A 57671-nucleotide genomic window follows, 5' to 3' on the forward strand; every position below is an offset into this window, starting at 1 on the left:
GCATTATTCTTCATCATACTAAGAACTTTAAAGCGTTTTCCGATTAGTTCATCTACTATGCTTAAGAAAAATATTCCCTTTTCAGCGTTGTTTTTTAAGCCAAAACTTTCAATATCAATATTTATATCGCTCAGGTCATGATTATTAAACAACATTGCTATACCACCATGTAAGCGGTAATAATAGTTGTCCAACAATAGTTTTTCATCAATTTTGGTGTTTAATGTTTCATTGGCTATAGTTAAAGAAGGCCTGTCCGTTTTGGTTTTGCCGCTGTTATTGTAGTGTATCTCCCGAAGCACGTACCACATCATCAATTCATCATTGTCAGGTCGTTTTAAATGTGCCAAGATTTCTTTTCTGCCTTTACCAACTTCCAGTAATACATCGACAAGATGAGATAACTTTGGTGTTCGTAATGATTCAATTGACTTTGCAAATTCATCACCTGTTGCATTTACATTTGCCGAATAGATTTCTGAAATGGCAACAAGATTTGTTAAATCTTTAGCTTCCAGTTTTATTTGGGCACTGCCGAAAATGCTAAAAAAGCTTAAGATCAATGTGAGCGTTATTTTCATTTTAATTGGATTTTTATCTCGCCCTTTTCTGTAAATCAGCAATAGGGATACTAATCAGTCTTCCAATCGGTTGTTTCCCGCGATAAGTGATTACACGTAACATACTGGCATCTTTTGGCACCTGTAGTGCGGCTGTGTATTTCGGGTAAAAGCGGTCGGGAGTAGAGTTGTCAAAGCTGTAATAAATGTCTAAACCGTCTATTTCCGGGGTTAATTCAACCATTAATTGTTTGTCGGCACTGCGTTTTACCGTAAAAATTGGATCGTAAATGGCAGGTGAATATTTAATCTCAGCAAAATCTAATCTTTTGAAATGCTGTTGCGTACGATCAACAAAATTGGTCCAGTTTTTCTTTTCAATCGGACTCCATATGGATTCAGCAATAGCAAATGCACGTGGATAAACCATATATTCTACCTGGCGGAAGGTAAATACCTGTTCTGTCCAAAGATTGGCCTGTGCACCAATAACATATTGTGCGTTTACGCCCGCCGGAACAGGATTAAACTGATAGGCTTTATTTAACCTGAGCGAAGCATAAACTTTTGGCTCGGTAATGGCATCAGCCTGCATATAATCTAAATAAGCAAAATCAGTCGGGCTCATTACCACGTTGTGTTTTTCGTTCGCCGCCTCAATACCATATTTCATCCCCCTCCAGCTCATTACGGCTGCTGTTGGCGATACACCTCCTTCAAGAATTTCGTCCCAACCCATAAACTTTTTGCCTTTTGAAATGACAATTTGCTCTACCCGTTTTTCAAAATAGGCCTGTACCTGAGGTATGGTTTTTAAACCTTCGCGTTGCATCAAAGCTTTAACCTGGTCATTCTTTTCCCAGAAATTATGCGGGGCTTCGTCGCCACCCATATGAATGTATCCGAAAGGGAAAAGTTTAGCCACCTGGGTAAGTACCGAGTCTAAGAACACATAAACTTTCTCATTTGCCGGGCAAAGGGTATTATCAACCAAAGCTGTTGGCGGTGCACCACGGCTCCAATCCATTATTTTCTCGCCTGAGCGAACTTTATAATTAACGGCGTCAGGCGTGCACGATAATTCCGGGTAAGAGGCGATAACAGCTAAACTATGCCCCGGAACATCGATTTCCGGTAATATGTTTACAAAACGTTCTTGTGCATACTGAACAAGCTCTTTAATATCTTCCTGGGTATAAAAACCACCATAGGTGCGGGGCTCATCAGCAGCAGGGGGGATGAAATCGCCGAAAGTTCCGGTTTTCTTAACGCTCCAGGCACCTATTTCAGTTAATTTAGGTAAGCCTTTAATTTCAATTCTCCAACCTTCATCATCTACTAGGTGCAAATGCAGGAGGTTAAATTTATAACGTACCATATCGTCGATAAACTGCTTTACCTCCTGTTTAGTGAAAAAGTGACGGGCAACATCGAACATTAAACCCCTCCAGCCCAATTTTGGATAATCTACAACATCAACACAAGGTGCTTTCCATTTGATGCCGCTTACCTGTTCTTTACTTTCTATCTCGGCCGGGAAAAGCTGAAGTAGCGATTGGACACCATAAAAAATACCTGCAGGCTGATTGGCGGTGATGACCACCTGGGTTGGATTAACATTTAATTTGTAACCTTCTTTACCCAGTTGCGCATCTTCCTGCGTGTTTAAGATCAGTTTGATTGTAGGATGGCTCGAATTGCTTACAGTGCTTACGAATTTGCCTGTAGCTGTAGTAATCCGGTCAGAAAGGTATGCGATTGATTGTTTTAATTCTCCACTTTTAAGCGTCTGGATCGTTACATTTTCAGGCAAGGTGAAAGTACCTGCCTTTTTCATTAAAGATACCGGCTCTGGTATAATGGCAATTGGTGTTGGTGACACTGCGCTTTCAGCATCGCCGATTTCAGTTTCTGTAACAATAGATTGAGCGAAAGTATTGGCTGCGAAAAAACAGCAGGAGATAATCAGGAATAATTTTTTCATTAAAATAATTAAAACGGGTTAACCGGATAAGTATAATCCGCAATTTATTAAAAAAGATTTTAATTGAGTAAATTTCAGCATAGAGAAATGAGCAGAGGGAGTAGAAGACTAACTACAGCGCTGTGGGATTGATTAAAGCCATTCATTGCCCTTTTCTTCTCATTAATATGGTTTGGACAACGCTGTACAAAACTCTGGTATTCCAATCATCTAGGTAGCTGTAACCTTTATTGATAATTGATGGGGCTTGTTTCGAAAAGATAGCAAAATAGGTTTGGTAATCTCTGGTGCCTACATCAATCCAGGACAACGACTTTTCTTCTTCTTTAATAAAGTTTACGGATTTAATTTTAATGCCAAATTCATCAAATCCCACATTAGCCAAAGTAAACGGTGTTTTTTGTTCGAAAAGTGCCAGATATTGATCAACTAAGCCATCGAAATAGCTTCGCCACAATTGGTTTAATATTTCGATATATTGGTTAAACAATGGAATTTTATTTATGCCATAATAAGAACCAAAGCTTATTTTGATCATTTCGCTATCTCCGTTCTTAATAAATAGCTGGTACTTTCTCCCAACGGTAAATTCAAATCCTCTGATCCATTTAATACCAAAACGATATTGTATTGGCTCTTCTTTTGATAGGTCGATTGCTATAGGTAATGCTAATTTTTGATTGCCGAACTCAATTGATTGGGATTTAAATAACAGTGTTTTTGGCTGCCGGTCAAAATAACCTTTTTTTATTAACCAGGTATTTACATGATTTTTCGGAATGCTCATGTTTCTAAATTTTTTGCTGTTATACTATTATGGGAGTTGAAAACTACTTTTTATACAGCGTATCTGCCAATTTAATGGCCTGATCGATATTCTGTCTTAAATTTAAAATAGACTTTTGGTTTGGCAGGTTTTCTTTCTGGTATTTTTTGATCAGTGGGAATGTTCTGGAGATTTTTAAAGCCAGCTCAAGGTCGTTTAAAGAAACCATTCTGGTATTTACCGTTTTAACCAGTTCTCGATGCGATGAAACCTTGTTGTTATATTCTTCGAGATTTTTGGCTATCAGTGCGGTTAAACTTTTTCTTAATAGAGAATCTTTGATCTCTTTTACATGGTAATTGGCAGAAGTGAAGTAATCGTGGTTTTTTCCCTCATAAATATCAAACTTCTTTAGCGAATCAGTTTTTCCATCCCTGATTTCATTGACACTTTCATCTAATTTCTTTAGCGCAGAATCTTTACTTACCGCATCGGCATATAAACTTTCTATTAAATCGCTACTACCTCTTTTAGAAATGATGTTGTACGATTTGTCGTCCTGCAGTGCAGCAGGTGTTTCTTTATTATCGGTTTGTTTTTCTGCATCCCTGCACGAAAATGCCGTGCAGAGCATAATGCCGTAAATAATATTTTTTTTCATGGAGCGCTAATATATTAGTAATACTTAATGATACAAATAACAGTTTATTTATAAAAACTGTGTTAACCATGCCCTGGCTTTCTCATCATCAGTAAAAGATTTAATCGGGATAGGTGGGTTTTGAAATTTAAACAGGATCTTCATAATCAATTGTGCTAAACCAGGTTTCGACACCATGGCCATCGCGGTATAAATCTGAGGCAACTGCTCAGTAGAAAACTTTCGTGTTTCTTTGTCCGGAACAGGAGAATTTTTTAAGTAAATTAACAATGGAACCTTTTTGTTATTGGTAATTTTCTTCACCAGTGCCACATTGGCCGAAATATTTTCTACTGTACGTAAAATACTTTTACTGTAAGAAATCAGTATCCCATCATCTGTCAATAAATAATCGGCAATTTCGCCTTCGATAAGTTGTTTGTCGCTGTCGTTTTCCATTTATTACCTCCTTAAATGATAGCCCTTTGGTTTGGTAAAAGCCCTTATGCCCTGATGGGATAGGGTCGCGCCAATACCCGAATATTTTCTTCCACTCCAGGGTAGGGCTGCGCTTACCCGATCGCAGCAATTCCAGTAACCCGAACCGGCATCTAACTGGGCCAATATTTTTTCGGCCCTTTCCTGGCTGGCAGTATAAACCGATGCTGTTAAACCATAATCTGTATCTTTCATCATCTTTAAAGCTTCGGCATCATCTTTCACTTTCATGATGCCGATAATTGGTCCGAAACTTTCTTCCTGCATCACCAGCATATCATTGGTAACATCGGTTAACACGGTTGGTTCAAAATAATAACCCTTTCCCTCAACAGCTTTACCGCCTGTTAATAATTTTGCACCTTTATTTAAGGCATCTTTAACCTGATTTTCCAATACCGAAATTTGTTCTTTCCGTGTTAAGGCACCAATGTATACACCCTCGGCGGTGGGTATGCCGGTTTTCCAGCTTTTAACCTCGGTAACGAAAGCGTTGCAATAATCATCGTAGTTTTTCTCCTGCACATAAATACGTTCTACAGCACAGCAGCTTTGTCCGTTATTGTAAAAAGCACCATCGGCAGTACCAATAGCCGCCGCAGCAACATCGGTTACATCGTCGGTAATGTACAATGGATCTTTTCCACCTAATTCCAATTGACAGGGAACCATTTTTGCCGCTACTTTTTCGTAGATCAATTTCCCGGTTTTGTAGGATCCTGTGAAGAAATAACCATTAAAGTCCATGTTTAATAAAGCTGATCCTGTTTCTTTTGCGCCAATGGCGATATGGAAGACATCATCAGGTACACCTGCTTTTTTTAATAACTTTTCAATCTCGATGCCGGTTAAAGTAGCATATTCGGATGGTTTATACATTACGGTATTGCCACTGAGTAAAGCTGGAATGAATACATTTACACCAACCAGATAAGGGTAGTTCCACGCTGAGATATTACAAACTACACCTAATGGTTCGTATTTAATGATTTCTTTGATCCCTGGTTCATCTGTCATTACTTCATCGGCCAGGTATTTTTCGGCATTGGCCAACATCCATTTGATGCGGGCCCTTGCACCATTAATTTCGTTGCGCGATTGCTGTAGCGGTTTACCCACTTCGGAGGTTAACACTGAGGCGAGCTTTTCTATTTCAACTTCCAGTAAATCACTAAAATGAGTGATCACAGCAATCCTTTCCTGAAGGGTTTTACCTGCCCATTGTGGCTGTGCTTTTTGTAAAGCATCAAATTTTAGCTGAAGTGTGGATAAATTATCCTCTTCTAAACTGGTGATGATTTCTGCTGTTGCTGGGTTGATGATTTGCATCTTTTATGTGATTTGCAGATTAAAGTGATTACACAGAATTAACTTTAATTTATTTGTTTTGGATCTTGAAATCCAATCATCCGTTAATCCTAATTGAATTTATAAATGCATCGTGTATGTTTTTGCTAAAAGGGCCCTGCTGGTTTTTTAACCTTTCGGGATGCCATTGTACAAATAACAAAAATGATTTTCCTTCGGGCTCTATCCGCTCCATGGCTTCAGTAACACCATCTGGCGAGATTGCACTCACCACCAGGCCTTTCCCTGTTTTATCAGTACTTTGGTGGTGGTTACTGTTTACTAAGCCTTTATCGGTATTTACGATCTGGTTTAGCCACGAGGAAGGATTGACCATAATTTCATGATAGCGGTCTGATTTATCGTGCATTTTGGAATGATCAAATTTTCCCCAGGTTGGAATATCAGGGATCAAAGTCCCTCCAAAAAATACATTGCCTACCTGCATACCGCGGCAAATGCCCAAAACGGGAACAGAATGGGCTTCAGTATAGGTTAGAACCTTAAATTCAAACTCATCACGTTTCTCATCAATATCATCCTCATAACAGTAAGGATAATATTCGGGATGGTTGTAAAAGCGGGGGTGAACGTCTTCACCACCGGTTAAAACAATGCCATCACATTTTTTGATTTCTTCGAAATTGTTGAGCTTGTACCCGAGCTGGATTACCTCCACACTTTTGTTGTAAGACAAAACCCAATCGCGATAGATGTCGAATTTGCTACAGTCACTAACTCCAATTATTATTTTATCAGACATATTAATTAATTACACTGATTTATCTTCTTTTTCCTTCGGAATGATTACACCGATTCTTTTAATCCTGATCTATAGTGCAGTTAAATACAATTGTTTAAAATCTGCCCTGCTTACCGGTTTAGGATTGTTCGGATGTGCAAAATCTGCAAAGGCTAAATCGGCAAGTGTTTCGATGTGTTCATTTTTAACGCCAATATCACTCAATTTATGCGGAATATTCACCTTTGTGTTTAAATCGAACAGATATTTTACAACAGCTTCGCCATTTTCATCTTTAAGGTCTAACGTTCGGGCAATTTTTTTAAAACGGTCTTCAAAACCTGCAATATTAAACTGCATGCCATAAGGAATATTCACTGCATTGGCCAAACCATGATGGGTATCTAACAATGACGAAAGCGGATGCGCCAGTGAATGCACTACGCCCAAACCTTTTTGAAAGGCGATGGCGCCCATCATCGAAGCCATTAACATTTTACTGCGGCTCTCTAAATCAGGATTGTTGGTTGCCCGTTCCAAAGCATCTTTGATCAATGAAATGCCCTCCAGTGCGATTCCATCACACATGGGGTGGAAATTTTTGGCCAGATAAGCTTCCATGTTATGCGTCAGCGCATCCATACCTGTTGCGGCAGTGATAAAGGGCGGTAAATCCATGGTTAACTCTGGGTCTGCAAATACAATCTGCGCCATTAATTTTGGCGAGAACAGGATTTTTTTCTGATGGGTTTCATCATCGGCAATAATGGCACTGCGGCCTACCTCGCTTCCGGTACCCGACGTGGTTGGGATGGTGATGAAATGTGGAACATCGTTCGTTACATAAATATCGCCACCAATTAAATCATCATATTTGAATAAGTCTTCGCGGTGGTTAACGCGGAGTACAATTGCGCGGGCAACATCTAAAGCAGCACCACCGCCAATCCCAATAATACTATCGCGGTTGGTGGCATCCCAAACTTCGGTTCCTTTGTAAACATCGCTCTTTACGGGGTTTTTGTGGATGTCGCTAAAAACTTCTACAGCAATACCCTTTGCCTTTAAATCTTCAGCAATTCTTTTGAAAAACGGAAGTTGTGCGATGGTAGGGTCGGTAACAATTAATGGCGCCTTTAAATTGTGCTCGCTTAAATAGGCCGGCAATTCTTTTACCGCCCCTGCACCAAAACGGATGGTTGTAGGGAAATTAAACTGATGGATTTTATCAAATATCATGACAATTAATTTATCTTTTGTTTCTCAAGTTTACGTCATGCTGAATTTATTTCAGCATCTATTCTGCAAAAGATTCTGAACCAAGTTCAGAATGACGACTATTAATGTTCAGCATGACGGTTCTACTAAATAATCTCTAAATACCTTTTCAGCTCCCAATCGGTTACCACTTTGGCATATTGTTTACATTCCCATTCGCGGGTCATGGTAAAATGATCAACGAAATCTTTGCCCAATAATGTTGCGGCTAAGTCAGAATTTTTCATCTTTTGTGTCGCCTCGAATAAATTTCGCGATAACACGCCATTCGATAGATCTGTATATCCATTTCCCTTCGTGGCGGCTTGGTTCAATTTAAGTTTGTTTTTAACGCCAAACATTCCGGCAGCTAAACAAGCCGAGAGCGCCAGATATGGATTGGTATCTGAACCCACAATCCGGGTTTCTAAACGAGAAGCCTTTTTGCTCCCCGGTAGTGCGCGTAAGGCGGTTGTGCGGTTATCAATTCCCCAGGTTACTGTAGTGGGTGCCCATGCACCTTCAACTAAACGTTTGTAACTGTTTATGGTAGGGGCAATCATAGGTAACAGGTATGGGAGACAGTGCAGCTGACCAGCGATATAACTTTTCATTGTATCGCTCATTTGAGCTGCATCTTTTTCATCGTAGAATAAGTTGGTTTTTTTGTCCGCATCCCACAAGCTTTGATGCACATGACCACTACATCCTGGTAAATTTTCGCTTATTTTAGCCATAAATGTGGCGAGGATACCATGTTTATAAGCGATTTCTTTTACGGCGGTTTTAAATAATATCGCCTGATCGGCAGCTTGTAAAGCCGGAGCATATTTGATGGCTGCTTCGTAAACCCCCGGTCCGGTTTCAGTATGTAAACCTTCAATCGGGATATCGAATTTGTTCAGCAGATCGAACAGATCGCTCATAAACTCATTTCGGTAGGTGCTTCTTAAAATGGAATAGCCAAACATACCCGGACTTAAAGGTTTTAAATTGGCAAAACCTTTCTCGTGGATGCTTTCTGGTGTTTCCGAAAAATTAAACCATTCAAACTCCTGTGCAAATAATGGAGAGAAGCCTTCGTTTTCACATTCGGTAATCACTTTTTTTAGCAACTGCCTCGGACATACAGCATTTGGCTGATCCTGATCGTTAATAAAATCGCCCAAAAAGAAGGGTACCTCATTTTCCCAGGGAATTTTTCGGAAGGTAGTCAGGTCGATTTTAACCTGTGCATCGGGATAGCCAGTATGCCAGCCTGTATATTTTCCGTTTTCGTAAGCCACATCACCCGCATCCCAACCAAAGGTAACGTCACAAAAACCCAGGCGGCCTTCAACCAGTGATGCAAATTTTTCGGCAGCTACATATTTTCCCCTTAAAATACCGTCGATATCGGCAACCGCTAATTTTACTTTTCCAGAGGGATGATTTTTAACGTAATCCAGAATTTCTTTGCTCGTACTCATTAATCTGCCTTTTTAAAGATTTTGTATAGAAGAAATATGCCTAAAACAATGCCCGAATAAATTAAACCTAATTTAAGATTATAAATCAGCATTGCGATGAAAGAAACGCATGAAATAATCAGGGCAATGATGGGAAACAACGGATAAACAGGGGTTTTGAAAGGTCTTGCCATTTCAGGTTTATTTTTCCGCAGTACCATAACCGAAATCATGGAAATGATGTATAAGGTTAATGCGCCAAAAACAGAAATGATAATAATTTCTGCAGTTTTACCTGATAAAAGCGCAATGATACCAATTACCATATTGCCAATTAATGCATTTGCAGGGGTTTGAAATTTTGGTGAGATTTTACCTAAAATAGCTGGAATGCTTTTCACCCGTCCCATCTCGTAAGTAGAGCGTCCTGCAGACAAAACCAAGCCATGGAAGGAGGCCACCAAGCCAAATAAGCCCACGGTAATCAGTAAGTGATACATCAGGTGATTATCGCCTGTGATCATCGAAAGTGCAAGCGGTAGAGGCGAATCAGAGGTTTCGCCCGATTTACCATTTTTATATACAATGGCTTCCCAGCCGCCAATACCAATGGTGGAAATAAAAACAAGCACACATAAAACAACCAACGTAAATATGCCCCAGCCAAAACCTTTACTGATATCGCGCTGCGGATTTTTGGTTTCTTCAGCTACATTTGCAACGCCTTCTATACCCAGAAAAAACCAGATGGCAAATGGAATAGCGGCAAAAACACCACTCCAGCCATTTGGGAAATTATTGTGGATCAGGTTTTCTGCATGAAATTTAGGTAGGGTAATTCCAGAGAACAAAAGCAGTTCGCCAACGGCCAAAACGGTAATAATCACTTCGAACGAAGCAGCAGCTTTTACGCCATATACATTTAGGGCAGTAAAGATAAAGTAGACCGCAATTGCACTGGTAAGAATGGGGACCTGTGGAAAGAAAGCATTAAAATAAGCACCAATGGCAAAGGCAATGGCAGGTGGCGCAAATATAAATTCGACCATTTGGGCAATACCTGCAATAAAACCGATGTTTTTACCCAGGGCGGTATTGGCATAATCGAAAACACCACCGGCTTTTGGTATTGCACAGGCGAGTTCGGCATAGCTGAAACTAAAAGTAACATACATTACCATAATGGCAACCGTAGCGATGGCCATACCCAGTGTGCCGCCTTTTTCAAGACCTAAGTTCCAACCGAAATACATCCCCGAAATCACATATCCTACACCAAGCCCCCACAGCATAAAGGGCGTAAGGGTTTTCTTTAAGCTATCTTTTTGTTCCATTGACAGGATGATAAGATTAAAATAGGTTTATATTAATTGCTCGAAAATGATAAACTATTAGCCTCGGTATCTGGTGTTTAAAGTAGTAATTATTTTCGAATCATTTCACTACCACTGGCAATTGCTGCAATAATTTATTGTTATTTTTTTTGCAGCGCTTTTAACCGTTTACCAGTTTTGTTATATTGCGTAACCAAACAATATTTTTATGCACGAAAACGCTCTCCAGCCATCTGCAAATTTTAAAAAGATGGCGGCCAAGTCTGTACAGGCTATTTGGCTATTTGTATTAACCTACCTTATATTAGTTTCTGCAGCCGTTGGTTTAACGGTACTTTCTGCAATTGCAGGCCTTATGCTAATTGCAGCCAAACCAATGTTTCTTACGATTATGCTGGGTGGCGGCTTGATCTGCTTTGGTGTGTTAATTTTAATTTTCCTGGTAAAGTTTATATTCAAGATTAACAAAATAGACCGTTCTCATTTAACGCAGGTTACAAAAGCAGAACAGCCTGAGCTTTTTAAAATGATTGATGAAATTGTGGCTGAAGTAGGTACTGATTTTCCTAAAAAGGTTTACTTTTCTTCTGAAGTTAATGCATCTGTATTCTATGATTCCAGTTTCTGGAGCATGTTTCTTCCGGTAAGAAAAAACCTGCATATTGGCTTAGGACTTATGAATACCATATCAATTGATGAGCTAAAGGCGATTCTTGCGCATGAGTTTGGTCATTTTTCACAAAAAAGTATGCGTACCGGGAGTTATGTGTACAATGTTAATCAAGTAATCTACAATACACTCTACGAAAACGAAGGTTATGGTAATTTTGCACAAAAGTTAGCGGGTATAAGCAATTACTTCGCCATTTTTGTTGTTTTAGCTGGTAAGATAATTAGTGGAATCCAGTTCATCCTAAAGAAGATTTATGATGTTGTTAACCTGAATCATTTGGCACTCTCCAGAGAAATGGAATTCCATGCGGATACAGTGGCTGCAAGTGTTGCTGGCTCTGATGCTTTAATTACAGCTCTTCACCGCTTACACCTCGCCGACCATTCTTTAAACAACGTGTTTAATTATTATAACGATAAAATAAAGGATAAGGAAAAAACCAATAACATTTTTCCGCAGCAAAAATTTGTAATGGATTTTTATGCCGGTCTTCAACATATCAAAACAGAACACAATCTTCCAATTGTATCAGATGAACATTACAACAAATTCAACAAAAGTAAACTCGTTCTGAAAGATCAATGGTCTTCACATCCAAGTACCGCAGATCGGGTAGCACATCTCCGACAATTGAATTTCCCGTTGAAGAGTTATGGGGCCGGTATAGCAATAGATTTATTGGTGAATAAAGATGCGGTTCTTGAAGAGGTCACAAAAAAACTCTTCGATGCAATAGATTATGGTGATTCTCCTATAGTTTCAGACGCAGGCAAGTTTGAAGAAGATTTTTTTGAAAATCAGCGGGAAAATGCTTTTCATCAGTTATACAATGGCTATTTTGATTTCAGAAACCCGCTAAATGAGCTGGATTCAGATGCCTTTGAAAAACCGGAATTCTCCATTCAGGTACAGGCCAGTGATTTTTTTAGTGATGAAAATTTAAGTTTGATATATCTTCAGGATGGTATTAACGACGATTTAAATATACTAAAACAGATCGAGGATAAGACTTTTGAAGTTAAAACCTTTGATTATGACGGAAAAAGGTACACACGAGAGGATTGTTCGGAGTTGATTAAACGTTTAGAAAGTGAATCTAAAGAATTGGATGATCAGTTGAAAAAATTAGATCAACGGATTTTTGAATATTATTTATGCCTTGCCTACGAGCAAGGACGAAATGAGGAATTTGTAAATTTTTACGGTCATTACAAAACCATTCATTCACTTTTAGAAAGTCAGACTAAATGCCATAATAAAATCAGTCAGGTTACTTCCTTTATGCATATGCGCACAGCGGTTGAAACCATTGAACAACAGATGTACCTGGTTAAGGATGAAGAAATAATCTTTAAAGAAGAATTTTTAAAGTTACTGACAAACCCTTTATATGATGAACAGATCTCTGTGGAAGAGAAAGAACTGATTGAAAAATTTATGGCCTCAGATTATAAGTATTTTGCAGGCGGCAGCTATTTTAATTTCCAGGTAGACGAACTTTTTGAATCGATCCAGTTATTTGCAAAGATTATTAACGTTACAAATTTTAAATCAAAAAAGAAATTGCTTGATTTTCAGGTCGAATTAGAAAATATGAATCTGAGCAAAACTGATAAGCTACTTGTGGGTTAATCTATGCTTAAATAAAAAAGCCAGTAATTAATTTTACTGGCTTAAATGCTTATTCCGAATCGCGGTTCTTATTCGCAATCTGGCTGTCTCTCGTATTCTTCTGCACCGTAATGGCGCCAAACAGCGAGAGTAAAAAGGCAAAGGCATAAAATCCTTTTTCGCTGGGCAGCAGCGTAGCATTCCACAAACCAATTACCAGTAAGGTGATGGTTAATAAGGTAGAAAACCAACTGATGCCATAATAAATTTCAGTAACCGGAATTCCTTCCAATTTATCGCGAACAGCTTTTTGTAAAGAGATTACGGCAAAAAGGCCAAACATCAATACGGTAAAATAATATCCTTTTTCATTGAGAAGCATATCAGAACGCCACAAGCCTACAATAAAGCCGATCATTCCGATACCTAATGCAAGCCAGGCAGCAGCCACGAATGCATTCGATGGTTTTTGATTCATTGTTTTGAGATTTAATTTAATTCAATAGACAACGCTAAAGATTGGCAAAAGGTATAAAAATTAAAAGATAGTATTTTAAATTATTTTGGAAAACGAACACCTTAGCGTGTAATGAACCAAACAAAATCCAGGTCTTTTGCATTGTAGCTGTATAATCTTATCTTAGTTATATGCGAACATTGCTTACCTCTGCCCAAATGCGCAGTGCCGATCAGTTTACCATTGCCAATAAACCCATTGCATCCATCGATCTGATGGAAAAGGCTGCACGTGCTTTTGTTCAGCATTTTTTAAGAAACGAATTCGATACTAATAAAAGTGTTGCCATTTTTTGTGGCAAGGGAAATAATGGTGGAGATGGACTGGCCATTGCCCACTTGCTTATTGCTAATGGATATGAAAATATAAAAGTTTACATCATCAATTTCAGTAAAAAACAAAGCGACGATTTTGCCATCAACCTGCAACGGATTGAGGAAACACGCTGCAAAAAAACAATCATTAACCAGGCTTCCGATCTAAAGAATCTGAAAGCCGATTTAATTATCGACGCCATTTTAGGATCTGGTTTAAATAAACCTTTAAGCGGAGAATTTGAACAGCTGGTGCAGGCCATTAACAAGTTGAATAAAAAAGTATATGCAGTTGATGTACCCACCGGTTTTTTTGCCGAAGGTAAGCTGCCTAAACATTACAATGGTATAAAAGCCTATAAAACAATTTGTTTCCAACGGCCGAAGATTAGTTTTTTCTTCCCTGAGTCGGCCCTGGCAACTGAAAAATATGAGGTGGTTGATATTGATCTGGATGAGGCTTTTATCCAAAAACAGGATTCCGACTTTTATTTGGTGGAAGAAAGTGATATCGAAAACATCCTGCAGCCCCGAAAATTGTTTAGCCATAAAGGCACCTATGGCCACGCACTAATTATCGCAGGAAATACCAATACCATGGGTGCGGCTTTGCTTTCTTCGATGGCCTGTTTGCATGCGGGTGCCGGATTAACTACGGCCTGTATCCCATCAAGTGGATTAATCGCTTTAAATACCTCCTTGCCAGAAGTAATGGCGCTGCCAAGAGATGAATACACGAGAATAGAAAACCCAAAGAAATATCAGGCAATCGCTATTGGTCCGGGTTTAGCTACCGGGCCTGAAAATGAAAAACTGCTCGAAAGCCTGATTTTGGCCAACCAGGCCATGATCATTGATGCAGATGCTGTAAATATTTTGGGCGAACGGCCTGATCTCATCGATAAGCTAGCCGCAAATACCATTATTACCCCACACATGAAAGAGTTCGATCGCTTATTCGGTGAGCACGACAGCTGGTGGGACAGGGTGCAAACAGCTAAAGAACAAGCCCAAAAGCTTAAGATGGTGATCGTGCTTAAAAATCAATATACTTTTATTTGCTTGCCAACAGGTAAGGTGCTCATCAATCCCACTGGTAATCCAGCAATGGCGCAAGGGGGAATGGGCGATATTCTTACTGGTATTATTGCAGGCTTTATTGCGCAGCAATATTCGGCCACAGATGCTGCTGTTTTAGCTTGCTACATTCATGGAAAAACAGGCGATTATTTAGCGCACGAACACTTTGTAGTTACGGCCTCACAGGTTGCTGAGAGGGTGTCAAAAGAGATTAAATTGCTCATTTCCAAATAGTTTTTGCCGTGTAGTTAACCACAATTGTGGAAAAAAAAGCGGAAATAATCTACTATGCTTCTAGTTTATAATTTATAGCTTAAAGGAATTTAAAATAACAGATATCTTAAAAACGGAAAACTAATTATTATGGCACAAAAAGAGTATACGCTGAATGAATTAATTCAGGAATCGGCAGAAAACCCAAATGAAAACGATTTTTTCGAATTAGAAAAACCCGCCATGCTGGAGGTAAATCTAAAAAATCAAAAAATATTGGCTAAAGCGGGTTCGATGGTGGCTTACATTGGAAATATAGACTTTAAAAGAGAAGGACTATTGAGCAAAGGTTTAGGCGGTTTATTAAAAAAAGCCATATCTGGTGAAGGGACTTCGCTGATGCACGCCACAGGTACAGGCAAACTATATCTGGCCGATGAAGGCAAAAAAGTAAAGATCATCAAGCTCCAAAATGAAGCCGTTTTTGTAAACGGTAATGATGTGCTGGCTTTAGAAGAGAATATCAAAAACGAAATAAAAATGCTCAAAAGCATTGCAGGTATGATGAGCGGTGGTTTATTTCAGGTTAAATTATCGGGCAGCGGTTATATTGCCATTACCACCCATGGCGAACCTATTTTGCTAAGGGTTACGGGTAATCAACCCGTGTATACCGATCCTAATGCTACGGTGGCCTGGTCTGAAAACTTAACGCCAAACATTAAAACCAATTTAACTTTTGGTTCTTTTATCGGAAGAGGCAGTGGCGAATCTTTCCAATTAGAGTTTTTTGGTGAGGGATGGGTATTGGTACAACCTTACGAAGAAGTGAAGTACGCCGCGAAATCTTAATCGCCGAATCGTCATCTCGACTGCAGTGGAGAGATCTTTGTGATAAGGTCTCTCTGCATGTGTTAATCATATATTGTGCTTCTTTCAAAGAATATTTATTCGCTTTTTTGGAAAGCACGTCCAGAAGCATTTAGGCAACGATAGTCCTGCCATCCGCTTTATCCCGACTTTACGTCGGGATGTTCGCTATTGTCAGGTTTAAATGGCGCGGCCATTCATGCTATTATGGGCTGCAGGGCGTAAAACTATTGCCTACAAAGGGCATTCTAAAGGCCAAAATCCACAGCCCATTGTTCCTAAACCCCTGCCTGCAGCAGGCAGGCGGTAGTAACGGAAATCCTTTTTATTGCTTAAAATGGATTAGACTAAACATATAGCCTGACGTATTGAATTTGCAATAAAAAGATTGGAGTGTATAACGGGACTGCAGTACCTACAGAGCCTGGAACGCTCGTTTTCAGATTAAGCTTAAATAACCTGGATAACTAGTTATTTTTCTGGAAAGCAATTGCAGAAGCATTTAGGCAATTGCCTTAAAGGCTATCCTCTTATTTGCAAGCGGCAATCGGTTTTGGTGCGGTCGTATGTGGAAGTAAAGTATGCGGCGAAATCTTAATATAGTAGCATCGTCATTCCCAACTTGATTGGGAATCGTAATGCAATAGGCTTTAAGATTCCCGCCTGCGCGGGAATGACGGTGTACTGCTTGCAAAAAAAAAATCCCAGCATTTCTCAATGTCAGGATTTAATATTTTGATTAAATAATTTCTACTTAAACACCACCCATTACGGTAAGTTTATCCATTGTTGGATTAACACTTCCGCCCATAGGCTCTATCGTAACTGCAAATGCCTGTGCTTCCTGAATGGCCTGCATTTTTACCAATGCCTCGTTATTGGTCGAATCAGTTTTGCCAAATACGCCTAAACTTACCGGTTTTCCATTTACCAAAGCCCAAAGCTGATATTGATGTGCTGCATCGGTTTTTGGTAAATCCATGGCCACGTAGTTAATCAGCACACTTTTATCTTTCTTGTTCCAGTAAACTTTCATTTTCGAGGTTGGGCTAAAAGCCTGACCAGCCATTCTGATGGTTGCCCATTCTTTACTATCGGCCATTGCAGCCATATTACCTAGGCCCTGGTTTTCAAACTCTAACTTGCTCACTACGCCAGCAAATTTTTGTTTATCCAGATTCAAACTCGCAATTTGATCATGTGCGGCATTTAACTTGTTGTAGGTAATAAACAATGCCGCGGTACTAACTACCAATAAAGCTATACAGGCAACTAAGGCGTAACGCAAAGTTCTTACTTTGGCATCACTTCCATCTAAACGTATAATTCTTGGTTCTTCTGTATAAATTGGTTCGGGTTGAACATTCACCTGCTCTCCAACTTCACTTAAACCCAACTTTTCGAATAATCTTGTTTCTACATCTGCAGATGGTTCTACAGCATTTTGCATAGCATATTGTTCCATAGCTTGCTCAATAGCAGCTATTTCATCTCTTACCTCAGGGTGTTGAGATGCCATTTCCTCAACCTGCAACGCTTCTTCAGGTGATAAATCACCTAAAACGTACAGTTCAAGTACTCCAGATTCGATATATGCTTTTAAATTTTCCACGCTCAATTAAAATTCCTTCTCAATTCAATAATAGCCAAACGGATCCGGGTTTTCACCGTACCTAATGGCAGATCTAACTTTTCTGCGGCTTCCACATGGGTGAAACCCTTGTAATAAACTAAATCAAGAACTGCTTGTAAATCCGGTTTAAGGTTGTCTACAAGTTGCTTAACTCCAAGGATATCAGGATTAAACGTAACCTTGTTTTGTTCATCAACGAAACTTACGTTATTTTCTATATCTTGGTTTTTGAGTGAATTCTTAAAATCTTTAGAACGTAGTTTATCGATTGATAAATTGCGGGCAATGTTCATCATCCACGTAAACAAACGTCCTTTGGTATTGTCATAGTGTGCAGCAGACTGCCAAATTTTTACAAAAGTTTCTTGTAGTACATCTTCAGCAAGCTCAGTGTGTGTGATAATCCGCGAAATAACGCCATAAAGCGCTGACGAATACATGCTGTACAGTGTTTTTAGAACCGCGGGATCTTTCGATTGCAGTGCTTGAACAAGTTCAGGCTCAGTTAGGGTTAATTTTTTTAATGCAGTCACTATTGGTTACTAAGATACAGTACAGAACAGTAAAAGCAAAAAAATGTTTTATAAATGCATTCCGTTAAGGAATAAATCAATAAAACATTTTAATTCACTGCTTAAATAAGTGAATTATGCAATTCCCTCAATCGGGAAAAGGTGTTTCTCTGCATGATAAGATGAACGTACCAGCGGACCACTTTCTACATATTTCAAGCCTTTTGCTAAACCAGCTTCTTTATACATGGCAAAGGTATCAGGGTGGATCCAATCTACAACCGGATGGTGGTTGCGCGTAGGTTGTAAGTACTGTCCTAAAGTTAAAATGTGAACACCATTGGCAACCAAATCGTCCATGGCTTCGAAAATATCTTCTTCGGTTTCGCCCAATCCAAGCATAATGCCTGTTTTTGTTCTTAGGCCAAATTCTGAAATTCTTTTTAGCGCTTCTAAACTTCTGTCGTATTTAGCCTGGATGCGTACTTGTTTGGTTAAACGCTTAACCGTTTCCATATTGTGCGAAACCACTTCTGGTCTTTCTTCTAATACGCGGTATAAATTATCCCACTGACCTTTAAAATCGGGGATTAAGGTTTCTAAAGTGGTAATCGGGCTTTCTCTGCGGATGGCCTGTAAGGTTTCTGCCCAGATGATTGAGCCGCCATCTTTTAAATCATCACGATCTACCGAAGTAATTACACAATGTTTAACGCCCATTAACCTTACCGAATCGGCAATTCGGTTAGGCTCATCAACATCAACCGCTAAAGGGCGGCCGGTTGCCACTGCACAGAAAGAACAGCTGCGCGTACAGATGTTTCCTAAAATCATGAATGTTGCCGTACCTGCACCCCAACATTCGCCCATATTAGGACAATTGCCACTTTCGCAAATGGTATGGAGCTTGTGTGTATCGACTAAACTGCGAACCTGTGCATATTCTTTGCCCACGGGTAATTTAACACGTAACCAATCTGGTTTACGTTTTACTTCAGTCACAGCAGGTACTACCGGTAAATCAATCATGCCACAAAGTTAATGAATAGGATTGAAATGTTACAATATTGAAATGTTTGAGGGTTGTAATAATTGATGGGTTAATTGTTTAAAATGGTTAATCGGTTAACTGTGGTTAACTTAAATAGCCGGCGCAGGCCCTTTTTAGCGGTCTAAAGGTCTGTTTCAAATGCGACCTGCCGTTTATTTTCTTTAAAGCCAACGCGTTCGTAAAACTTATGACTTTCGGTGCGTTTGGTGTTACACCTTACCTTTAGTTTTTTTACCTGATGCGCTTTCGCCCAAAGGTTAACATGCTCAATCAGTTGCTTTCCGATTTTTAAGTTTCGGTAGGTTTCATCCACAATCAGGCCGCCAATTTCGACAAACGGATCGGATTCTATTCTTAAGGTATAAAAACCGTGGATCCAGCCTGCTACTTTGTCGTCAATTAAAGCAACAAATGCACAGTTGGTATTGCTGTTATTCGCGATGAGTTTGATTCTGGCCGACGTTTGCCTGATGTCACTGTCGTAACCCAATTGTGTAGATAGTTTGGCAACACCTTCGGCATCTTTTTCCGAAATTTCTCTGATCTGAACCATTTATTGATGTTTGATAGGTAAAGCTAAAATAAGGATTTAAAATTAGCACAGGTTTTACAAGCCAAAAGCACTGCAATAACCAACCTAAACCCTATTGAAGCGGCAGCCTGAGCCCACTTCGGCGAAGCTACAGCGGAAAGAGGGGCTGCCCTAACCGATGAGCAGCAATTACCTTTTTAAATGTTAAAGAAAACTGTAAGCTGGTAACAGACTGTATTAAATCATTTAAAGGCCTTTCGACAGGCTCAGGATGACAAACTATAGGATAGTAATTGCCTTTTAAAATGTTAGCTAAAAATCATAACCGTAACATTGCAACTTTTAACGTTTTAACTTTCTAACTAAATCTTACATTTGCAATATGAATACTGGCTTACAGCTTTATAATACGCTTTCGCGCAAAAAAGAACTTTTTCAACCCTTAAATGCACCCAATGTTGGGATGTATGTTTGCGGTCCTACTGTTTATAGTGATGTGCACCTGGGGAATTGCCGCACATTTATTTCTTTCGATTTAATTTTCAGGTACCTTAAATATGCTGGTTATAAAGTGCGTTATGTACGTAATATTACCGATGCCGGCCATCTGGAAGGAGACCGGGATGAGGGTGACGATAAGTTTGCGAAACGTGCCAAATTAGAGCAGCTTGAGCCGATGGAAATTGTACAGAAGTATACTTTAGGTTTCCATGATGTATTGCGCATGTTCAACACGCTGCCGCCAAGTATCGAACCTACGGCTACGGGCCATATTATTGAGCAGATCGAAATGATCAAAATAATTATAGCCAACGGTTATGGTTATGAAGTTGATGGCAACGTATATTTTGATGTAGAAAAATATAGTAAGGAATATAATTATACCATTTTAACCAACCGCAATCTCGAAGATATGCTGAACAATACCCGCGAACTGGGTGGGCAGGATGAGAAACATGGTCGGTTAGATTTTGCGCTTTGGATAAAAGCAAAACCAGAAACCCTGATGCAATGGCAATCGCCATGGGGTATGGGCTTTCCGGGCTGGCACATTGAATGTTCGGCCATGAGTGCTAAATATTTAGGAGCCGAATTTGATATTCATGGTGGTGGAATGGATTTGGCGGCAACGCACCATACCAACGAAATTGCACAGTCTGAGGCTTGCAGCCATAAACAACCTGCCCGTTACTGGATGCATACCAATATGCTCACGGTAAACGGTACGCGGATGTCTAAATCGGCGGGAAATGGTTTTCTTCCTTTAGAGTTATTTACTGGCGATCACCCTTTACTGAAAAAAGGCTTTAGCCCGATGACGGTTAAGTTTTTCATGCTGCAGGCACATTACCGCAGTACTTTAGATTTCTCGAATGAAGCTTTGGATGCTTCGGAAAAAGGATTCCGCCGCTTAATGGCTGCTATTGGTTTGTTAGATAAATTAACTGCTGCTGAACAGAGTGATTTTGATATCGATGCACTGAAAGAAAAATGCATCCATGCGATGAACGACGATTTTAACAGTCCGATTCTAATTGCCGAATTGTTTGAAGCGGTAAGAATTATCAATACTGTTTACGATGGTAAGGCTAAAATCTCTGCAGAAGCTTTAGAAAAGTTAAAGCAATTGATTAACGATTTCGTATTCGATATATTAGGGCTTAAAGATGAAGATGCCGGCGGTAATGATTTAAACGGCGTTTTGGACATGGTAATTAATTTGAGGACGGAAGCAAAAGCAAATAAAGATTATGCAACCTCTGATCGTATCCGTATTGGTTTACAGGAGTTGGGGATCCAGCTTAAGGATGGTAAAGAAGGTACTACCTGGAGTAAGGCGTAGTTAGTACTGGAGTAAGGTGATTATAAGCCTCTTCAAAGGGCCACGGAATTAAGCGCTAGGAAAATACATTTGTGAATTTTATTTTTAAGTACAGATCCATTCCCCCTTCAAAAGGGCAAGGGGGATGAAAAATGGATAAGATACGCTTATGAACAACAACTATAATCCTAAACTAAAAACTTTTGCCAGGGCTCATCGAAATGATAGTACCAAAGCAGAGATAAGAATGTGGTGCGAATTGTTGAGGAATAAAAAAATGCTGGGATATTCTTTTTTAAGACAGCGGCCGATCGCGAATTATATTGCAGATTTTTTCTCAAAGGATTTAAAGTTGGTTATCGAGGTTGATGGACTTAGTCATGAGCGGGAAGGCCAATTTGAAAAAGATCGAGCGCGTGAAAACGTTTTGAAAGCATTGGGTTTTCAGGTGCTGAGGTTTAGAGATGATGAGGTAATGAACGATATCGAGAATGTGAATAGGACAATTCAGCATTTTATTGCAGAATGGGAGCAAGATCATACTCGGGCTCGTTGAAAGGGAAGATTTTTTCATAGGGTCATCCCCCAGCCCCCTTCAAAGGGGGAATGGACTATTTCCTAGCAATTAATTCGTCCCCCTTTGAAGGGGGCAAGGGGGATGAAATAGTAAGAATACCAATACCTAACCCATTACACTACTTCAAACAATTTTCCGTTAGATTAAACAATGAATAAAAAACTTTTAATACTGCCTTTATTCGCATTAATCGCTTTTCAGGCATGTCAGAATAAAACAAACCAAAATGCTGATGAAAGCGGGGAAAAACCACTGCTTTTAGCCTCTCCGGATTTTAATGCCGATAGTGCTTATGCCTATACCAAAGCACAGGTAGATTTTGGGCCAAGGATTCCAGGGACGCAAGCACACCAGAAATGTGCAGCTTATCTGGTGGCAAAATTAAAATCGTTCGGTGCTGAGGTAAGTATCCAGGGCGAGCGAACGCAAACTTATGATGGGAAAAGCTTTCAGCTGAAAAACATTGTTGCTGCCTTTCAGCCAGGTCAAAAGAAAAGGGTTTTAATTACGGCACATTGGGATGCCCGTCCGTTTTCTGACCAGGATACCGATCCTGCAAACCATGCTAAACCTTTCGATGCCGCCAACGATGGAGCCAGCGGGGTAGCGGTAATTTTGGAAATGGCTCGTCAGATCCAGCAAAAACAGCCAGGTGTTGGTGTCGATTTCGTGTTGTGGGATTTAGAAGATTATGGTAAAGCCAATGATGAAACACCAGACGAAACTACCTGGTGTTTAGGCTCTCAGTACTGGGCTAAAAAAGCTATTGCGTCAGGATATAAGGCTTTGTATGGCATTAACCTCGATATGGTTGGTGGCGGTAGTGCACAGTTTACGCAGGATGAAATCTCCCGTCAGGCTGCTCCAAACATTGTGAATCAGGTTTGGGATATTGGCAATGAAATTGGCTATGCTTCTTACTTTACGAAAATTCCAAGCGGAAAATTGGTGGACGATCATTTTTGGATGAACAAAGCCGGTATTCCTTCTATTGATATTATCCATTATAGTGATAACAGTGGCTTTTATATCAATTGGCACACACAGTTGGATAACTTAGCCAATATTGATAAAAATACTTTGAAGGCTACCGGACAAACGGTTTTAGAAACTATTTACAGAGAAAAATAATTAGCCTTAATGTGTAATTGTTAATTACTTTTAAGACCATAGATCAAAGAAAATTTTATATTCGCCAAACATATTATCTTAATTAATAATGAAACAATTATTTTCAACTGCAATAGCTTCGCTTTTAGCCTTAGGTGCTTTTGCCCAAAAAAGCGACGGTACAACCAAATCTTTAGTAAATGCTGAGAAGGATTTTGCTAAGTCAATTGCCAAAAATGGAGATAAAGAAGCTTTTATAGACTATTCATCAACGAGCACTTTAGTGTTCAGGCCAAATCCGGTTAATGCCAAAACTTTTTACGCGGGTAAAGCCAATGCTGAAAACGATGTAACATGGACACCAAACCTGGCCAAAGTATCACGTAGCGGCGATTTAGGTTTTACTACCGGGCCATATGAAGTTGGAACTTCAGAGAAAAAATACGGTCAATACTTATCGATCTGGAAACCAGAAAACGGCAGATGGAAATTAGCCATTGATTTAGGAACAGAAAGTAATAAACCTTTAGCTAAAGTGAGCCCACAGTTTATTGAACCGAAAGATCATGTGGCACCAAAGTTCTTAAATGAAAAAGAAATCAAGGCTGGTAAAGAAATTATCTTAACTACTGAGAAAACATTAAATACTTTGTTAAAAACACATGGAATTGCAGCGTTTGGAGGTTTTTTAACCAACGATGCACGTTTACTTTTCCCGGGCAACGAAGCCATTGACGGAAAAGGAAAAATTATTACATTCTATAACGGAATGATCAGCAAAATTAATTTGAAAACAACAGGCGTAGATAAGGCAATCGGCAGCGATTTGGCTTATACCTATGGTGTTGCAACGATTGATTACAAGGCCGATTTACGCGAAAGTTTTAACTATGTTTTCGTTTATGAAAAGGGAGCTGACGCAAGCTGGAACTTAATTGTACAAGCCTTTGTACCAGCAGAAAGATAAATAACAAATGTGAATTAAAGAGGGCTCTCCATAAAAAGAAGCCCTTTTTTTATTTCTTTACTTGCAGTTAAGGCCTAATTTAGCCCCGATTGAAACGGCATCCTTGTAGCGCAGCGGAAAGGATATAGTGGAAAGCGGGGACAAGCATTAAATAAAAGCACTGTTTTTGCGCTCCAAAAATTATTACCACAAATAAAACTATACATTTTACGTTTAAAATTCATGCATAAAAAAGTACTTCTATTATCTGCTCTCGCTTTACTGGTCTTTAACGTTTCGGCTCAAAAGAAAAAATTCGATGTACAGGGTAAAGCTGGTGCACGCGGTATTATGCCCGAAAATACCATCGAGGGTATGTTAAAAGCGATCGATTTAGGCGTAACCACTTTAGAAATGGATGCTGTGATTTCGAAAGATAAACAAGTGGTGCTTTCGCAGGAGCCCTACTTCAATAACGAGATTTCTTTACAACCCAACGGGAAGCCGATTACACTCAAAGATCAGAAGAATTATAACATCTACAAGATGGATTATGAGGAGATTAAAAAGTTTGATGTAGGCAGCAAAGTTCACAGCCGCTTTCCCGGACAGATGAAGTTTAAAGCTTACAAACCGCTGCTTTCTGAGACAATAGATTCGGTAGAGGCTTATGTTAAAGAACACAAACTCGCTAAACCTGTATATAGTATCGAAACAAAAACAATTAAAAAGGGCGACAATGAATTTCATCCGGAGCCTGCAGAATTTGTAGAGTTGATTATGGATGTTATTAATTCGAAAAAACTTGCCAAAAGAGTGATTATCGAATCGTTTGATATGCGTACGCTGCAATACCTGCACGAGAAATACCCAAAAATACAAACCTCATTATTGATTGATGAAAAAGAGCCTTTTGAGGATTATATTGAGAAATTAGGATTTAAACCAACCATTTATAGTCCTTACTCGGTTCTGGTAGGTAAAGGTTTGGTAGATCGCTGCCACGAAATGGGCATCAAAATTATCCCCTGGACGGTTAATACGGTAAAGGAGGTGAATTATTTTATGAGTCTGGGTGTAGATGGCATCATTACGGATTTTCCCAACATTATGGGCCAGCTTAAATAATGAATATAACTGGTATAAAAAAAGCGTCCTGATTTTACATTGGGACGCTTTTTTTATGCTTTATAACCGGGAAGCTCCTAGTGGTGTGCTTCTGGTTTTTCGTGCGCTGCTTCAGTTTTTTCATGGTGAGCAGATGCTTCTTCGTGGTTAAAGATTGGCCTGGTGAAATAAACAACCAATAATAAAACCAGAATCCATGCCGTTAATGGTAAAGCCCAAATGCCTTTTGTTTGCTGAACCGGTGCGTGTGAATCGTGAGCTGACATATCGAATATTTTTGATTTAAAGATTTATGCTTTGTAATTGTGCGGTAAAGATAGTAACAAAATTAAAATAACAAGGGTAATTTGGCGAATAGTATTTTAAGATCGCCCAGGCTTTAAAAAGGATAAAAGGCAGCGCCTTTTATCCCTGTAAATCGTAAATCATTGTTTTTGTGCTATTCATTTTGCTCTTGATACGGTTTTGATGCTCCAGAATCGTGCTTTGCTCATCCTGAACGGCGTTAAACAGTTCTGCTTTTTTAAAATGGTTTGCTGCTTCTGCAAAATTTTGCTGTTGCTCGGCATGCAAACCTAAACATTCGTAAATGTGCGCTTCGCAAACACCAGGTACAAGCAAAGCCTTTTCGGCAACCTGTTTTACCAGTTTATGCATTTTAAGCGTGATAACAAGTTCCAGATAGGGTTTGTAAACCTCAGGAAAATCGGCATCCAGCTCAATACAACGTTTGTAATAATAACCTGCGGTTTTATAATCTTTAAAATGGTTTTGATAAATATCGCCCAGCTGAAAATAAGCTCTTGCATAATCAGGGTCGAAAACAATAATTTCGTTAAAATACTGAAGTGCTTTGGGTAATTCGCCCCAGTGCAATTCTTCAATGGCCTGCAGATATTTTTCTTCTACAGTGGTATAAATGTCCATAACGGATATAATTAATTTTGATAAGCGGTTAAATGCCGATCAAATGCGTACTAAATTGATTTTTTAAATATGGGTTTTAGGGTATTTAAACTTAAAACCGCACTAAGGGTTGGGAAGGAAATTTAAGTCAATACCCAAGCCCTTTATGCCACAAGACGGGCTAAAGTTTAGTTGTTGGATATGTAGTTGACGTAGCATTTCTGTAAATTTTGATGCAAAGATATTTATTTCCAGCGAATTGCAAATTTTAAAATAAAATTTTTAATGGATTACATGTGCGAAATAGACGATGCAATAACTCAGTACGCAGAACAGGTTATTATAATTTAACGAATGGAAGAGATTTTCTAAACGTTGCTGTGTATCGATAATTTTGGCTGCTATTAACCAGAAAAGCAATGAAATGCCAATATCAAAAAAATCAAAATAGCCATTGGTAATGCGGAATAACTGAAACAATTCGAGTGCTACAACAAATACAAGTGGAATGAAAACACAATTAATGCGCTTTTTGAAAAGATCAAAATAAAATTCCTTTGAGGTTAAGGTGATGCAGAAAACCCATAAACCTTCAGGAAGTGAATAAATGATGTATTTGTTTAATGGCAAGCTTGCGGTAATGATGAGTTTGAGGTGCTGATAGGTTTTGAAAGAAACCAACTGAATAATCACCTGGTTCACCAGCGTTTTATCTGTCCGGTAAAACACATATATAAACAAGCTGACGATCAGCGCCAATAATATATACCAATAGTGCTTTTTCAAGATTTGGTGAAAATTAGAATTTTAAAATAGGAGAGTGGTTTTAAAGCGATTTCTTTTTCAAGTTTAAACCGATTTATCGCCTTAATATTCTCTATGTAAAATAATGATTTTAAATGAAATAAGCCAGAACCTAAATTGAATATACGATCTACATGTTTTAACCAATTGTTTGGGGTGAAGTGATTTAATATTAAGAGTTTTCCGCCTGGTTTTAAAACATGGTGGCATTGCATGAGTAAGTTTTCTGGCTGATCTGCAACAGCAATAATATGCGATAACACCACATAATCGAAGCTATCCGCCGCAAATTCGAGTTGTTCTCCATTCATCTGAAATAATTCAATTTCGCCACTTGAATTTTTTTTAGCGGCGTTGAGCATCGATGTAGAAATTTCTATGCCGGTAATTTTGTGATTTTTATAGAGCGGGAAATGCGAGCCGTTTCCCACACCGATTTCGAGCAGATTCCCATAGGGCAGTTGATTAATCTCATCGAAAAATTTTTTCTTTTGCGGTTTAAGAAAAATATCGACCAGTGGATATAAAAAAGAAAACCGGTTATAGAAATTGGTTTGAGCGCTCAAATTTTTAGTGTTAAGAATTAAATTGAATTAAAGCATTTTTAATCTGCCGCCTATGCCTTAAAATATGAACGATGGCATGCTCTAACATTTGTTCTACATCGTATTGCTGTCCCCACTTTGTATTTATCTTTTTGGTTTGATCGAACTCTTCCATGGTGATATCGGGGTTTCTGATGAAAAAGTCCTCATTATATTTAAGCGCTTCCCGAAGTCTTGAGATATAAGGAGCCACCTGATCAAACTGCAGTCGTGCTGGCCTTGTTGTTTGCAATCCGATGGCATTTTCGATATACACCGCATAACTGAACATGGCAGCGGTTACATGTGTCAAAATAGTTTGAATGGAAATACAATCGGTATTTGAACTTTCTGGCTCGATGGTTTTAATCAGTTGATGCGGGCTAATTGGTTCGATTACTGCAATAAGTTCGTCAATCGCCTTTTTATATTCATCCATCAGTGCGGCTATAGCACCGGTAAGTTTATTGGCACCCATCATAAAACAAATATAATTGTTTGGGATGAATTTTGTGTTGCGAGGCTCTTTGTCGGTCTGGATTTACAATCCGGATCTTTTGTATTTATAATCCACTAATAAAAGGATTGCAAATCCTTAGTTCATGAGTCAGAATTGAAAATCCTGACTAACAAAGTTTAAGTTAACAGATCGATTATTCCAATGTAGAGTGGTAAAGGAATCATTGCGGTAATCACAATGAATTCTTTTTTTGACCGGCCTTTACTCACCAGGGTGATGATCAAGAAAGTGACAAAGTAGATAAAAGTGAGAGATAGGATGCCTACAATCATACCAAAATCGGGCATGCCGCATCTTAGCTTTGTACTTACCGGCTGGGTATGAAAAAATATGAAAGTATATATCCAGCTAACGATATAAAGAACTAAGAATATTAATGAAATTATCCTTCGCCATATAAATGCAAGGATGGGATTTACGATTTCCATGTACCTCTTTTATTCTTAATGCCCGGAATGTAAAAAGGTAATCTTTGTTGGTCTGGATTTGCAATCCAGATCTTTTGTATTGTGGATTTATAATCCAAAATAAAAGGATTACAAATCCTTAGTTCATGGATATACTTTCTAGAGTTGACAACTTTAATAGCAAGCAGGCAAGAATTTGTCAACTCATTAATCTTTTTAACATGAGCCCAATTAATATTTTCTTTAATTTGTCCTTAAAGCATATGCAAGGCTAGGCGTTACGTCATGCTGAACTTGTTTCAGCATCTTTTTAGGCAGGCAAGACCCTGAATAAATTACCTTCGGTGAGCTCGCTAAGGCTCGGTTCAGGGTGACGATTCTGGTAGGTCGGGATTAGAAATTCCGATCAGCTATTACAATAAATCTTTAATAATTTTCTCGATCGATAAACCTTCAGCTTCGGCGCGATAGTTACGCACAATACGGTGGCGTAAAATAGGCTCAGCAACGGCTTTAACATCTTCGATATCCGGCGAGTATTTTCCACTTACTGCGGCATGGCATTTTGCACCCAGCACTAAAAACTGAGAGGCACGTGGCCCGGCACCCCAGCTGATGTATTTGTTAATGGCATCAGTTGCAAATTCACTGTTTGGACGGGTTTTAGCTGCTAATTTTACGGCATATTCTAAAACGTTATCGGTGATCGGAATATCGCGGATTAGTTTCTGGAAATATTGGATATCATCTGCATGGATAATTTTCTGCAGTTGAACGGTTTTATTGCTGGTGGTGTTTTTAACGATGTTCAATTCATCTGCAAAGGCAGGATAGTTTAATTGAATGTTGAACATGAAACGATCTAACTGAGCTTCGGGTAGGGGGTATGTTCCTTCCTGCTCAATAGGATTTTGGGTAGCCAAAACGAAAAAGGGTTTTGGTAAAATATGGGTCTGTCCAGCTGCGGTAACCGATTTCTCCTGCATAGCTTCTAACAAAGCAGCCTGGGTTTTTGGTGGGGTACGGTTAATCTCATCAGCCAGGATAATATTAGAAAAAACAGGCCCTTTTATAAATTTAAAGTGCCTGTCTTCTCCTAAAATCTCTGCGCCAATAATGTCGCTTGGCATTAAATCTGGTGTAAACTGGATCCGGTTAAAATCGAGGTCTAAAACTGAAGCTACTGTTTGTACAAGTAAAGTTTTGGCTAATCCTGGTACGCCAACCAACAGACAGTGTCCGTTACTAAAAATGGCGATTAAAACAGATTTTATGATGTCATCTTGTCCAACTACTACTTTGCTTATTTCGGCTTTAATGTTGTTGAAAGATTGATGAAGTGCATCAACAGCTTCTACTTCGTTCTTATACTGCATTGGTGTTATTTTGCGGCTGTGGTTTTAGTCCAGATTTTTAATTCATCACAGGTGTTAAATTCGTCGTCGATTTTAATGTAAGTGCTTTCGCGACGTTTTTCAAACCATTCGCTTAAAGTACGATTAATTTTATCACTTTGTGCGGCATCTCTGATTTTTGGGAAATCTTGCGCTAAGTTTGCTTTATGCGGAGGTATTTTAGATTTTAAATATAAAATGCGGTAACCTTGTTTTCCATCAGCTGCAGTAAATAAATCTGGTTTAGAAATACCGCCAATTTTCATGCTGTCGATTACCAAAAATACTGAAGGATCTAATTTATCAACCGGAATAAAGGTACTTCTTGCCTGAACGTTTTCGGCATTAAGCATCATACCACCATTGTATTTACTCTCTTTATTATCAGAATAAAGATTTGCAGCAGCAGCGAAACTTAATTTTTTACCAATAATGTTGTTGTAAATACTATCTGCATGCAATTTTAAACGGGTTAAACTTTCAGGTGTAGTTTTAGGCATAATTAAAATATGTCTAACGTGTACCTGCTCACCTCTACGCTCTAAAACCTGTAAAAAGTGGAAACCATAATCTGTTTCGAACACAGGCGAAATTTCTCCTGCTTTTAACTTAAATGCCCAGGCCGTAAATTCTTTAACCATGGTGTTTCTGTCGATAAAACCATAATCACCACCATCGGCAGCAGAACCCGGATCTTCAGAATAAGTTTTTGCTAAAACACCCATATCCTCACCACTTTTAACCCTTAAACGAAGGGCTTCAATTTTATCGCGGAATTTCTGTTTTTCTGCTCTGGTTAACTGTGGGTTTAAAATCACCTCACCAACTTCAACCTCAGTATTAAATTCAGGGATGCTATCACCTAAAGATTTGAAATATTTTTCAACCTCCATTGGCGTAACATTGATGTTTTCGGTGATTTTTTGCTGCATTTTCTGTGCAATCAACTCATCTTTTACTGATGGCCTGATTTCATCTTTGTATTGCAGAACCGATTTGTTTAAGAATTGCTCTAAACGCTCTTGTCCACCGGCACGTTGCATACTGTAACGCATACGCTTGTTTACCTCATCATCAACAGCACCATCTTCTACCATTACCGAATCGATTTCGGCTTGTTGTTTAAGCAGTTTCTGGGTTAAGGTTTGTTGTAATATTTTGCACTTAATATCATTATTGGGCTGGTTTCCCTGATAAAGATATTGCGTGTATTGTTGGTTTAAATCTGATAGCAGGATAATATTATTTCCTACAACAGCAGCAACTTTATCTACAGTGTGCTTTTGTGCGAAACTGTTTAGAAACAGGCAAATTAAAGCGGTTGCTACTAAAAAAACTTTCTTCATTCTATTTGTTATATTTTGCAAATTTAATACTTATGGTCAAAAAAAATCAGGCTTATAACCTGGCCAGCTTTTTCAGCTCGTTTTCATTGATTTTGATCTGATATTTTTGTTTCAGGCCTTTTAGCCATTTTTCCTCTAAACTCAGTTGGTAATCGGCAATTACCTCTCCTCTAACTTCGCTTAAAGGTTTATTGTAATTTTGTTGGTTTTTGCTGTAAAATTCATTTATCGCCTGTTCGTCTTCCTGTGCCTTGTTCCATATTTTTTGTTCAGAAACATTAAACATCAAAACCCCTTCACGGTATTCATTCAATAAGAAATCGTGATCTTTGCTACTCACCCCAACTTTTTTATGTGTGGCCAGTGCATCTTCATAGGTTTTAATTTCTTCCTGGTAACTGGCATTTTTATCCAATCCCATCTCCCGGGCATCTAAAACTTTAAGCTTAAAATTTATGTACAAGTTTAAATAGGCTTGTAAAGTATCGTAGGCCGCACTAACGCTGCCGTTATGGCTTTTTTTGTATGCCCACATAAATTCTTTGGCACTTATTGTTTTACCATTTACCACAGCAACGTTTTGTGCAAACGAAATGCTATAAATAAAGCTGAAAATAAATAAGCAGTAAGCTTTCCTCACGCAGAGCACTCTATAAATTTTAAGGGATAAAAGTAACAATTAGCGACGCTATTATAAGATATTTAACTAATTTTAACAGAAATTATTATCCAACAAAAATACGAATGGAAAACCAGGTTACCAACAATGCGAATGCTTTACGTTTATTTTTTACCGAAGAGGTTTTCCTGGTAAAGGATGAAAGCGTAGAAATTCTGCCTTTACGTAATCCAGAGCCAGTTTTGGCTGTCGAAAATGTTTCCCTTAATGAAGTAAAAGAACCAGTTTTAAAACCGGAAATAACACAAATTCCTGGGATTAATGCTACAAATGTGCCAAAAGTTTATCCGCAAGCGCCTGAAATTCCGCATATTGTGGCCGAACCAGCACCCGAAAAAACGTTTAAATTTTTAGGTGGAAATAAAAAATCGGTACTGATTTTGGTGAATGATAACCAGAACGATGTAAGTACCGAACAGGGTAGGGAACTGCTGCGGAAAATTGTAAAGGCGGTAGATTTGGGTACACCGGATTTTGCCATTTTAAACTATGCAAATTACAGTGGAACTGATTATGCAGAACTGCACCGGTTTTTTAAACCAGCCATTATGTTATCTTTTGGCGTAGCGATTGCAGATTTGAGACTAAACCTTACCTGGCAGAATGAAATCATCATTCATGAAACAACTAAAATAGTTTTCGCCCCTAATCTCCATCAGCTGGATAGTGATTTAACGGCTAAAAAAACGCTTTGGGGCCACCTCCAGAAAATTAAATAAGTCTGTAACAACGTAACGCCCGATCTTTCAAACCTACACCCTACACCCTACACCCTACACCCTACACCCTACACCCTACACCCTACACCCTACACCCTACACCCTACACCCTACACCCTACACCTTAAACCTTTTACCCTTGTTACAATGAAAAAACTTGTATTTGCCACTAATAATCAACATAAAACCGAAGAAATACGCTCAGCGCTTGAAGGTAAATATGAAGTGTTAAATCTGGAAGATATTGGTTGTTTGGTTGATATCCCCGAGACGGCTGATACCTTTAAAGGAAATGCAACCTTAAAGAGCAGTTATGTGGTTGAACATTTTGGTTTAGATTGCTTTGCCGACGACAGTGGTTTAGAGGTTGATGCCTTGAATAACGAACCCGGCGTTTATTCTGCCCGATATTCGGGAAGCCGCGATAGTTTAGAAAATATTCAATTGGTTTTGGCTAAGCTTGAGGGAAACTCCAACAGAAAAGCGAGGTTTAAAACGGTAATCTCTTTAATGCAGGATGGTAAAAACCATATTTTTGAAGGTTTAATTGAGGGGACCATCAGAACAGCATTATCCGGTTCAAAAGGTTTTGGTTATGATCCTATTTTTCAGCCGGATGGTTATGATATTACCTTTGCTGAAATGGACATGGCCGAGAAGAATAAAATCAGCCACCGTGCCATTGCACTTAAAAAGATGATGAATTTTTTGAAGGAAGAGTTATAGAAATCTTTTTTTCTTCTTGCTGCTTTGCCGATTGTCTATAAAAGTTACGATTTCTAAAGTGTTGCTTTTTGGTTTAATTCGGTACACAACTGATATGTGTGGGATGATAAAACCTATATGTGTATTCTTTGTTTTATAGGTTTTTCTAGAAATTAATGGTTCCTCAGACAGGGTATCGAGATAGGCAAATACCCTTATAATAAATTTTTTTACTTCTACTTCTGTCCAATTTTCTTTTAGATAATCAATATTTTTTTGGAAAGTTTCGCCAGCTTTTTTAGACCAAATAATATCCATTAAACACTAAACCTTTTTTTAGCCTCTTCATGGCTAAAACTTTCACCCCGATCTAGTTGGTTTATTCCTTCCAGGACATCATCTTGTTGGCTGCTGTTTAATCCATCAAACCAATCAAAATCTCTTGCAGTAATCAGTGATTTAATATCTCTGATTAAACTTTCATCATCAGAATTAATGATCTGTTGAAGTACACTTAGTTTTTCTGATTGTAAATCCATGAATAAATTTAGCCATTAATTTAGTGAATAGCAAAAACTACATTTTACCAGCCACCTTTTTCACCTGAACAGAATCTTTTTTCGTTTGAACTGAATCCTTTTTTGGTAAAATAGGTTTGATGCCAAAATTGGCCGTATCTGCCGGTTTAGCTTGTGGCAATTTCTTATCCACGTTTAAACTGTCTTTTCCCAAGGTGATTTTCGGTTTAACCGCAGGTGCTGTTGTTGATGGTTTAGTTGCCGGATTTGTCGTTTTAGTGCCAGCTACGGTTTTACCCGCAACTGCCTTTGCCTTTACTTTGGGCTTTGCTTTGCCCGAAGAGCCAATGGCATCTTTCTTCGATTTTGGACGTTCGGTAGGTTTCCACGAAAAACCTTTTAATACATGATCTTTTGCAATCGTGTTTTCTGGATTTAAGGCTCCTTCTATTCCCTTGATATAAACAATTTCCTCAATGGCATTTTCCTTATCCTTAAAGATGAACTTTATCCTGCTACTCAAGGTTTGGTTCATTTCTTTATACACCTTTGTGCTATCATCCTGGGTATAATAAATACTTTCGGCGTTGCCATCCACATAGAGGTTCTTAAATTTCCCATTCGTAAAGAAGCCCGTCATTAACCTTCCTTTTATTTGGTTAAACCTTAACGAATCTTTTGGTGTATTAACTAAAAATGCATTTCTAAATGCCTGTAGATTATTCAGTTTTTTATTCTTGAACTGCACAAATATAGTGTCGCCAACCTGTTGAGAGCCTTCCGACCAGATGATCGGATTACTATAGCAACGTAAAGTAGAATCGGCACTGGTATAAAACAGACTATCGGTTTTCGCTTGTATGTTCGTTTTAAAAATCTTAACGCCGTGGTAAGCCTTGATAATACGGGTTTGAACGGTATCTGCCGGATTAAACTTGGCGGTATCAGTCTTTGCACCGGTTTTTAAATTTCCCAGAACTTTGGTTAAACTGTCTTTGGCGCCCGATTTTGTTATTTTCTTTTGCAGACTATCAATTTTCGTTTTTGAAATATCCTTTACAATTGGAGCAGCCTTATCGGTGATTTTCTTTTGCAGACTATCGACTTTAGTTTTCGATACATCTTTTACTATCGAATTGGCTTTTTCAGCCAGCTTTTTCAGGCTATCCGTTTTAATTTTAGGCAGGTTTTTGATAATGGAATCGGCTTTGTTCTTTAGAAGATTATTTTTCTGCAAACTATCAGGGTTAAGCCCGGGCAGATCTTTGCCAAGCGAATCTACTTTCGATTTTAAGCTGTCAATACTTTTATCCTTCAGGTTTAACGGATCTTCTGTCGTAGCATCACCCTTATTCTTTTTCTTCCTGTCAGCTCTGCTTATTTTTGTGGTATTGCGTTTATTCCTATCTTCTTTTGGAATACTCTGACTTTCTGGTTTCTCCTTTGCTTCAGTTTTTTCTTTTTTCTCGCCAGTTTCTTCATCATCCTCTCCAACCTGGTTATCTGCTTTGATGGAAATTTTGGGCACTAATTTTAAGGTTTTTTGCAATACCATCTGGGTTTCTAAGGTATCGGCGCCCAACCATAAACTGTCCGGTCTTTTTTTATTTTTCACCATTACCGAATCTTCGGTACCTATTCCTAAATAGGCATTTCGGGTAACCAAAGTCCGCTGATCTAGTTTATAGTAATAACCCAAATCGCCGAACATTTTCATTTTATCTTTCGTATCCGAAAAAACAATGTTTTTTACAGCTTTGCCAATGCCTTTCTTCCCGTAATAATACAAACTATCGCCTTTTAAAGATCTTGTACCTTGTGTATAAAGATTTTTCTTGCCAAAAAAGGCATCTTCTGTCATGGTGTTATACTGACCATTTTCGGTGTAAAGGTTATCGTCCTTTCCTTTGATGTTGGTTGGCCCGTAAAAAAAAGTCCATTTACTTTGTGTATTGTAGCTCATGGTATCCGATTTTATAGTCGACTGTGGTGTAACCACAACTACATCATATTTAAAATAGGCATCGTTTGAGTTGCTAAAATAATAGCCGTTTTTACTGGTCAGTGTAACTTCCTTATTTACAATTTTACCTCCGCTGGTGTAAGTTCCGATCTTGCTGAGGGTGTTATAATCTAAAATATTGGTGGTTAAAATCGATGTTGGATCGATCATTTTTACATTTCCGGTTAAATGCGCATGTTTTTTGTTTCCATCATACTCCAGTTGATCAGAATAAATATCAGTGGTAAGCTGGTTGATATGTACATTTTTAAAAGCTTCGAAATAGTTCCGTTCACTATAAAATACAGCGCTATCACAGGTTAAAGTTGCGTTGTCCTGTTGGAAAACCGGGTTACGCAAGTAGCTGATTTTTTTCTTGGTATCTCCGGTTATTTTGGAAAATGAAACGATTTTAATCTTCGAAGCGGGTTGCTGACCGAATAAAAATACCGGACTGATTAGCAGGAATAAAAAGACAAATAGTTTTTGCACACTACAAAGTTAGTTTTTTGTTCCGAACGTTCGGAATACCAGTTAAAATTAAATATTTTTGATGGATGTTACCCGTAAAACAATTTCAGGATTTTATTGAACAGCAACAGCTGTTTGTTCGGGCTAACAGGATTCTTTTGGCCGTAAGCGGAGGAAAAGATTCGGTATTAATGTTGCATTTGTTTAAAGCAATAGGCATTGATATTGGTGTGGCACATTGTAATTTTAATTTAAGGGCTGATGAAGCACAACGTGATGAAAGTTTTGTTGCGCTGTTAGCCAAAAATTTGGGATTACCTTTCTATGTAACGCATTTTGACACCAAAAAATATGCGGCCGAAAATAAAATTTCTACCCAGATGGCAGCACGCGATTTGCGTTATCACTGGTTTGAGGAAATCAGGCGTAAAGAGGGCTACGATTATATTGCGCTGGCCCAACACCAGAACGATGCGGTTGAAACCGTACTGATTAACCTTACGCGTGGTACCGGGATAAGTGGATTGCATGGCATTTTGCCAAAACGTGATTTATTGATCAGGCCTTTATTGTTTTTAAACCGACAACAAATTGATGAAATGGTACGGGCAAATCACCTCGATTTTGTAGAAGACAGTTCGAACGCCAGTACAAATTATACACGGAATAAAATCAGATTACAGGTTGTACCGCACTTGCAGGAAATTAACCCAAATCTCGAAAAAACATTTGCAGAGAACATTGCTCGTTTTGCAGAAATTGAGACTTTTTTAAATATACAGGTTCAAAAGCTTGAAAGTAAAATTTTAAATAAACGGACTGATGGAATTTATATTCCTCTAGAAGAGGTTTCGAAATTGAACCCACAAAAACTGTTGCTTTACGAGCTACTTAAGCCTTTTAATTTTGGTGAAAATGTGGTGCAGGAAATTTTAGACAGTTTAAAGGCTTTAAGTGGCACCCATTTTTTTAGCAGCACACATCAAGCCATCATCAACAGGAGTGATCTGGTTATTGTTGAAAAAAATACATCGGTTACGGCGAATCAGTTTATCCATCCAACAACAGAAAACATTGCTTTTGCCAATGATGAAATTTCATTGAAGTTTACAGAAGAATTGAAATTCGAAACGAATTTGAACAAAGCTTTTGTTAATGCCGATAAATTAATTTTTCCATTGGTGCTGAGGAATTGGCAAAACGGAGATAAGTTTATCCCATTGGGTATGCGAAACCCCAAAAAAGTGAGCGATTATTTTATCGACGAGAAAGTTCCCCTACATTTGAAAAGCGTTACACCCATTTTGGTTAACGGAAATGGCGAAATTGTCTGGATTGCGGGTATGCGCCAGGATAACCGATATAAATTAACTACTGCAACAAAAAAAGTTGCTATATTCGAACTCAAAATTAAATAAGTGGAAAGCAAATACGCCTATATCGAAAAACAATACATCGGCCGTGATTATGTTCGTATTTTCATTAGGCTGATTATGGCTGCATTTTGTTTTGCCGCCTACGTTTATGAGCGCGATCGCGACAATACGCAAGACCTATTCCTCGTGGTAGGTTTTGGGATTATCGGCGTTTCTATGCTTTTGCTTTTCCTGATTCAGTACAAAATTGTGGTCGATAATGGCAGCATGATCCTGGATGGCCTTTGGACAACCAAGCGCGTTAAGATTGATCTGAACAGCATTGTTGATGTGCGTAAGGCAACCTATAGTCGTTATTTTTTCAATAATCCGGTTTATAACCTGCATACAAAAGGTACAATCCGCTTTTATTCGTCGGGTAAGGATGCGGTTGTTTTAACCGATCGCGATGGTCTGGAATATTTTATCGGTACCCAAAGACCTAACGAACTTTTCCTTGTGATAAAAGAGGAAATGAGAAACCTAAAATAATTATTTAGGCAGAAATTTCCTCAATTTTCCTCATCTTATATTCTAGTGATTTCTATGTTACCTGTTATTAAAGGTTACATGAGGTTTTTTGATTTGGCATTTTAATTGAAAGTTCGCTGATGTAATGGAGGATGTTTTAGCCGCAGATTCGCAGATTAAATAAACTTATATTTATGGGAGATTCATATAGTGATATTGATTATCCTTTTCAGGAAGAATGTTATTTGTTAATTGGAATTACGATGGAAATACATCGTATTTTGGGGAAAGGGTTTTCAGAAATTGTCTACAAAGATGCGCTAGAATTCGAACTTAGGAATAGAAATATCAAGTACGAAAGAGAGAAAGAATTTTCTGTAAATTACAAAGGAACTATACTTAAACATAAATTTTATGCTGATTTTGTTGTCGATGATAAAGTTATTATCGAGGTGAAATCTAAATCTGAGTTGATAAATGAACATTATGCGCAAGTTTTGAATTATCTCGCTATATCAAAACTAGGAATAGGTTTGTTAATTAATTTTAATGAAAAATCTTTGCAGTACAAAAGAATCATTAGAAGCTATTAAGCTTCAATTTTCGAATTGAAATTAATCTGCTAATCTGCGGCAATTGTTCTCGAAAAGCTATCTGTTTTTATTGCAATAAGCCGACACGCAATATAGATTAAAATCGGGTACATTTGCGGTAACAACAATACATGTACAATGAAGATAGGAATTGTTTGCTACCCCACTTTTGGCGGTAGTGGAGTAGTTGCAACAGAACTTGGTAAGGCACTTGCTAACGAGGGTCATCAGGTTCACTTTATCACATATAGTCAGCCTGCCAGGCTGGATTTCTTTTCGGCTAATCTGTTTTATCATGAAGTTTCGGTAAGAGATTATCCACTCTTCGATTATGCCCCTTACGAATCGGCTTTGGCCAGTAAACTGGTAGATGTTGTCCGTTTCGAACAGCTTGATGTGTTACATGTTCATTACGCTATTCCACATGCTTCTGCAGCGTTTATGGCGAAGCAGATTCTGGCCAGCTATGGTATCAATATCCCTGTGGTAACTACTTTGCACGGTACCGATATTACTTTGGTAGGTAAAGATCCAACTTATAAACCTGTGGTTACCTTTTCTATTAATCAAAGCGATGGCGTAACTACAGTGTCGGAAGATTTAAAAGAAGATACCTATAACCATTTCGAGATTACAAAAGAAATTAAGGTAATCCCAAATTTTATAGATTTTTCGCGATTCAGTTTACAGGCAAAAGGGCATTTCAAAAAAGCAATTGCGCCGAATAACGAACGTATTTTAATTCACACCAGTAATTTCAGGAAAGTGAAACGTACCGCTGATGTGATCCGGATTTTCGAAAAAGTACAGGCTGTAATTCCTTCCAAATTGTTAATGGTAGGTGATGGACCTGAACGTGCTTACGATGAGCAATTATGCCGGTCATTGAATATTTGCGAAAATGTAAGGTTTTTAGGTAAGCAGGATGCGGTAGAAGAAATCCTATCGGTTTCAGATCTCTTCTTAATGCCGTCAGAATCTGAAAGCTTCGGTTTAGCAGCATTAGAAGCAATGGCCTGTAAAGTGCCTGCAATTACCACCAATGCCGGCGGTTTACCCGAGCTTAACGTTGATGGTTTTTGTGGCTACATGAGCAACGTTGGAGATGTAGACGCGATGGCCGCCCATGCCATTGAAATATTAAAAGATGATGAAACCCTGAATCGTTTCAAAGAAAATGCTTTTGCAAGGGCACAAGATTTTGACCTGAAAAAGATCCTCCCGGTTTATGTTAATTATTATAAGGAAGTAATCGAAAATTCGTTACAAGCTAAATATCAAAATTAGGCTTAAAATCAAGGGTTAGAAAAAAATTATTTGGCCATTCGATATAAATCGGATGGCTTTTTTGCGATATACATCAAGATAAATTGATTTGTAGATTTGATATTTTTCTTGCAGAGCATGAGATGTATATTTGATTCTTAAATATAAATCTATGCTTCATAATTTTTTTAAAAATATCTTTAAGAAAAAGTCATCTATTAAGCTTACCAAAAGCCAATACTGGAAAAAATTTGAACTCGTTGAGTTATTTGATGATTTATTCAAAGCGGAAAGATTGTTAAAAGATTTAATTCAAAGAAATATAGGTGGTGTTGAATTACAAAAATTTACTGATCTCTTTGTTGAAGAACTTTATTATATCCATGGTGATAATGTCCCTGACTTTACAAGTATTATGAATCTGTTTAGGCCTAATGGAGAATGGGATTCTTTTCAATTTTTGAAAGAATATAAGCTGGGAATAGAAATTTATAGTAGATCAAGTAGATGGAAGCGAAACCAGGGCTTTAAAGTGGGGTGCAAAGTATCATTAGAAGGCGAATTTGGTGTTGTATTAAACACTAACAATGGATATTGCGGATTAATTTGCTGGGATAGTGATGTTGAAGATGATACTGAAGATTGGAGGGGGATGTTCGAATCTTTTCAGGATATTGGCGGAGAGATAATTGATCCAGATTATAAATTCAAATTTATCAATGATGACGGCTCAAAAAAAAAGAGCTATTGAGAACACCTTAAAAAAGAAATACTTAGCAAAAGTAAACTTTCTCAAAATCAAATGATTATAAATCGTATCTTTGCGGCTTGAAACGGTTTGGCAGATAAAGATTCCTAAAATCATTTCAACAAAAAATAAAAAGAGGTTATCCCAAATGAAGAAAATAGTTGATTACAGAAAGCTTTTGAGCGTAGATAAAAATGCTGAGTTAAAAGAGCTTAAATCTGTGTACCGGACATTGATGAAAGATTGTCACCCTGATAAATTTCAGCAGGAAGAAGAGAAATTAGATGCAGAAGCCAGAAGTAAAGAAATTATCGAAGCTTACCATTTCCTGGTAAGTATTGCGCCAGAAACACGCGAACAGAATATCGAAACGTATACGCAAACAACAACATTATCGAATATTCAGGATTTCGAATACAAACAACAGGTTTTAAATATCCAGTTTTTTGATGGTAGTGCTTACGAATATTTCGATGTGCCAAAAGCAATCTACGTGAAATTGGTTAATGCCGATTCTCCGGGTCGTTTTGCCCGCAGACACATTTTTAACGAATTCCCTTACCGTAATGTTGCAAGGGTTGCAGAACCAGCATAAAATTGCTAAATACAATATTAGAATGGTCCCGGTGAAAATCGGGACCATTTTTTTGTTTTTTCGGGTCGTCATACAGATTTGTTTTAGCATCTATCATGCTATAAGATCCTGAGTTAAACTCAGGACGACGATCGGTTGGCAGGATTTTAATCTTGTTTAATCTATTCTTCACTGCTTCATGCTATTCTTGACTGCGTCATACTGAACTTGTTTCAGTATCTATCATGCTATGAAAGATCCTGAGATGAACTCAGGGACGATCGGTTGGCAGGATTTTAATCTTGTTTAATTTATTCTTCACTGCTTCATGCTATTCTTGACTGCGTCATACTGAACTTGTTTCAGTATCTATCATGCTAGGGAAGATCCTGAGATGAACTCAGGATGACGATCACGCAGGATTTAATCTTGGTTAATTTGTTCTTTACTGCGTCATGCTATTCTTGGTTGCGTCATACTGAACTTGTTTCAGTATCTATCATGCTAGGAAAGTCCGGAGTTAAACTGAGGACAGGAATCTTCTTTATTCAATGGTATTGAACAAATCGTCCCAATTAGGATTGCTTTGGTTAGTTAAATTTATCTTCCATGCCCTCCGCCAGTTTTTCAATTGCTTTTCTTTCGCAATGGCTTCCTCAATAGAATCGAACTGCTCATAATAAACGAGTCTATTACAATTGTATTTAGCTGTAAATGAATTAGGATGCTCCTTTTCTTTGTGCTCTACTATTCTGAAATATAAATCTGATGTTACGCCAATGTACAAAACTGTATGGGTATGATTCGTTAATATGTAAACGCAGCCACATCGTTCCATAACTTCTTTTGTTCTGTTTGATGCCGTAAAGATGCTGAAATAAATTAAGCATGACGACCGTGTAAGGGAACGGAACTTAATTTATTTACATGTTCTGTCATACTGAACGTGTTTCAGTCTACCACGTTAAGCTCAAATGTTCCGACCATTTTAATTCCTTCGGCAATAGCTGATTGCTGAATTCTAGATGAATCACCCTTCTTTTTTGGTTGTTTGTTGTTCTGTTCGAACTGTGTAAAAGAAGCGGTTTCATAATCATCACGCTGCCACTTGTTACATTGCAGCTCAGCTCTTTTTCTATGCTCCAGTCAATATTCTCCGGACGGTAAATGCCCTTGCTATGAGAGTTTGAAATTACTTTAAGTGCGCCGTTTTCTTCGTTGGTGTCGTCGAGATGAATGCGGATAGTAAAATTACTCTCCAGGATATTAAGCGGAGGTTGAACGGCAAACTGATTATGTTTCCTGGTGTAAGGTCCAAAGCCTGCTATTTCAGCCTTTTGATCAACTGAAATGGTTAAATCCTGGTGGTAGGATACAAACCAGTTTGAAGTTTCGGGTTTATCAAAATATATCGATTTAACAAGAAAATAATCTTCGCCAAAAATTTCTCTTATAATCTTTTTTAAGTTGTTGTTGAAGATTAAGCCAGTGCTGGCTGGAACTTCTTTTAAAAACTGACGTATCGCGAAAAGATCTTCCGATTTTCTAAAGGTTTCTTTAGTTGGATCTGTTTTGTCAATCGCCGCTAAGATATCTTCAATTTCCTGATCTGTAAATACATCATCTATCACCGAAAATCCTAATTCCTGAATTTCTCTTTCCTTCACCGCTAAATCCATCATCTCAATTATTCAGCATGGGTTTAAAGCGGTTATCCTTATTTCTTAAGTCCAGGCCACCTTCATAAACAGATTTTAGATTAACCAGATAGAAACTCCAGCCGTTGTGACAACCTAACCGAATGTTTCTTTTTGCCTGATCATTTAAAGGGATATTTTTTTGAGTCAACTCCACAATGGTGTATTCAAACTCTTCTCTAAGTTTAATATCAACCAAACATTCGCCAGCAAAAGTAAACTGAAGTTCATCTTTGCCATTGGCTTGGGTAATGCTGCCGGTTTCAATATCATCATACAGATACCAGATCCATTTGTATCGATCGCCCTTCAATACGTTTTGCGTTTTGTTGAGCAATACATTATTCTCGTCAGAAAATTCCGCCTCACTTAAAAACCATTTCTCAATTTCGTTGGCCTGTGTCCAGGCGTTATACAGGTCTTCAAGTTTTGCTTTAACGGCAATCCTGAGCGTGAATTTTGTCCAATCGAAGTTTTCCATTGGCTTAATTTTAGGTGATTAATTAAAAACCAAACAAACTGGCGCACCAACATCAATACGTTTACCGCTATCGCTTAATTTGCCTGTGGTTTTATTTCGCTTAAAAATAACGATGTTATTCGTGTATTGATGACCGATTAATAGAAATTTTCCGGTCGGATCGATGGTGAAGTTTCTTGGTCCTTTACCCAGTGTACTTACCGTTTCGATAAATTTCAATTTTCCTGTAGGCAGAACTGAAAAAGCAGAAATGCTATTGGCATCTCCACGGTTGGTTTCGTAAAGAAATTTTCCGTCAGCTGAAACATGGATATCAGCAGCATCAACTTTTCCAGTGAAATCTTTTGATGTAGTGCCAATCTCCTGGATTTTAGTTAAACTTCCGTTCGAATAAGCGAAAGCAGTTATACTCCCGTTAAATTCGTGCGCTAAATAGGCAAATTTTCCATTCGGGCTAAAAGTGATGTGCCTCGGGCCAGTACCTGCATTGGTTTTAATAACTGACTTAACGGTCAGAATATTTTCTTTTGCGGCAGGTTTGTAGTTGTAGATATAAATCCGATCTTCACCCAAATCGTTAACAATTAGGTGTTTATAATCTGGTGTGAATTTAACCATGTGTACGTGTGCGCTTTCTTGTCTGCCTTTTGGGTCGATACTTTTTCCGGTATGCTCGATGGTTTGTAAAGCTTCGGTTAAAGCCCCATCTGCTTTTCGTGAAAATATGGCCAAACTGCCGCCGCTATAATTGGCTACGATTACATTTTTGGCATCAACAGTAATAAAACATGGATCAGCGCCATGGCTATCTACCTTATTTAAAAAAGTTAAAGCGCCGCTTGCTGCGTTGTATTTAAAAGCACTTACGGTGCTGGTAGCCCCGGTTTCATTCACCACATAAACAAATTTCTGATCAGGAGAAACGGCCAGGTAACTCGGATTGGCCGTGTTTTTTGTAATGCTTTTTATCGTTGTGGCTGCAGTTGAAGCATTAAAATTATAGGTATATATCCCCTCGCTTTTTCCAGGTGCGGTATATGTACCAACAATGAGATTGTAATTAGCTTTTTGCGCAAATGTTAATGTTGACAATATAGAGAGTAGGAATAATGAACTAATTTTTTTCATGAAAAACGATATTGATTTTAGCAAATATGGGGAATTAAAATTTAATTCGCCACGGAGGCACAGAAGCGCCGAGAAATTTATTTATCGTTGTAGCGAGGCTCGTATTTGTAATGTGCAATACGTGACGATGCAATCGTCATGCTCAGTCATCCTCGTTTCAAACGAGGACGATAATGCTGAAGAACTAAAACAAAAAAGGCAACCATTAATGGATTCTAAATAATGGTCCTCATTCCCGCGCAGGCGGGAATCTTAATGTAGTCTACACGCCCTACCAAGGCATTACGATTCCCAATCAAGTTGGGAATGACGATACCTCGTATCCTGTTATATCCACTCCAACATTTTTCGGAAAAAAATGCTTGCTCACGATGAGATCTTGTTAGCAAGTAACAAAAAAGGCAACCATTGGTTGCCTCTTAAATTCTATTTTATTAAATGTTTAATCTGGATCAGTTCATGATCTTCAAGATAGCGCCATCTGCCACGAGGTAGGTCTTTCTTGGTTAAATTGCCATATACCACACGATCTAGTTTTTCTACATTGTAACCCAGGTGTTCGAAAATACGGCGAACAATTCTGTTTTTACCGCTGTGAATCTGGATGCCGATTTCTTTTTTGGTACCACCTGCCACATAAGAAATGTTATCAGGTTTAATCAATCCATCTTCCAGTTCTAAACCAAAAGCAATTTTGTTTAAATCGCCTTGTGATAAAGCCTTATCTAACTCAACATTATAAATTTTGGTGATACCGTTTTTAGGATGTGATAATTTATCCGCTAAATCACCATCGTTTGTCATTAATAATAAACCTGTGGTGTTGCGGTCTAAACGACCAACCGGATAAATACGCTCACGGCTTGCTTTGTCAACCAATTGCATTACTGTCCGGCGTTCCTGCGGATCGTCGGTAGTGGTGATGTAATCTTTTGGTTTGTTTAATAAAACGTAAACTTTTTTCTCGCGTTTCAATAACTCTCCGTTGTAACGCACTAAATCTTTTGCCGGGTCAACTTTATGCCCTAATTCGGTAATGGCTTCTCCGTTTACGGTAATAATGCCGGCAGCAATTAACTCATCGGCCTTACGGCGAGAGCAGATGCCTGCATTTGAAATATATCTGTTCAGGCGAATTAAGCCTTTATCTTCATTTGTTTTGCGGCCCTGGGTAATTACAGTCCGCTCCGGGCGGTTAAATTCTGTATCTCTTGGTTGGGCTTCCTCACGTTTTCTAAACGGACGGGTATCGCCTTCTCTCGGCTCTCTAGGCTTTACATCTCTTGAACTTCCAGCACTTGGCTTGAAATCATCTGATTTGCCCCTTGATTTGTACTCTTTGTAACCACCTTCTCTAGGTTTGAAATCTCTCGGTCCGCCATCTTTCGATTTGAAATCACGGTCGCCTGTTCTTGGCTTGTAATCTCTCGGTCCGCCTTCTCTGGATTTAAAGTCGCGGTCGCCAGTTCTCGGTTTAAAATCTCTCGAATCTCCATCCTTAGATTTGAAATCGCGTTCTCCTGTTCTTGGCTTATAATCTCTTGCACCACCTTCTCTTGGTTTAAAATCTCTGTCTCCTGTTCTTGGTTTGTAATCTCTCGATCCGCCATCTCTCGATTTAAAATCACGGTCTCCGGTTCTTGGTTTATAATCTCTCGATCCACCTTCTCTGGATTTGAAGCTGCGGTCTTCTGATTTTGAGTTGTTATCTTTTGATTTAAATTCGCGGTCTCCAAATTTGAATCCTTTCGACTCTCCATCTTTCGATTTAAAATCACGGTCTCCTGTTCTTGGCCTGAAGTCTTTTTTGTCTCCGAAAGATTTTGATTTGAAATCTTTACCGTCTGCGCTTCTGGGTTTGAAGCCCTCTTTTGAATCGGATGATTTTTTGAATTTGCTGTCTTTGTCGTCTGATCTTCTTCTGTCAGACCCGGCCGAACTACTTCTGCCTTCTGTTTTTCGACTGCCTGGTTTGGACTTGTCATCCCGACTGTTCCTGTTGTTTTTATTTATCATGATACGCTTTTAACCACATTAAAAATGCGGGTTGCAAATTTATGAAAAATTGATGAACATAACAATTTTCAGAGCGGAAAAATTAGATAAAAAAATAGCCTCTAAAATAGAAAAATTCGCCTGAAAATCAAAATTTAAAATCCACGTTTAAAGTACTTTAAGGGCTGATTTTGGAGGGTATTTTTGTAACTGTTTGATAATGTGCTTATTATTTTTTACCTTTGCCAACGTTTTTATATAAGTTCACCAAAAAAAGGAGGAAAATGTTAAAGAAACACATCGTACCATTTGCGGTAGTGGCAACACTATTTATCTTGGCAAAAGTGTTCGCTTACCAAATGCCCTTAGCACAAAAAAGTCTTTTAAAAGAAGAAAAATTAAACACTACAATACCCAAATCTGATAGCCTGGAAGTTGAAAGCGCGCAAAAGCCGCTATCTTTAATGGCACAGTTAAATTTTGCAGAAGAAACCCTGCCCTTAGGCGATAAAAAGGTAGAACGCAAAATGAAAAAAATCCTTGCAGCACACAGTTACGGAAATACACAAACCAATCAATTGCATGCGAAAGCAGCAAAATGGTTTCCGGTAATTGAGCCTATTCTCGCTGCGTACGGAATTCCCAACGATTTTAAGTATTTGGCCCTGGTCGAATCTGGAATGGCGGAAGGAGTTTCTCCAAAAGGTGCAGCCGGAATCTGGCAGTTTATGCCTGGCACAGCCCGTACCTACGGATTAAGAGTAAACGGAAATGTTGATGAACGCTATAATCTGCGCAAATCGACAATTGCTGCCTGCAAATACATTAAAGAAATGTATAAAGGTTTAGAAAGCTGGACCTTGGTAGCTGCGGCTTACAATGTTGGCGACGGACGCCTGCGCAAGCAGATCAATAATCAAAATCAGGATAATTACTACAAAATGAAGCTGAACCGTGAAACGGGTGGCTATGTTTATAAAGTGATTTCTATGAAACAGATTATGGAGCACCCGAAACGTTACGGTTACGAAAAACCGAGATTATTATTGGCCTACAACGCCGAGTAATATAATTAAGATAAAGACAAGCATTTGGTAAGGCGTCCCGGTTTTAAATCGGGACGCTTTTTTTTTGGAAACTGATCACACAGATTGTCGGATTACATAGATTTGTTTTTTTACTAAACGCTAACCACTAATTTTTTTTAGAGCTATAGATTGATAGGAGAATTTTTCATGCATCACGCTAACTAATGAACCAATGACCAATGAACTAATGACCAATGAACCAATAAATATTTAGCCGCGGAGGCACGGATCAACACGAAATAGTTTTACCATATGAGGAATAGAAGGTCATTTAAGTGTATGTGTGTCTAGATGCATTGGTCATTTATTATATGCTTTTCATTATTATCAAACACAAAATATCAAATCAGTGTTTTTCCTAAACCCTAAACCCTAAACCCTAAACCCTAAACCCTAAACCCTAAACCCTAAACCCTAAACCCTAAATCCTAAACCCTAAATCATACTAACCAATGACCAATGAACGATTGAACTAATAAATCAATTTCCTTTCTTTGTATTATGTTCAAACTGCGCATCAATAAAATCATCAATCAACCTGGCGATAACATTACCTTTCAATTTGAGGAGGTGGATGAACCATATCCGAAGTATCTGGCGGGTCAGTTTATTTCATTGATTTTTCAGGGAAAACATAAGGAAATAAGGCGATCATATTCTTTTAACAGCTCGCCTGATGTGGATGAGCCATTATCGATTACCGTGAAACGCGTAGAGAATGGAGAGATTTCCAGGTTTCTCCACCATAAAACTTCGGTAAATGATATTCTTTTGGCGCAGGAACCACAAGGGATGTTCAGCTATTTGCCAGATGAAAACTTAGAAAGAGATCTTTTTCTGTTCGCGGCGGGGGTGGGAATCACGCCATTATTCTCGATTTTGAAAACGGCTTTAGTGCGTGAGAAAAAATCGCTGGTTACACTGGTTTATAGCAATCGGTCGATGGAGGATGCATTGTTTTATGATGAACTGAGCGAATGGCAAAAAAAATATCCTGAAAGGTTAAAGATTGTATGGGTGTTTAGCAATAGCAAAAATCTAATGACGGCCAGACTGAACAAATTCTATATCGAAAAATTACTCAAAGAACATTTACATTTTGATCGGAATGATGCGCTGTTTTATAGTTGTGGACCAATTATTTACATGGATTTATGCCGGATTACTTTGCTGGGTGTGGGTTTCGATATCAAACAGATTAAGAGAGAAACCTTTGTGCTGCCGGAAGATGAGGTGGATGAGGATGATGGCTCTGCAGAAAAGGTGGTAGATAAAAATACCTATTCGGTCGTTTTAAATTTTAAAGGAGAAATTTATCACCTCGATGTGCCCTGGCCAAAAAGGATTTTGGATGTTGCGCTCGAAAATAAAATCAAACTTCCCTATAGCTGTCGTGGAGGAGTGTGTAGTACCTGTGTAGCCAACTGTACCAAAGGTGGCGTAAGAATGGATTATAATGAAGTACTTACTGATGATGAGTTGGAAAGAGGCAGGGTTTTGGTTTGTACCGGGCATCCAACGGAGAATGGAACAACGATAGCGTGGTAGATTAGTTCATTTGTTCACCAGTGCATTGGTTAGCCTGGTGCTCACAGTGGCATCGTCATCTCGAGTGGAGAGAAAACAGAGACGAGAGACTTTTTAATATGTTGGTTAGATTCCGCTTTAAACAATGGCCTTAAAAAATCAGGGATAAAATTTATCTACGTTATCACTTATATAAGCTAGCGCTGGATATTGGCTGCTGGCGGTTTTTCTTCAAAATATAAAACCATTGCATCATTTTAAGCGTTTGTGAGGTAGGGTGAAAATTTTTTTTACGCTTTTAATTTGTTTCTTCTCTTTACCTCTGATTTTCTTAGAAATAGAAGTTGAGATTATGACAATTAATCCTTAATCAAGATTGGTTTTGACTTTCATTTTGATAAAATTTTTAGCATTTTTGCGGATTGAAATTTTGTCTTTTTAAAGGCTCAATTTTGCCTCCAACTTTTAATAAAATATGAGCAATAAATCTGTCGACCTCGGTGAGCAAAAAGATGTAGAAGTATATGGCGCGAGGGTACATAATTTAAAGAATATAGATGTCAGTTTTCCGCGCAACCAACTTGTTGTTATAACAGGGTTAAGTGGTAGCGGTAAATCTTCATTGGCTTTTGATACCATTTATGCAGAAGGACAGCGCCGTTATATGGAAACATTTAGCGCTTACAGCCGTCAGTTTATGGGCGGGATGGAGCGTCCTGATGTAGATAAGGTTTCGGGACTGAGTCCGGTTATTGCCATTGAGCAAAAAACCACTAGCAAAAATCCGCGCTCTACCGTAGGTACCATCACCGAGATTTACGATTTTATGCGCTTGCTTTATGCACGTGTTGCCGATGCCTATTCGTACAATACCGGCGAAAAGATGGAGCGCATGAGCGAAGATCAGATTCTGCAGAATATCTTTAATAAATTTGATGGGGTAGCTGTGAATATCCTTGCACCTGTTGTAAAAGGCAGAAAGGGGCATTACCGCGAACTTTTTGAGCAGATTCGTAAGCAAGGTTATGTAAAGGTTCGCATAGATGGTGAAATAAAAGATATTACCGCTAAAATGCAGGTAGATCGTTATAAAATCCACGATATCGAAGTGGTGATTGACCGCCTGATTATTGATGTTAAGGATAAAAAACGCTTGCTCGATTCATTGCAGATTGCGATGAAGATGGGTAAAGGCGTAATCAAAATTAGCGACAAGGATAATAACGTTGCGCATTTCAGTAAGTTTTTAATGTGCCCAACTACGGGTATTTCTTACGATGAGCCTCAGCCGAACAGTTTTTCATTCAACTCGCCATATGGGGCCTGCGAGCGTTGCGATGGTTTAGGTTATATCTTCGTGGTGGATAAAGAATCGGTGATTCCGAACCCCAAACTGAGTATTTTAAATGGTGGTTTAGCGCCACTGGGCGAATATAGAGACATCTGGATGTTCCAGGTGTTAAAGGCCCTGGCTAAAAAATATAATTTCTCGCTTTCTACCCCGATCGAAAAACTGGGCGATGAAGTGATCAATATTATCTTAAATGGTACACATGACCTGATTAATGTGGCTGTTGAGTATAATAAATGGAACGTTCAGAATTATAATATCACTTTTGATGGTATTATTAAGATGCTCGAAGAGCAGAACGAAAAAAGGGGCGAGGCTGCGGTTGACGATATGGAGACTTTCCGTAAACTGAAAACCTGTCCGGAGTGTAATGGCGCCAGGCTGAAAAAAGAAAGTCTGCATTTCAAGGTGGATGGTAAGAATATTTTCGAACTGTCATCAATGGACATTTTTAACCTGCATAGCTGGTTTGAAAAAGTAGACGAACGCCTTACCGATCGCCAGAATATTATTGCAAAGGAAATTTTAAAGGAAATTAAAGCCAGGATCGGGTTTTTAACTGATGTGGGTTTAACTTATTTAACTTTAGATCGTACAGCGCGTACACTTTCTGGTGGCGAGGCGCAACGAATCCGTTTGGCTACACAGATCGGCTCGCAGTTGATGAACGTCATGTACATCCTCGACGAGCCAAGTATCGGTTTGCACCAGCGTGATAACGAACGTTTGATTAATGCACTTAAAAATCTTCGTGATCTTGGAAACACCGTTTTGGTGGTAGAGCACGATAAGGATATGATTTTGGAAGCCGATTGGGTAATTGATGTCGGCCCGGGAGCAGGTATTCATGGCGGAACAGTAGTGGCAGAAGGGACTGCAGCACATATTTTAAAATCGAAAACCTTAACTGCCGATTACCTCAACGGCAGAAAGAAAATTGAAACACCAAAAACCCGTAGAAAAGGCAATGGACATAAACTTTCGATTGTTAAAGCAACCGGTCATAACTTAAAAGAGGTTTCGGTAGATTTTCCTTTGGGTAAATTTATTGCCGTAACAGGTGTTTCGGGTAGTGGTAAATCCAGTTTGATTACCGAAACTTTGTATCCTATTTTAAATCATCATTTCTTCAGGGCGAAAAAACAACCTTTGCCTTACGAGAAAATTAATGGGTTAAAAGAAATTGATAAGGTAATTGAAATTGATCAGGCACCTATCGGCAGAACGCCACGCTCAAATCCTTCTACTTATACGGGAGTGTTTTCTGACATCAGAAATCTGTTCGTGCAGTTGCCTGAGGCAAAAATCCGTGGTTACAAGCCGGGTCGTTTCTCTTTTAACGTAAAGGGTGGTCGCTGCGAAACCTGTCAGGGTGCAGGTTTAAAGGTAATCGAAATGAATTTCTTACCTGATGTGCAGGTGCCTTGCGAAGAATGTGGAGGGAAAAGATATAACAGGGAAACTTTAGAAGTTCGTTTCCGCGGAAAATCGATTAGTGATGTGCTGGACATGAGTATCGAAGATGCCTGTAATTTCTTCGAAAATATCCCCATCATCTACAGGAAGATTAAAACATTGAAAGATGTTGGTTTAGGTTACATTACTTTGGGGCAATCGTCGGTTACCTTATCAGGAGGAGAGGCACAGCGTGTTAAACTGGCTACCGAACTTTCTAAAAAAGATACCGGAAAAACCTTCTACATATTAGATGAACCTACAACCGGACTTCACTTCGAAGATATTAATGTGCTTTTGGGCGTGTTACAAGAACTGGTTGATAAAGGAAATACCATTTTGGTAATCGAACATAACTTAGATGTGGTGAAAGTAGCCGATTGGGTAATCGATTTAGGTGAAGAAGGTGGTGCTGGTGGCGGAAGGATTTTATTCGAAGGTACACCGGAGGGTTTAATCCAGAATCCGATCAGCTTAACCGGAAAGTTTTTGAAAAAGGAAATGGATTGGGAGAAGGGGTTTGAAGAGTCCGGAGTCAGTAGTCCGAAGTCCGAAGTCAAAGCGTCCAGGAAGAAGAAATAATCCGAGTTTGGAGGTCAGAATGATCAAGGTAACAGGTTTTAACGATCGTCATCCTGAACTTATTTCAGAGGCTATTTCAATTGAATGGTTTTGTCATCCTGAGCCTGTCGAAGGACCTGATTAAATTTGTGTTAAGTGTTTCGACAAGCTCAGCATGACGAGCGTATTAATTTAACTAATCATTACATCTTCCATCTTACATTACCCATTTTACATTATACACATGATTTTCACCGATACCCATACCCATTTATATTACGAGCAAGATGCGGAAAAACAGAAGCAATTGATGGAGCGCTGTTTTGAGAACGACGTTAACCGTTTGTTTTTGCCCAATGTTGATGTGAAATCGATTGCCATGATTGATGACCTGGTCGCGAAATATCCGGCAAACTGTTTTGCCATGGCTGGTTTGCACCCTTGTGATGTGAAAGAAGATTACCTCAGCCAATTAGACGAAATTTACAACAGTATTTCCGGGCGTAAAATTTATGCCATTGGCGAAATTGGCATCGATTTATACTGGGATAAAACTACTTTGGCGATTCAGCAAGATGCTTTTCGCAAACAGATTGGCTGGGCAAAAGATTTAGGTTTGCCGATTGTGATCCATTGCCGCGAAGCTTTTGATGAGGTTTTCGAATTGTTGGAAAGTGAAAGGGATGAAAAACTACGTGGGATATTCCATTGTTTTACCGGCAATTTAGCACAGGCAAAGCAGGCCATCGATTTAAATTTCTATTTAGGTATTGGTGGCGTGGTTACTTATAAAAAAGCCGGATTGGACCTGGTATTATCCGAAATTCCTTTGACTAACCTGGTTTTAGAAACAGATTCGCCTTATCTGGCTCCGGTTCCTTTCCGTGGTAAACCCAATGAGAGTAGTTATTTGATTTATGTTGCCCAAAAACTGGCCGATATTTACGGCGTTTCTATGGAAGAAATCGCAGATGTAACTACTGAGAACTCGAAGAAAATTTTCGGAGTTTAAGCATTAGTTTATTACCTGGCCATCATGCTGAATTTAGTTCAGCATCTTTATAGCCAGATTTTGAAACAAGTTCAGGATAACAACTATATCGAATTTCTTGTATTGCAAAATGATGGCTTAAAATTTATTATATTGGCAATATATTAACGATTTTTGGCTTTTTTGTTGCTAAATTAAAAATACAGACTCGCCATTTGTAATTTTTTAGTTTCTTTGTGGTGAGCAACCTTCACCAACCAAATGACCAAAATACTTATAATTTATACCGGTGGAACCATCGGTATGGTTAACGATCCTACAAATGGGATGTTAATTCCATTTGATTTTCAGCAGATAAAAGAAAACGTCCCTGAGTTAAGCCGTTTAGATTACGATTTAGATGTGCATTCCTTCAATCCGGTATTGGATTCGTCAAACATGGATCCTGAAATATGGAAAACCTTAGCTGAACTTGTTTATCACAAATATGATGCGTACGATGGTTTCGTGATCCTCCACGGATCTGATACCATGGCTTTTACGGCTTCGGCATTGAGCTTTATGCTCGAAAATCTGGCTAAACCTGTGGTGTTAACCGGATCTCAGCTTCCAATTGGCGAAATCAGAACAGACGCTAAAGAGAACTTAATTACTGCTTTAGAAATTGCAGCCACCAAAGAAGATGGAAAAGCCCTTTTTCCGGAAGTCTGCATTTATTTTGATGCACAATTATTCAGGGGTAACCGCTCTATCAAATACAACAGCGAAAAGTTCGAGGCTTTCCGCTCGCCAAATTACCCGATACTTGCCGAAGCAGGCGTTCACTTGCAATTTCATCGAAACTATATCCTAAAAGCTACAGAAGGGGAATTGAAATTGCACACCAATTTTAATTCAAATATCGGCGTGCTGAAATTATATCCTGGCATAACGCCACAAGCCGTTCAGGCGATAACCGATTCGAAAGTAGATGCCATTATTTTAGAAACTTTTGGCTCTGGCAATACCACAACGGCGCAATGGTTTTTAGATAGTCTGCGTCAGGCCATTTTGAATGGGAAGATCATTATCGACATTTCTCAATGTAAAAAAGGTTCGGTTCAGCTAGGCCGCTACGAAACCAGTAGAGAACTATTGAAAATGGGCATTTTAAGTGGTTATGATTTAACTTTCGAAGCTACGGTAACCAAATTAATGTTCGTTATGGGCTTAGGTTTATCCATAGAAGAAAGCCGTAAATTAATGGAAGAATCGTTGCGTGGAGAGCTGACTAAAGATTAGCGCTAGTCGGGATTTATAATCCCGTCAATAGAATTAAGGATTTGCAATCCTTTACGCTAATAAGGTCGGAATTGCAAATCCCGACCAACAAAAAAACGCCCAAATCAATTGCAGTTGGCTATTTGTAGTTAGCCGTTTTGTATTACCATAAGTAAAACTTCTGCAATTATGACCAACATCATTTCGGTTATAAGTATTTAGCCTTATTTTTGCTAGCAAAGAGGTATAAGGTGTAGGGTTTAAGGCGAAAGGTGATGTCTTGATACCTGATCCTTAACAACTCGATACTTATTAAACATGAAAATAGAACAAATATATACAGGTTGCCTGGCAGAAGCCGCTTATTACATCGAAAGTGATGGCGAGGCTGCAATTATTGATCCGCTAAGAGAGGTTGGTACTTATTTAAGGAAGGCCGAAAAAGCAGGAGCAACCATAAAGTATATTTTCGAAACGCATTTTCATGCCGATTTTGTTTCTGGCCACGTAGATCTCGCAGAGAAATCTGGTGCCGAAATTATCTATGGCCCAACGGCTAAAACAGAATTTAAATCGCACATGGCCAAAGATGGCGAGCAGTTTAAAATCGGTAAACTAACTATAACTGCATTACACACCCCCGGACATACTTTAGAATCGACCACTTATCTGTTAACCGATGAAAATGGAAAAGATCACTGTATTTTTAGTGGCGATACCTTATTTATTGGTGATGTTGGTCGCCCGGATTTAGCACAGAAAGGCCATTTAACGATGGAAGATCTGGCAGGAATGCTTTACGATTCGTTGAATGAGAAAATAAAACCTTTAGCGGATGATGTAATTGTTTACCCGGCGCACGGCGCAGGTTCTGCCTGTGGTAAAAGCATGAGTAAAGAAACTTTCGATACTTTAGGGCATCAGAAAGAAGTAAATTACGCTTTAAAAGCGACAACCAAAGAGCAGTTTATTGCAGAAGTAACGGATGGCATTATGCCGCCACCGCAATATTTCGCCAAAAATGCAGCCATTAATAAAGGTGGTGTAGAAAGTATTGATGAGGTTTATGAAAAAGGTTTAAATGCTTTAACACCTCAGCAATTTGAAGATACCGCAAACCAAACCGGTGCCATCATGCTGGATACCCGCGATCCGCAGGTTTTTGCTAAGGGATTTATTCCAAATTCGATTAATATTGGTCTTAATGGACAGTTTGCACCTTGGGTTGGTGCTTTAATTACCGATTTACAGCAACCAATTTTATTGATTACTGATCAGGGTAAGGAAGAAGAAACCATTACCCGTTTAACCCGCGTAGGTTACGACAGTACCATTGGTTATTTAGATGGTGGTTTCGAAAGATGGACAGATGCCGGTAAGGAAATCGATACCATTCAATCCATCTCTGCAGCGGCATTTGAAGCAGCCAGTCTTAACGGAGAAATTACGGCACTGGATGTGCGTAAACCGGGTGAATATGAATCAGAGCATCTGGAATTTACGCTGAGCCGCCCGTTAGATTTTATAAACGACTGGACTGGCGAAATCAATCCGAAAGCTACTTATTACATTCACTGTGCAGGTGGTTACCGCTCGATGATTGCCGCATCTATTTTAAAATCGCGTGGCGTAGAAAATGTGATTGATATTGCTGGCGGTTATGGTGCAATTAAAAATACCGGTTTAAAAAGAACCGATTTTGCATGCCCGAGTAAAGCAATGAAAATTTAATAACAAGCAATTGTCACATTGAGCTTGTCGAAATGCCATCAAGGTTCTTCGACAGGCTCAGAATGACAACCTAAGATATAACCATTTGGCAAATCAAAATCATTACGACGTATTAATTATCGGTGCCGGCCCAATAGGTATGGCGTGCGCTATTGAAGCTCAAAAGGCAAACTTAAGTTATGTAATTGTAGAGAAAGGTGCTTTGGTGAACAGCTTGTTCAACTATCCTGTATTTATGACCTTCTTTTCTACTTCTCAAAAATTAGAAATTGGAGGCGTGCCTTTCGTAACCATTAGTCCGAAACCTAACAGAAATGAAGCGGTTGAATATTATCGCCGTGTGGCTGAAAAGTTTGATTTAAACATCCATCTTTTCGAAAGTGTAAAGCAGGTGGTTAAAAACGATAGCGATGTTTTCGAAATCAAGACTTCAAAAACGGATTATACGGCCAATAATGTAATTGTGGCGACCGGTTTTTATGATGTTCCTTTGTTGATGAATGTTCCGGGAGAGGATATGCCAAAAGTGACGCATTATTATAAAGATCCACATTTATACGCCTTCCAGAATGTTGTAGTAGTTGGCGCCAATAATTCAGGGGTAGATGCGGCTTTAGAAACCTACCGAAAAGGTGCAAACGTAACGATGGTGGTTCGCAGTGGCGATCTGGGCCCTCATGTTAAATATTGGGTTCGGCCGGATATCCAGAACAGGATTAAAGAAGGAGAAGTTAAAGCACTTTTCAATTCTGAACTGGTTGAAATAAGAGCGGGAGAAGTAGACATCAAAACACCAGAAGGGATAAAAACCATTCCAAACGATTTCGTAATTGCCATGACGGGTTATCAGCCAGATTTTAGTATGCTAAGAAAGTTTGGTGTCGAATTGCCCGAAACACTTTGCCCGGCTTATAACGAAGAAACCATGGAAACCAATGTAAAAGGTTTGTATCTGGCTGGTGTAGTTTGTGGTGGATTGGATACGCACAAACTTTTTATCGAAAACTCAAGAGTTCACGCCCAAATGATCGTGAAGAATATTTTGGGTTAAATTTCTTACGAAGTTTAGCCAGAGGATTAGCGATGGAAAAACTTCGGAAGTCTCTTAAGCTATATTTC

The 57671-nt window shown here is 38.7% G+C and carries 56 protein-coding genes (1 of these 56 only partly in view); 24 read left to right on the plus strand and 32 right to left on the minus strand.

Translation table 11 applies throughout. The annotated features are described in order from the left end of the window. From CA265_24825 to CA265_24870, 10 genes are all read right to left on the minus strand, one after another. Positions 1-581, minus strand: partial view of a hypothetical protein gene (locus CA265_24825; GenBank protein ID ARS42709.1) — the 5' portion only. Its footprint begins 307 nt before the window's first position; only the first 581 of its 888 coding nucleotides appear in the window; its start codon is at positions 579-581; the stop codon falls past the left edge of the window. A gap of 13 nt (positions 582-594) precedes the next feature. Then, a complete protein-coding gene (locus CA265_24830) occupies positions 595-2544 on the minus strand; it encodes a beta-N-acetylhexosaminidase (GenBank protein ARS42710.1) in 1950 nt (649 codons plus the stop codon). Positions 2545-2686: 142 nt separating this feature from the next. Further along, positions 2687-3331 carry a hypothetical protein gene (locus tag CA265_24835; protein ARS42711.1) on the minus strand — a complete coding sequence of 215 codons (645 nt, stop codon included), beginning with the start codon at positions 3329-3331 and terminating at the stop codon, positions 2687-2689. A 43-nt stretch (positions 3332-3374) separates the two neighbouring features. After that, positions 3375-3971: a hypothetical protein gene (locus CA265_24840; GenBank protein ID ARS42712.1), complete on the minus strand. Its 597-nt coding sequence runs from the start codon at positions 3969-3971 to the stop codon at positions 3375-3377. A gap of 48 nt (positions 3972-4019) precedes the next feature. Then, entirely contained in the window at positions 4020-4409 is a 390-nt protein-coding gene (locus CA265_24845; GenBank protein ARS42713.1) for an STAS/SEC14 domain-containing protein, read from the minus strand. Positions 4410-4412: 3 nt separating this feature from the next. Continuing rightward, entirely contained in the window at positions 4413-5777 is a 1365-nt protein-coding gene (locus CA265_24850) for an aldehyde dehydrogenase (GenBank protein ID ARS42714.1), read from the minus strand. A gap of 76 nt (positions 5778-5853) precedes the next feature. Next, on the minus strand, positions 5854-6558 hold the full coding sequence (locus tag CA265_24855) for a peptidase C26 (GenBank protein ARS42715.1): 705 nt from the start codon (positions 6556-6558) through the stop codon (positions 5854-5856). 69 nt (positions 6559-6627) lie between these two features. Then, positions 6628-7776, minus strand: coding sequence for an alcohol dehydrogenase (locus tag CA265_24860; GenBank protein ID ARS42716.1), 1149 nt, complete (start codon positions 7774-7776; stop codon positions 6628-6630). A gap of 125 nt (positions 7777-7901) precedes the next feature. Further along, a complete protein-coding gene (locus tag CA265_24865; protein ID ARS42717.1) occupies positions 7902-9263 on the minus strand; it encodes a glutamine synthetase in 1362 nt (453 codons plus the stop codon). Next, the gene (locus tag CA265_24870; protein ID ARS42718.1) at positions 9263-10576 is read right to left on the minus strand and encodes an ethanolamine permease; all 1314 of its coding nucleotides are present in this window, start codon (positions 10574-10576) and stop codon (positions 9263-9265) included. Before CA265_24870 ends, CA265_24865 begins: the two co-directional genes overlap by 1 nt. 208 nt (positions 10577-10784) lie before the next feature. Between CA265_24870 and CA265_24875 the strand changes: the two genes are divergently transcribed. Continuing rightward, the gene (locus CA265_24875; protein ID ARS42719.1) at positions 10785-12881 is read left to right on the plus strand and encodes a hypothetical protein; all 2097 of its coding nucleotides are present in this window, start codon (positions 10785-10787) and stop codon (positions 12879-12881) included. 49 nt (positions 12882-12930) lie between these two features. On the opposite strand, the gene CA265_24880 is transcribed toward CA265_24875, so the two are convergent. Continuing rightward, positions 12931-13338, minus strand: coding sequence for a hypothetical protein (locus CA265_24880; GenBank protein ARS42720.1), 408 nt, complete (start codon positions 13336-13338; stop codon positions 12931-12933). 197 nt (positions 13339-13535) lie between these two features. Here CA265_24880 and CA265_24885 point away from each other — a divergent pair, with 197 nt between their 5' ends. Then, positions 13536-15005: a bifunctional ADP-dependent NAD(P)H-hydrate dehydratase/NAD(P)H-hydrate epimerase gene (locus tag CA265_24885; GenBank protein ARS43121.1), complete on the plus strand. Its 1470-nt coding sequence runs from the start codon at positions 13536-13538 to the stop codon at positions 15003-15005. A gap of 129 nt (positions 15006-15134) precedes the next feature. Beyond that, the gene (locus tag CA265_24890; protein ARS42721.1) at positions 15135-15836 is read left to right on the plus strand and encodes a hypothetical protein; all 702 of its coding nucleotides are present in this window, start codon (positions 15135-15137) and stop codon (positions 15834-15836) included. Between the two features lie 772 nt (positions 15837-16608). On the opposite strand, the gene CA265_24895 is transcribed toward CA265_24890, so the two are convergent. The 4 genes from CA265_24895 to CA265_24910 form a co-directional block, all read right to left on the minus strand. Further along, entirely contained in the window at positions 16609-17466 is an 858-nt protein-coding gene (locus CA265_24895; protein ID ARS42722.1) for a hypothetical protein, read from the minus strand. A 2-nt stretch (positions 17467-17468) separates the two neighbouring features. Beyond that, the gene (locus tag CA265_24900) at positions 17469-18020 is read right to left on the minus strand and encodes an RNA polymerase subunit sigma-70 (protein ID ARS42723.1); all 552 of its coding nucleotides are present in this window, start codon (positions 18018-18020) and stop codon (positions 17469-17471) included. A gap of 114 nt (positions 18021-18134) precedes the next feature. Then, entirely contained in the window at positions 18135-19028 is an 894-nt protein-coding gene (locus tag CA265_24905; protein ARS42724.1) for a lipoyl synthase, read from the minus strand. A 143-nt stretch (positions 19029-19171) separates the two neighbouring features. Next, positions 19172-19603 (minus strand): GNAT family N-acetyltransferase, encoded by a 432-nt coding sequence (locus CA265_24910; protein ID ARS42725.1) that lies wholly within the window; start codon positions 19601-19603, stop codon positions 19172-19174. Positions 19604-19964: 361 nt separating this feature from the next. Between CA265_24910 and CA265_24915 the strand changes: the two genes are divergently transcribed. From CA265_24915 to CA265_24935, 5 genes are all read left to right on the plus strand, one after another. Then, a complete protein-coding gene (locus tag CA265_24915) occupies positions 19965-21425 on the plus strand; it encodes a cysteine--tRNA ligase (GenBank protein ID ARS42726.1) in 1461 nt (486 codons plus the stop codon). 148 nt (positions 21426-21573) lie between these two features. Further along, positions 21574-21960 (plus strand): hypothetical protein, encoded by a 387-nt coding sequence (locus tag CA265_24920; protein ID ARS42727.1) that lies wholly within the window; start codon positions 21574-21576, stop codon positions 21958-21960. A gap of 171 nt (positions 21961-22131) precedes the next feature. Further along, positions 22132-23112, plus strand: coding sequence for a hypothetical protein (locus tag CA265_24925; protein ID ARS42728.1), 981 nt, complete (start codon positions 22132-22134; stop codon positions 23110-23112). 88 nt (positions 23113-23200) lie between these two features. Beyond that, the gene (locus tag CA265_24930) at positions 23201-24058 is read left to right on the plus strand and encodes a cysteinyl-tRNA synthetase (GenBank protein ID ARS42729.1); all 858 of its coding nucleotides are present in this window, start codon (positions 23201-23203) and stop codon (positions 24056-24058) included. 222 nt (positions 24059-24280) lie between these two features. Then, positions 24281-25165, plus strand: coding sequence for a glycerophosphodiester phosphodiesterase (locus CA265_24935; GenBank protein ARS42730.1), 885 nt, complete (start codon positions 24281-24283; stop codon positions 25163-25165). 77 nt (positions 25166-25242) lie between these two features. Here CA265_24935 and CA265_24940 read toward each other — a convergent pair whose 3' ends face one another. The 9 genes from CA265_24940 to CA265_24980 form a co-directional block, all read right to left on the minus strand. After that, the gene (locus tag CA265_24940) at positions 25243-25431 is read right to left on the minus strand and encodes a hypothetical protein (GenBank protein ARS42731.1); all 189 of its coding nucleotides are present in this window, start codon (positions 25429-25431) and stop codon (positions 25243-25245) included. A gap of 139 nt (positions 25432-25570) precedes the next feature. After that, positions 25571-26092, minus strand: coding sequence for a hypothetical protein (locus tag CA265_24945; GenBank protein ARS42732.1), 522 nt, complete (start codon positions 26090-26092; stop codon positions 25571-25573). Positions 26093-26353: 261 nt separating this feature from the next. Further along, positions 26354-26824, minus strand: coding sequence for a hypothetical protein (locus CA265_24950; protein ID ARS43122.1), 471 nt, complete (start codon positions 26822-26824; stop codon positions 26354-26356). A 29-nt stretch (positions 26825-26853) separates the two neighbouring features. Beyond that, positions 26854-27441: a methyltransferase type 11 gene (locus CA265_24955; GenBank protein ID ARS42733.1), complete on the minus strand. Its 588-nt coding sequence runs from the start codon at positions 27439-27441 to the stop codon at positions 26854-26856. A 10-nt stretch (positions 27442-27451) separates the two neighbouring features. Next, on the minus strand, positions 27452-27940 hold the full coding sequence (locus tag CA265_24960) for a hypothetical protein (protein ID ARS42734.1): 489 nt from the start codon (positions 27938-27940) through the stop codon (positions 27452-27454). 155 nt (positions 27941-28095) lie between these two features. Continuing rightward, positions 28096-28407 carry a hypothetical protein gene (locus CA265_24965; protein ID ARS42735.1) on the minus strand — a complete coding sequence of 104 codons (312 nt, stop codon included), beginning with the start codon at positions 28405-28407 and terminating at the stop codon, positions 28096-28098. A 392-nt stretch (positions 28408-28799) separates the two neighbouring features. After that, the gene (locus CA265_24970) at positions 28800-29762 is read right to left on the minus strand and encodes an AAA family ATPase (GenBank protein ARS42736.1); all 963 of its coding nucleotides are present in this window, start codon (positions 29760-29762) and stop codon (positions 28800-28802) included. 5 nt (positions 29763-29767) lie between these two features. Then, a complete protein-coding gene (locus tag CA265_24975; GenBank protein ID ARS42737.1) occupies positions 29768-31126 on the minus strand; it encodes a peptidylprolyl isomerase in 1359 nt (452 codons plus the stop codon). A gap of 52 nt (positions 31127-31178) precedes the next feature. Next, complete coding sequence (locus CA265_24980) at positions 31179-31775, minus strand: hypothetical protein (GenBank protein ID ARS42738.1); 597 nt, start codon at positions 31773-31775, stop codon at positions 31179-31181. Positions 31776-31870: 95 nt separating this feature from the next. Here CA265_24980 and CA265_24985 point away from each other — a divergent pair, with 95 nt between their 5' ends. Both CA265_24985 and CA265_24990 read left to right on the plus strand, forming a co-directional pair. After that, positions 31871-32524 (plus strand): hypothetical protein, encoded by a 654-nt coding sequence (locus CA265_24985; protein ARS42739.1) that lies wholly within the window; start codon positions 31871-31873, stop codon positions 32522-32524. A gap of 147 nt (positions 32525-32671) precedes the next feature. After that, positions 32672-33250, plus strand: a complete 579-nt coding sequence (locus tag CA265_24990) for a non-canonical purine NTP pyrophosphatase (GenBank protein ARS42740.1) — start codon at positions 32672-32674, stop codon at positions 33248-33250. Here the strand turns inward: CA265_24990 and CA265_24995 are convergent. Genes CA265_24995 through CA265_25005 form a run of 3 tightly spaced genes read right to left on the minus strand, consistent with a single transcriptional unit; the run spans position 33245 to position 36241 of the window. Further along, on the minus strand, positions 33245-33547 hold the full coding sequence (locus tag CA265_24995; GenBank protein ID ARS42741.1) for a hypothetical protein: 303 nt from the start codon (positions 33545-33547) through the stop codon (positions 33245-33247). The two genes, CA265_24990 and CA265_24995, sit on opposite strands and share 6 nt — an antisense overlap. After that, on the minus strand, positions 33547-33768 hold the full coding sequence (locus CA265_25000) for a hypothetical protein (protein ARS42742.1): 222 nt from the start codon (positions 33766-33768) through the stop codon (positions 33547-33549). Before CA265_25000 ends, CA265_24995 begins: the two co-directional genes overlap by 1 nt. A gap of 37 nt (positions 33769-33805) precedes the next feature. Continuing rightward, positions 33806-36241 carry a hypothetical protein gene (locus tag CA265_25005; GenBank protein ID ARS42743.1) on the minus strand — a complete coding sequence of 812 codons (2436 nt, stop codon included), beginning with the start codon at positions 36239-36241 and terminating at the stop codon, positions 33806-33808. Positions 36242-36306: 65 nt separating this feature from the next. Between CA265_25005 and CA265_25010 the strand changes: the two genes are divergently transcribed. The 6 genes from CA265_25010 to CA265_25035 all read left to right on the plus strand — a co-directional run bounded on the left by CA265_25010 (position 36307) and on the right by CA265_25035 (position 41308). Beyond that, positions 36307-37638 carry a tRNA lysidine(34) synthetase TilS gene (locus tag CA265_25010; protein ID ARS42744.1) on the plus strand — a complete coding sequence of 444 codons (1332 nt, stop codon included), beginning with the start codon at positions 36307-36309 and terminating at the stop codon, positions 37636-37638. Continuing rightward, a complete protein-coding gene (locus CA265_25015) occupies positions 37639-38127 on the plus strand; it encodes a hypothetical protein (protein ARS42745.1) in 489 nt (162 codons plus the stop codon). A 173-nt stretch (positions 38128-38300) separates the two neighbouring features. Next, complete coding sequence (locus CA265_25020) at positions 38301-38699, plus strand: NADH:ubiquinone oxidoreductase (GenBank protein ID ARS42746.1); 399 nt, start codon at positions 38301-38303, stop codon at positions 38697-38699. Positions 38700-38837: 138 nt separating this feature from the next. Next, complete coding sequence (locus tag CA265_25025) at positions 38838-39986, plus strand: N-acetyl-alpha-D-glucosaminyl L-malate synthase BshA (protein ARS42747.1); 1149 nt, start codon at positions 38838-38840, stop codon at positions 39984-39986. A gap of 151 nt (positions 39987-40137) precedes the next feature. Next, on the plus strand, positions 40138-40716 hold the full coding sequence (locus tag CA265_25030) for a hypothetical protein (GenBank protein ARS42748.1): 579 nt from the start codon (positions 40138-40140) through the stop codon (positions 40714-40716). Positions 40717-40861: 145 nt separating this feature from the next. After that, a complete protein-coding gene (locus tag CA265_25035) occupies positions 40862-41308 on the plus strand; it encodes a molecular chaperone DnaJ (protein ID ARS42749.1) in 447 nt (148 codons plus the stop codon). Between the two features lie 523 nt (positions 41309-41831). Here CA265_25035 and CA265_25040 read toward each other — a convergent pair. From CA265_25040 to CA265_25055, 4 genes are all read right to left on the minus strand, one after another. Further along, positions 41832-42125 (minus strand): hypothetical protein, encoded by a 294-nt coding sequence (locus CA265_25040; protein ID ARS42750.1) that lies wholly within the window; start codon positions 42123-42125, stop codon positions 41832-41834. A 118-nt stretch (positions 42126-42243) separates the two neighbouring features. Then, the gene (locus tag CA265_25045) at positions 42244-42969 is read right to left on the minus strand and encodes a phytanoyl-CoA dioxygenase (GenBank protein ID ARS42751.1); all 726 of its coding nucleotides are present in this window, start codon (positions 42967-42969) and stop codon (positions 42244-42246) included. A 1-nt stretch (position 42970) separates the two neighbouring features. Continuing rightward, the gene (locus tag CA265_25050; protein ID ARS42752.1) at positions 42971-43465 is read right to left on the minus strand and encodes a hypothetical protein; all 495 of its coding nucleotides are present in this window, start codon (positions 43463-43465) and stop codon (positions 42971-42973) included. 18 nt (positions 43466-43483) lie between these two features. Next, positions 43484-44593: a 6-phosphogluconolactonase gene (locus CA265_25055; GenBank protein ID ARS42753.1), complete on the minus strand. Its 1110-nt coding sequence runs from the start codon at positions 44591-44593 to the stop codon at positions 43484-43486. On the opposite strand from CA265_25055, the gene CA265_25060 reads away from it, so the two are divergent. Continuing rightward, on the plus strand, positions 44592-44816 hold the full coding sequence (locus tag CA265_25060) for a hypothetical protein (protein ID ARS42754.1): 225 nt from the start codon (positions 44592-44594) through the stop codon (positions 44814-44816). The genes CA265_25055 and CA265_25060 overlap by 2 nt on opposite strands. A 203-nt stretch (positions 44817-45019) precedes the next feature. On the opposite strand, the gene CA265_25065 is transcribed toward CA265_25060, so the two are convergent. Then, entirely contained in the window at positions 45020-46609 is a 1590-nt protein-coding gene (locus CA265_25065) for a pseudouridylate synthase (protein ARS42755.1), read from the minus strand. 263 nt (positions 46610-46872) lie between these two features. Here CA265_25065 and CA265_25070 point away from each other — a divergent pair, with 263 nt between their 5' ends. The 7 genes from CA265_25070 to CA265_25100 all read left to right on the plus strand — a co-directional run bounded on the left by CA265_25070 (position 46873) and on the right by CA265_25100 (position 57603). Further along, positions 46873-47655: a murein transglycosylase gene (locus tag CA265_25070; protein ARS42756.1), complete on the plus strand. Its 783-nt coding sequence runs from the start codon at positions 46873-46875 to the stop codon at positions 47653-47655. A 522-nt stretch (positions 47656-48177) separates the two neighbouring features. Next, a complete protein-coding gene (locus CA265_25075) occupies positions 48178-49224 on the plus strand; it encodes a phenylacetic acid degradation protein (GenBank protein ID ARS42757.1) in 1047 nt (348 codons plus the stop codon). 454 nt (positions 49225-49678) lie between these two features. Further along, positions 49679-52591, plus strand: a complete 2913-nt coding sequence (locus CA265_25080) for an excinuclease ABC subunit A (protein ARS42758.1) — start codon at positions 49679-49681, stop codon at positions 52589-52591. Positions 52592-52814: 223 nt separating this feature from the next. Further along, complete coding sequence (locus tag CA265_25085) at positions 52815-53582, plus strand: hydrolase TatD (GenBank protein ARS42759.1); 768 nt, start codon at positions 52815-52817, stop codon at positions 53580-53582. 240 nt (positions 53583-53822) lie between these two features. Continuing rightward, positions 53823-54842, plus strand: a complete 1020-nt coding sequence (locus CA265_25090) for an L-asparaginase 1 (protein ID ARS42760.1) — start codon at positions 53823-53825, stop codon at positions 54840-54842. 297 nt (positions 54843-55139) lie between these two features. Continuing rightward, positions 55140-56552, plus strand: a complete 1413-nt coding sequence (locus CA265_25095; protein ARS42761.1) for an MBL fold metallo-hydrolase — start codon at positions 55140-55142, stop codon at positions 56550-56552. An 85-nt stretch (positions 56553-56637) separates the two neighbouring features. Beyond that, complete coding sequence (locus tag CA265_25100) at positions 56638-57603, plus strand: hypothetical protein (protein ARS42762.1); 966 nt, start codon at positions 56638-56640, stop codon at positions 57601-57603. The last annotated feature ends 68 nt before the right edge of the window (positions 57604-57671 follow it).

Source organism: Sphingobacteriaceae bacterium GW460-11-11-14-LB5 (genome assembly GCA_002151545.1).
Classification (GTDB): domain Bacteria; phylum Bacteroidota; class Bacteroidia; order Sphingobacteriales; family Sphingobacteriaceae; genus Pedobacter.

Bases quoted from the DNA above. Each gene is read 5' to 3' on its own strand.
- CA265_24850 (ARS42714.1), bottom strand. From the start codon at position 5,777: ATGCAAATCATCAACCCAGCAACAGCAGAAATCATCACCAGTTTAGAA.
- CA265_24885 (ARS43121.1), top strand. From the start codon at position 13,536: ATGCGCAGTGCCGATCAGTTTACCATTGCCAATAAACCCATTGCATCC.
- CA265_25090 (ARS42760.1), top strand. From the start codon at position 53,823: ATGACCAAAATACTTATAATTTATACCGGTGGAACCATCGGTATGGTT.
- CA265_24970 (ARS42736.1), bottom strand. From the start codon at position 29,762: ATGCAGTATAAGAACGAAGTAGAAGCTGTTGATGCACTTCATCAATCT.
- CA265_24875 (ARS42719.1), top strand. From the start codon at position 10,785: ATGCACGAAAACGCTCTCCAGCCATCTGCAAATTTTAAAAAGATGGCG.
- CA265_25075 (ARS42757.1), top strand. From the start codon at position 48,178: ATGTTCAAACTGCGCATCAATAAAATCATCAATCAACCTGGCGATAAC.
- CA265_25000 (ARS42742.1), bottom strand. From the start codon at position 33,768: ATGGATTTACAATCAGAAAAACTAAGTGTACTTCAACAGATCATTAAT.
- CA265_24840 (ARS42712.1), bottom strand. From the start codon at position 3,971: ATGAAAAAAAATATTATTTACGGCATTATGCTCTGCACGGCATTTTCG.
- CA265_24925 (ARS42728.1), top strand. From the start codon at position 22,132: ATGAATAAAAAACTTTTAATACTGCCTTTATTCGCATTAATCGCTTTT.
- CA265_24945 (ARS42732.1), bottom strand. From the start codon at position 26,092: ATGGACATTTATACCACTGTAGAAGAAAAATATCTGCAGGCCATTGAA.
- CA265_24960 (ARS42734.1), bottom strand. From the start codon at position 27,940: ATGATGGGTGCCAATAAACTTACCGGTGCTATAGCCGCACTGATGGAT.
- CA265_24965 (ARS42735.1), bottom strand. From the start codon at position 28,407: ATGGAAATCGTAAATCCCATCCTTGCATTTATATGGCGAAGGATAATT.
- CA265_25095 (ARS42761.1), top strand. From the start codon at position 55,140: ATGAAAATAGAACAAATATATACAGGTTGCCTGGCAGAAGCCGCTTAT.
- CA265_25025 (ARS42747.1), top strand. From the start codon at position 38,838: ATGAAGATAGGAATTGTTTGCTACCCCACTTTTGGCGGTAGTGGAGTA.
- CA265_25050 (ARS42752.1), bottom strand. From the start codon at position 43,465: ATGGAAAACTTCGATTGGACAAAATTCACGCTCAGGATTGCCGTTAAA.
- CA265_24995 (ARS42741.1), bottom strand. From the start codon at position 33,547: ATGGATATTATTTGGTCTAAAAAAGCTGGCGAAACTTTCCAAAAAAAT.
- CA265_24990 (ARS42740.1), top strand. From the start codon at position 32,672: ATGAAAAAACTTGTATTTGCCACTAATAATCAACATAAAACCGAAGAA.
- CA265_25060 (ARS42754.1), top strand. From the start codon at position 44,592: ATGAAAAACGATATTGATTTTAGCAAATATGGGGAATTAAAATTTAAT.
- CA265_24880 (ARS42720.1), bottom strand. From the start codon at position 13,338: ATGAATCAAAAACCATCGAATGCATTCGTGGCTGCTGCCTGGCTTGCA.
- CA265_25080 (ARS42758.1), top strand. From the start codon at position 49,679: ATGAGCAATAAATCTGTCGACCTCGGTGAGCAAAAAGATGTAGAAGTA.
- CA265_25055 (ARS42753.1), bottom strand. From the start codon at position 44,593: ATGAAAAAAATTAGTTCATTATTCCTACTCTCTATATTGTCAACATTA.
- CA265_25040 (ARS42750.1), bottom strand. From the start codon at position 42,125: ATGGAACGATGTGGCTGCGTTTACATATTAACGAATCATACCCATACA.
- CA265_24855 (ARS42715.1), bottom strand. From the start codon at position 6,558: ATGTCTGATAAAATAATAATTGGAGTTAGTGACTGTAGCAAATTCGAC.
- CA265_24915 (ARS42726.1), top strand. From the start codon at position 19,965: ATGAATACTGGCTTACAGCTTTATAATACGCTTTCGCGCAAAAAAGAA.
- CA265_24905 (ARS42724.1), bottom strand. From the start codon at position 19,028: ATGATTGATTTACCGGTAGTACCTGCTGTGACTGAAGTAAAACGTAAA.
- CA265_24835 (ARS42711.1), bottom strand. From the start codon at position 3,331: ATGAGCATTCCGAAAAATCATGTAAATACCTGGTTAATAAAAAAAGGT.
- CA265_24920 (ARS42727.1), top strand. From the start codon at position 21,574: ATGAACAACAACTATAATCCTAAACTAAAAACTTTTGCCAGGGCTCAT.
- CA265_24870 (ARS42718.1), bottom strand. From the start codon at position 10,576: ATGGAACAAAAAGATAGCTTAAAGAAAACCCTTACGCCCTTTATGCTG.
- CA265_25020 (ARS42746.1), top strand. From the start codon at position 38,301: ATGGGAGATTCATATAGTGATATTGATTATCCTTTTCAGGAAGAATGT.
- CA265_24860 (ARS42716.1), bottom strand. From the start codon at position 7,776: ATGATATTTGATAAAATCCATCAGTTTAATTTCCCTACAACCATCCGT.
- CA265_24940 (ARS42731.1), bottom strand. From the start codon at position 25,431: ATGTCAGCTCACGATTCACACGCACCGGTTCAGCAAACAAAAGGCATT.
- CA265_24930 (ARS42729.1), top strand. From the start codon at position 23,201: ATGAAACAATTATTTTCAACTGCAATAGCTTCGCTTTTAGCCTTAGGT.
- CA265_24975 (ARS42737.1), bottom strand. From the start codon at position 31,126: ATGAAGAAAGTTTTTTTAGTAGCAACCGCTTTAATTTGCCTGTTTCTA.
- CA265_25070 (ARS42756.1), top strand. From the start codon at position 46,873: ATGTTAAAGAAACACATCGTACCATTTGCGGTAGTGGCAACACTATTT.
- CA265_24830 (ARS42710.1), bottom strand. From the start codon at position 2,544: ATGAAAAAATTATTCCTGATTATCTCCTGCTGTTTTTTCGCAGCCAAT.
- CA265_24910 (ARS42725.1), bottom strand. From the start codon at position 19,603: ATGGTTCAGATCAGAGAAATTTCGGAAAAAGATGCCGAAGGTGTTGCC.
- CA265_24985 (ARS42739.1), top strand. From the start codon at position 31,871: ATGGAAAACCAGGTTACCAACAATGCGAATGCTTTACGTTTATTTTTT.
- CA265_24845 (ARS42713.1), bottom strand. From the start codon at position 4,409: ATGGAAAACGACAGCGACAAACAACTTATCGAAGGCGAAATTGCCGAT.
- CA265_25010 (ARS42744.1), top strand. From the start codon at position 36,307: ATGTTACCCGTAAAACAATTTCAGGATTTTATTGAACAGCAACAGCTG.
- CA265_25065 (ARS42755.1), bottom strand. From the start codon at position 46,609: ATGATAAATAAAAACAACAGGAACAGTCGGGATGACAAGTCCAAACCA.
- CA265_25045 (ARS42751.1), bottom strand. From the start codon at position 42,969: ATGATGGATTTAGCGGTGAAGGAAAGAGAAATTCAGGAATTAGGATTT.
- CA265_25030 (ARS42748.1), top strand. From the start codon at position 40,138: ATGCTTCATAATTTTTTTAAAAATATCTTTAAGAAAAAGTCATCTATT.
- CA265_25085 (ARS42759.1), top strand. From the start codon at position 52,815: ATGATTTTCACCGATACCCATACCCATTTATATTACGAGCAAGATGCG.
- CA265_24865 (ARS42717.1), bottom strand. From the start codon at position 9,263: ATGAGTACGAGCAAAGAAATTCTGGATTACGTTAAAAATCATCCCTCT.
- CA265_24890 (ARS42721.1), top strand. From the start codon at position 15,135: ATGGCACAAAAAGAGTATACGCTGAATGAATTAATTCAGGAATCGGCA.
- CA265_24935 (ARS42730.1), top strand. From the start codon at position 24,281: ATGCATAAAAAAGTACTTCTATTATCTGCTCTCGCTTTACTGGTCTTT.
- CA265_25035 (ARS42749.1), top strand. From the start codon at position 40,862: ATGAAGAAAATAGTTGATTACAGAAAGCTTTTGAGCGTAGATAAAAAT.